The organism is Aeromonas sp. R10-2, from assembly GCF_040908445.1.
GTDB lineage: Bacteria > Pseudomonadota > Gammaproteobacteria > Enterobacterales > Aeromonadaceae > Aeromonas > Aeromonas veronii.
The window spans coordinates 1-57,671 of record NZ_JBFODS010000080.1; the positions used below are offsets into that span (position 1 = coordinate 1).

The 57,671-nt window shown below is 60.2% G+C and carries 38 protein-coding genes and 1 pseudogene (1 of these 39 running past the window's edge); 17 read left to right on the forward strand and 22 right to left on the reverse strand.

The window, feature by feature from the left end:
* Positions 1-547 (forward strand): annotated as a pseudogene (locus AB5Y97_RS15790) (IS3-like element ISAeme20 family transposase); the annotation flags it as partial.
* Between the two features lie 511 nt (positions 548-1,058).
* On the opposite strand, the gene AB5Y97_RS15795 reads toward AB5Y97_RS15790, so the two are convergent.
* Positions 1,059-3,410, reverse strand: coding sequence for a glycoside hydrolase family 9 protein (locus AB5Y97_RS15795; RefSeq protein WP_234920644.1), 2,352 nt, complete (start codon positions 3,408-3,410; stop codon positions 1,059-1,061).
* Positions 3,411-4,086: 676 nt separating this feature from the next.
* Here AB5Y97_RS15795 and AB5Y97_RS15800 point away from each other — a divergent pair.
* The 3 genes from AB5Y97_RS15800 (at position 4,087) to AB5Y97_RS15810 (ending at position 10,213) form a co-directional block, all read left to right on the forward strand.
* Positions 4,087-6,807, forward strand: coding sequence for a glycoside hydrolase family 3 protein (locus AB5Y97_RS15800; RefSeq protein ID WP_274160322.1), 2,721 nt, complete (start codon positions 4,087-4,089; stop codon positions 6,805-6,807).
* A 93-nt stretch (positions 6,808-6,900) separates the two neighbouring features.
* Positions 6,901-8,874, forward strand: a complete 1,974-nt coding sequence (locus AB5Y97_RS15805) for a methyl-accepting chemotaxis protein (RefSeq protein ID WP_158656077.1) — start codon at positions 6,901-6,903, stop codon at positions 8,872-8,874.
* Positions 8,875-8,884: 10 nt separating this feature from the next.
* Positions 8,885-10,213, forward strand: a complete 1,329-nt coding sequence (locus AB5Y97_RS15810) for an ABC transporter substrate-binding protein (protein ID WP_368158416.1) — start codon at positions 8,885-8,887, stop codon at positions 10,211-10,213.
* A gap of 330 nt (positions 10,214-10,543) precedes the next feature.
* On the opposite strand, the gene AB5Y97_RS15815 is transcribed toward AB5Y97_RS15810, so the two are convergent.
* The 6 genes from AB5Y97_RS15815 to AB5Y97_RS15840 form a co-directional block, all read right to left on the reverse strand.
* Positions 10,544-11,566: a LacI family DNA-binding transcriptional regulator gene (locus AB5Y97_RS15815; protein WP_042084009.1), complete on the reverse strand. Its 1,023-nt coding sequence runs from the start codon at positions 11,564-11,566 to the stop codon at positions 10,544-10,546.
* A gap of 141 nt (positions 11,567-11,707) precedes the next feature.
* On the reverse strand, positions 11,708-12,577 hold the full coding sequence (locus AB5Y97_RS15820) for a MalM family protein (RefSeq protein ID WP_042084007.1): 870 nt from the start codon (positions 12,575-12,577) through the stop codon (positions 11,708-11,710).
* A gap of 74 nt (positions 12,578-12,651) precedes the next feature.
* Positions 12,652-13,941 (reverse strand): carbohydrate porin, encoded by a 1,290-nt coding sequence (locus AB5Y97_RS15825; RefSeq protein WP_234920643.1) that lies wholly within the window; start codon positions 13,939-13,941, stop codon positions 12,652-12,654.
* Positions 13,942-14,002: 61 nt separating this feature from the next.
* On the reverse strand, positions 14,003-15,301 hold the full coding sequence (locus AB5Y97_RS15830) for a putative glycoside hydrolase (protein WP_368158420.1): 1,299 nt from the start codon (positions 15,299-15,301) through the stop codon (positions 14,003-14,005).
* Positions 15,302-16,108: 807 nt separating this feature from the next.
* Complete coding sequence (locus tag AB5Y97_RS15835; RefSeq protein ID WP_201948211.1) at positions 16,109-19,234, reverse strand: multidrug efflux RND transporter permease subunit; 3,126 nt, start codon at positions 19,232-19,234, stop codon at positions 16,109-16,111.
* A gap of 15 nt (positions 19,235-19,249) precedes the next feature.
* Positions 19,250-20,407: an efflux RND transporter periplasmic adaptor subunit gene (locus AB5Y97_RS15840; protein WP_042055478.1), complete on the reverse strand. Its 1,158-nt coding sequence runs from the start codon at positions 20,405-20,407 to the stop codon at positions 19,250-19,252.
* A 157-nt stretch (positions 20,408-20,564) separates the two neighbouring features.
* Here AB5Y97_RS15840 and AB5Y97_RS15845 point away from each other — a divergent pair, with 157 nt between their 5' ends.
* The 3 genes from AB5Y97_RS15845 (at position 20,565) to AB5Y97_RS15855 (ending at position 26,684) form a co-directional block, all read left to right on the forward strand.
* The gene (locus AB5Y97_RS15845) at positions 20,565-21,293 is read left to right on the forward strand and encodes a response regulator (RefSeq protein WP_040065122.1); all 729 of its coding nucleotides are present in this window, start codon (positions 20,565-20,567) and stop codon (positions 21,291-21,293) included.
* Positions 21,290-22,375, forward strand: a complete 1,086-nt coding sequence (locus AB5Y97_RS15850; protein ID WP_201948209.1) for an ATP-binding protein — start codon at positions 21,290-21,292, stop codon at positions 22,373-22,375. The genes AB5Y97_RS15845 and AB5Y97_RS15850 overlap by 4 nt, the downstream gene beginning before the upstream one ends.
* 433 nt (positions 22,376-22,808) lie before the next feature.
* Complete coding sequence (locus AB5Y97_RS15855; protein ID WP_201948207.1) at positions 22,809-26,684, forward strand: DEAD/DEAH box helicase; 3,876 nt, start codon at positions 22,809-22,811, stop codon at positions 26,682-26,684.
* Between the two features lie 154 nt (positions 26,685-26,838).
* On the opposite strand, the gene AB5Y97_RS15860 is transcribed toward AB5Y97_RS15855, so the two are convergent.
* Positions 26,839-27,732 carry a DNA replication terminus site-binding protein gene (locus tag AB5Y97_RS15860; protein WP_201948205.1) on the reverse strand — a complete coding sequence of 298 codons (894 nt, stop codon included), beginning with the start codon at positions 27,730-27,732 and terminating at the stop codon, positions 26,839-26,841.
* 525 nt (positions 27,733-28,257) lie between these two features.
* Here AB5Y97_RS15860 and AB5Y97_RS15865 point away from each other — a divergent pair.
* Positions 28,258-28,467, forward strand: a complete 210-nt coding sequence (locus tag AB5Y97_RS15865) for a DUF1127 domain-containing protein (RefSeq protein WP_201948203.1) — start codon at positions 28,258-28,260, stop codon at positions 28,465-28,467.
* A gap of 294 nt (positions 28,468-28,761) precedes the next feature.
* On the forward strand, positions 28,762-29,787 hold the full coding sequence (astE, locus tag AB5Y97_RS15870; RefSeq protein WP_201948202.1) for a succinylglutamate desuccinylase: 1,026 nt from the start codon (positions 28,762-28,764) through the stop codon (positions 29,785-29,787).
* 160 nt (positions 29,788-29,947) lie between these two features.
* Here astE and AB5Y97_RS15875 read toward each other — a convergent pair whose 3' ends face one another.
* Together AB5Y97_RS15875 and gloB are read right to left on the reverse strand one after the other, a co-directional pair.
* Positions 29,948-31,501, reverse strand: coding sequence for a LysM peptidoglycan-binding domain-containing protein (locus tag AB5Y97_RS15875; protein WP_201948200.1), 1,554 nt, complete (start codon positions 31,499-31,501; stop codon positions 29,948-29,950).
* A 70-nt stretch (positions 31,502-31,571) separates the two neighbouring features.
* Positions 31,572-32,336 (reverse strand): hydroxyacylglutathione hydrolase, encoded by a 765-nt coding sequence (gene gloB / locus AB5Y97_RS15880; RefSeq protein WP_201948199.1) that lies wholly within the window; start codon positions 32,334-32,336, stop codon positions 31,572-31,574.
* A gap of 72 nt (positions 32,337-32,408) precedes the next feature.
* Between gloB and AB5Y97_RS15885 the strand changes: the two genes are divergently transcribed.
* Positions 32,409-33,131 (forward strand): methyltransferase domain-containing protein, encoded by a 723-nt coding sequence (locus AB5Y97_RS15885; RefSeq protein WP_368158425.1) that lies wholly within the window; start codon positions 32,409-32,411, stop codon positions 33,129-33,131.
* On the opposite strand, the gene rnhA is transcribed toward AB5Y97_RS15885, so the two are convergent.
* Positions 33,119-33,583, reverse strand: coding sequence for a ribonuclease HI (gene rnhA, locus AB5Y97_RS15890; RefSeq protein ID WP_021231230.1), 465 nt, complete (start codon positions 33,581-33,583; stop codon positions 33,119-33,121). The genes AB5Y97_RS15885 and rnhA overlap by 13 nt on opposite strands.
* Before the next feature lie 79 nt (positions 33,584-33,662).
* On the opposite strand from rnhA, the gene dnaQ reads away from it, so the two are divergent.
* Positions 33,663-34,397: a DNA polymerase III subunit epsilon gene (gene dnaQ, locus AB5Y97_RS15895; protein ID WP_182963557.1), complete on the forward strand. Its 735-nt coding sequence runs from the start codon at positions 33,663-33,665 to the stop codon at positions 34,395-34,397.
* Positions 34,394-35,659, forward strand: coding sequence for a TIGR03503 family protein (locus AB5Y97_RS15900; protein ID WP_201948197.1), 1,266 nt, complete (start codon positions 34,394-34,396; stop codon positions 35,657-35,659). The genes dnaQ and AB5Y97_RS15900 overlap by 4 nt, the downstream gene beginning before the upstream one ends.
* Positions 35,660-35,752: 93 nt before the next feature.
* Here AB5Y97_RS15900 and AB5Y97_RS15905 read toward each other — a convergent pair whose 3' ends face one another.
* Positions 35,753-37,270 carry an HD domain-containing phosphohydrolase gene (locus AB5Y97_RS15905; protein ID WP_005361714.1) on the reverse strand — a complete coding sequence of 506 codons (1,518 nt, stop codon included), beginning with the start codon at positions 37,268-37,270 and terminating at the stop codon, positions 35,753-35,755.
* A gap of 324 nt (positions 37,271-37,594) precedes the next feature.
* On the opposite strand from AB5Y97_RS15905, the gene AB5Y97_RS15910 reads away from it, so the two are divergent.
* The 5 genes from AB5Y97_RS15910 (at position 37,595) to AB5Y97_RS15930 (ending at position 42,440) form a co-directional block, all read left to right on the forward strand.
* On the forward strand, positions 37,595-38,398 hold the full coding sequence (locus tag AB5Y97_RS15910) for a siderophore-interacting protein (protein ID WP_201945904.1): 804 nt from the start codon (positions 37,595-37,597) through the stop codon (positions 38,396-38,398).
* A gap of 175 nt (positions 38,399-38,573) precedes the next feature.
* A complete protein-coding gene (locus AB5Y97_RS15915) occupies positions 38,574-39,590 on the forward strand; it encodes an iron ABC transporter permease (RefSeq protein ID WP_129503647.1) in 1,017 nt (338 codons plus the stop codon).
* 7 nt (positions 39,591-39,597) lie between these two features.
* Positions 39,598-40,635, forward strand: a complete 1,038-nt coding sequence (locus AB5Y97_RS15920) for an iron chelate uptake ABC transporter family permease subunit (protein WP_201945905.1) — start codon at positions 39,598-39,600, stop codon at positions 40,633-40,635.
* Complete coding sequence (locus AB5Y97_RS15925; RefSeq protein WP_139434451.1) at positions 40,635-41,438, forward strand: ABC transporter ATP-binding protein; 804 nt, start codon at positions 40,635-40,637, stop codon at positions 41,436-41,438. Before AB5Y97_RS15920 ends, AB5Y97_RS15925 begins: the two co-directional genes overlap by 1 nt.
* Before the next feature lie 84 nt (positions 41,439-41,522).
* Positions 41,523-42,440 (forward strand): iron-siderophore ABC transporter substrate-binding protein, encoded by a 918-nt coding sequence (locus AB5Y97_RS15930; RefSeq protein WP_201946125.1) that lies wholly within the window; start codon positions 41,523-41,525, stop codon positions 42,438-42,440.
* A gap of 117 nt (positions 42,441-42,557) precedes the next feature.
* On the opposite strand, the gene AB5Y97_RS15935 is transcribed toward AB5Y97_RS15930, so the two are convergent.
* The 10 genes from AB5Y97_RS15935 to AB5Y97_RS15980 all read right to left on the reverse strand — a co-directional run.
* Positions 42,558-42,911, reverse strand: coding sequence for a copper-binding protein (locus AB5Y97_RS15935; protein WP_005337791.1), 354 nt, complete (start codon positions 42,909-42,911; stop codon positions 42,558-42,560).
* Positions 42,912-42,955: 44 nt separating this feature from the next.
* Positions 42,956-46,084: an efflux RND transporter permease subunit gene (locus tag AB5Y97_RS15940; RefSeq protein WP_201945907.1), complete on the reverse strand. Its 3,129-nt coding sequence runs from the start codon at positions 46,082-46,084 to the stop codon at positions 42,956-42,958.
* Positions 46,081-47,598, reverse strand: a complete 1,518-nt coding sequence (locus AB5Y97_RS15945; protein ID WP_368158432.1) for an efflux RND transporter periplasmic adaptor subunit — start codon at positions 47,596-47,598, stop codon at positions 46,081-46,083. Before AB5Y97_RS15945 ends, AB5Y97_RS15940 begins: the two co-directional genes overlap by 4 nt.
* Before the next feature lie 296 nt (positions 47,599-47,894).
* A complete protein-coding gene (locus AB5Y97_RS15950) occupies positions 47,895-48,395 on the reverse strand; it encodes a hypothetical protein (protein WP_088869352.1) in 501 nt (166 codons plus the stop codon).
* Between the two features lie 57 nt (positions 48,396-48,452).
* On the reverse strand, positions 48,453-49,205 hold the full coding sequence (locus AB5Y97_RS15955; protein ID WP_088869351.1) for an ABC transporter substrate-binding protein: 753 nt from the start codon (positions 49,203-49,205) through the stop codon (positions 48,453-48,455).
* A 116-nt stretch (positions 49,206-49,321) separates the two neighbouring features.
* Positions 49,322-52,432, reverse strand: coding sequence for an efflux RND transporter permease subunit (locus tag AB5Y97_RS15960; RefSeq protein WP_139473795.1), 3,111 nt, complete (start codon positions 52,430-52,432; stop codon positions 49,322-49,324).
* Positions 52,433-52,441: 9 nt separating this feature from the next.
* Positions 52,442-53,641: an efflux RND transporter periplasmic adaptor subunit gene (locus tag AB5Y97_RS15965; RefSeq protein ID WP_031227697.1), complete on the reverse strand. Its 1,200-nt coding sequence runs from the start codon at positions 53,639-53,641 to the stop codon at positions 52,442-52,444.
* Positions 53,642-54,038: 397 nt separating this feature from the next.
* A complete protein-coding gene (xthA, locus tag AB5Y97_RS15970) occupies positions 54,039-54,845 on the reverse strand; it encodes an exodeoxyribonuclease III (RefSeq protein WP_005353222.1) in 807 nt (268 codons plus the stop codon).
* Positions 54,846-55,081: 236 nt separating this feature from the next.
* A complete protein-coding gene (locus AB5Y97_RS15975) occupies positions 55,082-56,044 on the reverse strand; it encodes an ion channel (RefSeq protein ID WP_005353221.1) in 963 nt (320 codons plus the stop codon).
* 66 nt (positions 56,045-56,110) lie between these two features.
* Positions 56,111-57,671: the 3' portion of a tetratricopeptide repeat-containing response regulator gene (locus AB5Y97_RS15980; RefSeq protein WP_088869349.1), read on the reverse strand. 86 nt of this gene lie beyond the right edge of the window; only the last 1,561 of its 1,647 coding nucleotides appear in the window; its start codon lies off the right edge, out of view; it ends in the stop codon at positions 56,111-56,113.

Sequence of the window (57,671 nt, forward strand, 5' to 3'; positions counted from 1 at the left end):
GCCCGTGGCGGAGAATCTCCTTGGTCAGGTCTTTGCGCCGACGAAGCCCAACGAAGTCTGGACCGGTGATATCACCTATATTGCCACCGACGAAGGCTGGCTTTATCTGGCTGGTCTCAAGGATGTGTTTACCTGTGAGATAGTGGGTTATGCGATGGGAGAGCGAATGACCACCGGGTTGGTCAGTCAGGCGCTGTTTCGGGCTGTGCAGCAGAAGAGGCCACCCGTTGGGCTTATTCATCACACAGACCGGGGCAGTCAGTACTGTGCCAAGGCTTACCGGGCTCTCCAGGTACAATTTGGCATGCAGACCTCCATGTCACGCAAGGGGAACTGCTTCGACAATGCCCCGATAGAAAGCTTCTGGGGGTCTCTTAAAAATGAACTGGTTCACCACCATAGATTCGAGACGAGAGCGGAGGCCAAGGCAGCGATTCAGGAATACATAGAGATTTTTTACAACCGCCAGCGTCGGCATTCACGACTTGGCAATGTCAGCCCGGCGGAGTTTAACAAGAGGTATTGGAGAACTGCTCAGGCTGCTTGATCCGGGACTGTCCGATCTTGTCAGGACACCTCACTTCAGATGTGGGATGGTTGCAAGATTTCATTGCAGAAGCTCACAGACCCAGGGCAAAACCCTGCTCCGATGGAGGCGTTGACCTAACCTTGCCGTAAGCCAGAAGGGATGATGACAGTATCGATTTCAGGTACTGGCACGGGCTCATCTACATGCATGTAGCGCTGTATTGCACCGCAGGAGAGATTGCTCTGAGCGGCTGCCGTATTGCGTCAGCAGGCCTAATGGCACGGTATAACGGTAGAAAATCAGCAGCGCCCAAAGGTGGATGAGAAGCACTCAGGAGGCATAACTTTGTCGTAAAGGCTGTGGATAAGGGCGGGACGCAAGAGTTTGTGGGGCCACTTCTCTATTCGCCCTGTGGCGTTTGCATTGATGGGAAATTGGGAAAAAGATAGACACAGGCCCGATATCTGCATAGGGACAAGGTCGGGAGGGGAAAATGCTCCGCCATGGTGACGGAGCATCGGGTGCGCACTTAACGGGTTAATCCGCCTTCATCCAGCACGCTGACGGCCCAGAAGAAGGGGGCATTCCAGTTGACAGTGACTTCGTTCAGGGTCCATGCGCCAATCTCGTCTTTCCAGCAGGTTTGGCCGGTGCACTTCCCTTTCATGGTAGAGGCAACTGGATCACTGAAATTAATGGAGTTGGGGCCTCCAGACATCACTCCAGGGGGAACCAGGGGAGACGCGGGATCGACTGGATGTGCCCAGAACCTGTGGTGCGGATTTTTCAGAGGGCGACTGCCGTAGCCGGAGACATAGGACTGGTCGAGGGGGTTGCGGCCCAGCACATAGTCCATGGCATCGGACATGGCCTGCAGGTATTTGCGCTCCCCCGTGAAGTCATGGGCCAACCCGAGGAAGATGCTGCGGTTCATCAGATTGGAGTTGGAGCCCCAGGGGTATTCGGTAGCCTGATAGGGGATAAGGTAACCCTCTGTCGCCACGCTCTTTTGGTAGCCGTCAGCTGCGGCGATGATAGCGGCGCGCGCCTTCTCCACTTCCTGTTTGCCCAGTTTGTTAGGCGCCATGGCCAGCGTGATGGTCCCAGCGCTGCTGAGATCCTGCCAGTAGAGATCACCGCTTGCGCTGCGATCCCCCTTGGGGGCGGCCAGATAGAGAGGAGACTGCTGGACGGCCTGCTTGTACTCGGCTTTGCCAGTGGTGGCAAATAGCTCGGCGGCAGCCCAGTAGAATTCGTCCTTCAGGTTGGTGTCATCATAGGGACCGGATCCCACAAAGTTGTCATAGGCATAGATGTCCGGATGGCGGTTGGCCGCCTTCCAGGCTCGTTCGGCTGCCTGCAGGCTGCGCTGTGCGAAGGCCGGATCCAGATCTTTCCATACGCGAGCAGACTGGGCGGCGGTGGCAGCCAGGTTCAGGGTCGCAGCCGTGCTGGGGTGGCTCAGGAAACGGGGCTGTGGATCCTTGTGGGGCGGGAGCGGCATCCCGGTCCAGGCTTCATCGGCGACCTTGTGGAAGACCATGCCTGAGGCATCGATCTCGGTCAGTTTCAGGCTGTCGAGCTGCTTGGATTGATCTCCTACCGGTACCCAGGCCTTCTTGCCTTCGGGTACCTGCATGGCGAGGAAGAACTCCATCATCCAGCGGGATTCGTCCAGCAGATCGTTGTGGCCGTTGTGCTGTTCCGGGATTTTAGCCTTGCCGTCGGCAAAGGCGCTCTTGTCACCCTCTTTCGCCAACTGCTCCCGTTCATAAAGGTTCATCAAGGTCCATACCGAGATCCCCCCGTTGACCACGTACTTGCCCTGATCGCCGGCGTCGTACCAGCCGCCGGTCACATCCAGCGTGAAGTCACAGCCAGGCCACTGGTTGCCCTTGGCGTCCAGCTTGTTGAAGCAGGTTACGTTCTCGGGCTTGTGTCCTGCCGGGCGAGCAAGGTCGGGGCGCTGGACATATTTGGCTTCGATGTCGATGCCGCTACGCTGCTGATAGAAGAAGGAGAGGGCATCGAATTTCATGGTGTGATAGATGTCATTGCCGATGCTGAACGGATGACTCTTCTGGCCGGCGACCTCCAGTACCAGGCCGGTGCCCGGGGTGGTGACCTGACTGAAGTCGGCAATCTGTACGTTCTCGCCGGATGCGGCATTCAGGCCAAAGGGCGTGGTCTTGCCTTCCGCGATGGTCTCACCCTGGGCATTGCGCAGGGTCCAGGGGAGCGCGTCCTTGCTGTCGGTGGCGATGGTCGCCCGTTTCAGAGCCTTGCTCAGATAGCCGACCTGGTTGACGCGCACGCCGCCCAGCTCCGATTTCTTGATCAAGGAGGGGCCCGATAGCGTGGCTTCACCGATACAGACAGTGGTCGGTGTCTGGGTGCCCATCTGAAGTTGGAACTGGGTCTTCTCGTCAGTGGCAGAAGGTGTGAACTGGATATCGAACGGTTTGGGCGTGCTGCCGAGGGCGAGGTCCTGCACCATGTAGTTGGTGTAGGGGGCGCCATCATGCTGGATCAGGGCCTTGACGTTGATGTCGCTCTTGGCCATGGCAGTGAAATGGAGTTTGTAGGTTTGCCCCTGCACCAGGCCGAGATTGGACTGACCCAGGATGACATCCCAGGGATTGGAGCCCGACTCGGTGAAGGTGATACAGCCCATCTGGTTCTCGGCGTTCAGGGTCCCCCCGGCCGTCCACCATCCATCGGTTCCCTGGAAGTCCCCATTGGTCAGCAATTCACCCACAGGCCCGGCAGATGCCGAGGAGGTAGCTGAACCAGATGCTCCTGCGCTGGGCAGGGAGCAGCCATGCAAGCCAATGACGCAAGACATGGCAAGCGTCAGGGCACTAAGCCGAGATATTTTCATTGTTACCCCTTTGATCACAGACGGAAATAATGGTGTCGATTTTCGCACTCACGCAGAAAATGACCGAGTCATCCTGCGGCCCGCATTTCACTGTCAAGATTCACACACAACTCTTGAGTGGAAATCGATTTCACGATTCAGGTAACAGTAAATTTTTTGGCAGATCAAGTTTGCTTTTATGAAATGTGATGGAGACGGCAAATTTTCGTTTATTGATATATTCATGCACTTGAATTGAATTCCATTGAATCCTTTCAACATTCCTCTGACTCCCCAGCCGTTTGGCCATATCGGTGTCGTTCCAGACAGCTCATGCGGCAAGTCAATGTGATTGGCCGCATTTAAATTATTGTTTTAATTTTATTTTGTTGATCTTTCTGACGTGAGTCTACCCATTCTCTCTGTTCCTTCCTGGGTATTCTGCTGATGAGGCACGCTCCCGAGTTTGTGAGTTGCATCACTATTTTCTCTTTCAGCGGGATCTTTGTCATGGCATGACAAAGATACTGCTGGAATGACGAAGAGATTTCTGTTTACCATTTAATATCCTTGCAATCGATTTCAAATTTAACTGTTTTTCAAAACGACTCGTCATGAACGATGAGTCCAGGCGATGAACGAGAACATCCGGAGAGTCATAAGGAAAATGCGTAAAACTACAGGTCTCACCAGGTCTATGACCTGCCTATTCGTGGGGTGCGGCATCTGGAGTGCCGGGATGGCGGATGAGTTGTCGACCATGCCCTATTTTTCCACCTGGCCGCAGATCCACAGCGCTATTGCCAGGGACGAGGGGATGGAGCGCCAGATCCAGGCTCTGCTCTCCCGGATGACCCTGGAGGAGAAGGTTGGCCAGATGATCCAGCCCGACTTTCGTGAAGTGACACCTGAGGAGGTGACGCGCTACAAGATTGGCTCCGTCCTCAACGGGGGGGGGGGCTGGCCCGGCAACAACAAACACGCGTCGGCCCAGGACTGGGCACACCAGGCCGACACCTATTGGCAGGCGGCGGAAGCGGGCTTTGAGGGCAGGGGGTATCGCATCCCCTTCATGTGGGCGACCGATGCGGTGCACGGCCACAACAACGTCTTCGCGGCGACCCTGTTCCCGCACAATATCGGCCTGGGGGCGGCGCGGGATCCGGATCTCATCTACCGTATCGGCCAGGTGACGGCGCGGGAAGTGGCCGCCACCGGGCTGGATTGGACCTTCGCCCCGACGGTGGCGGTGCCCAGAGATGATCGCTGGGGCCGGACCTATGAGGGCTATTCCGAAGATCCCGCCATCGTCTATCACTATGCCGGCGAGATGGTGCGTGGCCTGCAAGGTTCCGCGACGGATCTGCGCGGCCAGCGCCATGTCATCTCGAACGTGAAACACTTCGTGGGGGACGGCGGTACCCTGAACGGGGTCGACCGGGGTCAGAACTTCTATTCGGAAGAGGACCTGCGCAACCTGCACGCGGTGGGCTACTTCTCGGGGCTGGATGCCGGTGCCCAGGTGGTCATGGCTTCGTTCAACAGCTGGCACAACGAGCTCAACCGCGACGTGCTGCCAGAAGACGGGGTTGAGTACAATGGCAAGCTGCACGGCAGCCGCTATCTGCTGACCGACGTGCTCAAGGACAAGATGGGCTTTGATGGCCTTGTCGTCTCTGATTGGAACGGTCACAGCGAGATCGCCGGTTGTACCATGGGGAGCTGCCTGCCTGCGGTGCTGGCCGGGGTCGACATCTTCATGGTCACGGCGCGCAAGGACTGGATGGAGTTTCGCCAGAGCCTGCTCGATGGCGTGGCGAGCCGGCAGATCCCGATAAGCCGGATCGACGATGCCGTGACGCGTATCCTGCGGGTCAAGATGCGGGCCGGGCTGTGGGAGAAACCCATGCCGTCGGCCCGTGAGCTGGCGGGCAAACAGAGTGAACTTGGTGCCGTGACGCACAAGGCGCTGGCCCGGGAGGCGGTACGCAAGTCGCTGGTGCTGCTCAAGAATGAGGACAGGATCCTGCCCCTGAGCCGGCAGAGCCGGGTGTTGGTGGCTGGGAGTGCCGCCAACGATCTGGGCAAGCAGGTTGGGGGCTGGAGCCTGACCTGGCAAGGCAGCGAGAACGGGCGCGGTGATTTCCCCAGTGCCCAGAGCGTACTGGATGCGGTGACCGCCACCGTCGGTGCGGATCATGTGCAGGTAAGCACGGGATCCGGTGAGTTTGCGGGAGCCAAGCCCGATGTCGCCATCCTGGTCATGGGGGAGGACCCCTATGCCGAGTGGTTCGGCGACATTCCTGACAACAAGACCCTTGCCTATGGGGATCTCAAGAGCAGCTATCACGAGGATCTGTTGACCCTCAAGCGGCTGAAGGCGGCCGGCATCCCCGTGGTGACCGTGCTTTTCTCCGGACGTCCGCTCTACGTCAATGAGGAGCTCAATCTCTCTTCCGCCTTTGTCGCCGCCTGGCTGCCGGGCACCGAGGGGGAGGGGATCACCGATCTGCTGTTCAGGGATGCCAAGGGCAAGGTGGCCCATGACTTCCAGGGACGCCTCTCCTTCTCGTGGCCCTTTAGCAAGTGCGCCACCACCATCAATCGCACGCCCACCCATATCCCGGGCTGGCAGCGCCCAGCCTTCGAGCAGGATCCTGCGGGTGAGTACGCACCGCTCTTCCCCTATGGCTACGGGCTCAGCTACGGCAAGCCTTCCCCTGTGGCGGCCCGGGTCAGCAACCTCAATACCCTGACCCTGGATAAACGTACCTTCGGCTGCAACGAGAGCGACCCCGCCAAACTGAGCGCCGCTGACAAGGTGCTCGAGCTGTTCGGGCCAAAGGCGGGTGAAGAACACCGTCTGCGCATGGGGGACGCCAGCAACTGGACGGGGACTGAAGTCTCCGGCAACAGCGTGACCGAGATGACCTTCATCAAGGTTCAGCCCATCGACTACCTGCGCCAGCAGGATGCGCGAGCGGTCACCTTCCTCGGGGCGGACAAGCCGGGTATCGACTCCGGGGCCACGATCCAGTTGCAGACCACCCAGGTCAAGGGGGCGGATCGTCGCACCTACCTGAAGGGCGAGAGCGAGCTGCAGGTGACGCTGCGGGTGCAGCAAGCGCCAGCGGGGGACATGACGCTGGGGCTGCAGTGTGGCTGGCCCTGCGGCAAGTCCATCGAGATTGCTCCGGCCTTGCGCCAGTTGCCCCCGCAGAAGTGGGTGACCCTGAGTCTGCCCCTGCGCTGCCTCGAAGAGGGCATGGACTTCGCGAAGGTCAATACCCCCTTCATCCTGGGCACCAGTGGACAGGCACGCATCGACATGGCGACCGTACGCTGGGTACCGGCTTCTCTGCTGGGGGCCTCAGGGGAAGTGGTCAGGCTCGATTGCCAGGGCAGGTTGAGTCGATAAGCCGTCAGCCAGATGCACCAGGATGCCTGTCGGGCTCCTGGTGCCTTGATAACCGGCTCCGCCCCGATGCGGAGGGAGAGGTGGGAGAGAAGGATGTCGATCGTACAGCGGATCAGATTGGGCTTTACGCTGCTGCTGGTCCTGTTGCTATTGCTCGGGGCCATCAGTTACCTGAAGACGACCTCCATTCACGGTCGTTTCCAGCAGGTGACCGAGGAGGCGACGCCTCAGGCCCTGACCGCCAGCCGGCTGCGCGCCGCATTGCTGATGGCTGACAGGGACAGCCTGGCGCATCTCGCCATCCGGGAGACGTCGGCGTTCCCCGAGTCCCGTCAGCGTGTTGCCCATGACAAGGTCCGCTATGAGCAGCACATCAAGGCATTCGCGGCCCTGACACTCGATACCGAGAGTGAGCGGCAACTCGCCCGGGTCACCGACCAGGCCCCCCGGCTGTTTACCATCTCTGAGCAGTTGATGAGCCTGCACGAAGAGTCGGTCGAGCTGGAGCGGGTGCTCGCACGGATGCGGAGCGAGCTGCTGCACCTGGACGACAACTACCGTTCGGCGGCGGACTTGCTGGTGCGTTACACGGCGGGGCGGCGCTCTTTGCAGAACAAGGCGGAGCTCATCACCAGCGGTATTGCACGGGATCTCAAGCTGATCCTGCGTGCCGACGGCAACACGGATCTGGTGGCGCTACAGGGGGTGCTGGCCAAAGACATCGACATTGCGAACCAGCGTCTGGAGCGGATTGTTGTCCCCGATGACGTCAAGGCCAGGTTCACCCGCCATGTGGCGCGCATTCCCCAGCTGGTATTTGGCGACAAGGGGCTGATTGCCACCCTGGTGCGCCGTCAGCAAATCAGCCAGCAACTCCATGGCTTGCGTGAACAGCAGGAGGCGCAGAGCCAGCAACTGGGGGAGGTCCTGGACAGGCTTATCGCCATCAGCAACCAGAGCATGCAGGAGGACAGGCTGAGTGCCGACGTCGCGGTTGACAGCGCCCGCACCTGGATCGTGATGGTGGCCCTGTGTTCCGTGCTCATCGCCCTCATAGTTGCCTGGAGTACGGCCCGCAGCATCCAGGTGCCGCTGGTGCGGATCAATCGGGTTCTCGGTCTGATGGCACAAGGGGACATGACGCTGCGGGTTCGCTACCCCGCCAGGAACGAGCTTGGTGAGGTCGCGAACTCCATCGACCAGCTGGCCCACCACACCAAGACGCTTCTGATGGAGGTCCAGACCGGCTCTGAGTACCTGGTGAGCGAGACGCGCAAGACCGCGGAGATCGGCGAGCAGGTGATGTCGCAGGTGCAGGCGCAGAAGGCCCAGACCGATCAGGTGGCGGCCGCCATCTTCGAGCTGGAGACCAGTGCGACCGAAGTAGCGCGCTCGAGCGATCATGTTCGTCGGGAGGTGGGGGAGGCCAATGACGAGAGCCGGCGCGGACGTCATCTGATGCAGGCCAATCGGGATGGCATCGAACAACTGGCGACCGACATCGCCGGGGCCATGGCGATCACCCGCAAGCTCGAAGGCTACAGCAGCAACATTGGCAACATTCTCGAGGTGATCCGTGGCATGGCTGAACAGACCAACCTGCTGGCCCTCAATGCGGCCATCGAAGCGGCCCGTGCCGGGGAGGCCGGGCGGGGCTTTGCCGTGGTGGCCGAGGAGGTGCGGGCGCTGGCTACCCGTTCACAAGGGGCGACCCAGGAGATCCAGGTGATGATCGACAACCTGCAGGGATGCGCCCGCGATGTGGCGAGCGTGATGGCCCAGAGCCATGAGCAGACCCAGCAGAGTGTGCAGCAGACCCGGGATGTCGAGAGTGCCCTGGCGGGGATCGCCTCGCGCATGGAGGCCATCAAGGAGATTGCGGATCACATGGCTTATGCCGCAGCGGAGCAGATTTCGGTGAGTCAGGGAGTGGCCCAGCACGTGGCGGCCATCGCAGACGTGGCTCACGAGACCGAGCAGGCGTCCCGGGTATCGGCGAGCAGTGGTGAGGTGTTGTCGGGGCTGGCCAGCCAGCAGCAGAGTCTGGTGGCCCGTTTCAAGGTGTAGGAGAGAGGCGATGTGGAAATCTGTGAGTGCCCTGCTGGTCTGGGGGCTGAGTACGGCGGCGGTATCCCAGGAGCTGGTGCTGGAAACCTGGCGCGTGGATGACGAGGCGCTCTGGAAGGAGCAGTTTCTGCCCCGTTTTCAGGCGATCCATCCCGAGATCACCCTTAAGCTGCATTCGCAGCGCTCGGCGGATTACGATCGGGAGCTTGCCGAGCGGCTGGCGGCGGGGAAGGCGGGGGATCTCATCACTTGCCGCCCTTATGATCAGTCCCTGCGGCTGTTCCAGCAGGGGCATCTGCTGGATCTGACGGACCTGCCCGGGATGGAGAACTTCCCGAGCTTTGCCAAGGCCGCCTGGCAGACCGACTCCGGGGCCCAGACCTTCTGCCTGCCCATTGCCTCCGTGATCCAGGGTTTCTACTTCAATGTCGATATCTTCAACGCCCTTGGGCTGACACTGCCGCGAACCCGTGCCGACTTCTTCGCCGTGCTGGAGAAGGTGAAGCAGGATGGTCGCTATCTGCCGCTGGCACTGGCGGCTCACGACAGCTGGGTGGTCTCCGAGCTTGGTTATCAGAATATCGGTCCCAATTACTGGCATGGGGAAGATGGCCGCCTGGCGCTGATCAACGGTCAGGCGCGAGTGACCGATGCCCCTTATGTGGCGGCGTTTCGTGAGCTGGCGAGCTGGCGGCCCTACATAGGGGACCATCCTGCCGATGCCACCGAAGCACAGGCGGTGGATGCCTTTGCTGCGGGCAAGGCCGCCATGATAGTGGCGGGCTCCTGGTCGCTGGCCCAGTTCACCGGCAAGGTCAATTTTGGTGCCTTCCCGCCCCCCGTCGCGCGGGAGGGGGACACCTGCTATTTCACCGATCACACCGACATGGGGATCGGCATCAATGCCGCCAGCCCGAACAAGGAGGCCGCCCTGAAACTGGTGGAGTGGATGGCAAGCGCCGACTTTGCCGAGCGTTTCTCCAATTCGGTACCCGGTTTTTTCTCCCTCTCCAACCACTTCTTCGAGCTCAAGGATCCGGTGGCGAGCACCATGATGGGCTGGCGGGATACCTGCGATTCCACCTTGCGTCTGGGGGCGCAGTTCCTCATCCGGGGTGAGCCATTGCTTACCACAGAGCTTGCGGAGGTATCGCAATCCGTGGTGCTCGGCACCATGACGCCGGAAGCCGCCGCCGCGCGCATCCAGCAGGGGTTGGCAAGCTGGTATCTCCCCCAGAAGACGGCAAAAAGAGCCCGTCTCTGTGAGGCGGACGAGCATCTTCCCACGCTGGCAACCAGCACAGCTATCGGGACGGAGTCTCCCTTCGCTGCGCCTTGACGGTGGACACGCCCACAGGGCAATCCCCCGCAGCGATCAGCAGACTCTTCAAGGCGCCTTCAGGCGCCTTTTTCCATCAGGGCCGGTTTGTAGGCAGATGTCATCGGGTTGTCATTGCCAGGCTCTGGCTGGTTTTATGGAGCCAGCCGGATTGAGGGGCCGGTAGAAGAGGTACGCCGGGTTGTGTGTGGAGTCTGTGCTACGTCAGAGATACAAGGTGGAAGATGCGACAAGGACAAGTCGCTCGCTGGACAGGCGGCTGACAAAAGAAAAACGGCCCGAAGGCCGCTTTGAGCGGATGCTGCGCAGGGAACAACCCCCAGTCGACATTCATCCTTTGTACGGCAGTGTAGTATCACGCACCACAATGCTCAATTCGGGCAGTTCGTCCGAGTTTGGCTCCGTGCCCTCGATCAAACCCAACAGAGTCTTGACCATTTTGACCCCCATCTCGTAGATGGGCTGGCGTACCGTGGTCAATGGCGGGTTGGAATAGGTAGAGAATGGCAGGTCATCAAAACCAATGAGTGAAACATCCTCTGGTACCCTTAAGCCGCACTGCTTGAGCCCCAAAATAGCCCCGTAGCAGGTCTGATCGTTGGCGCAGAATATGGCTGAGAATTTCCGGCCACTCTGCACCAGTTTCTTCACTGCATTCAGGCCACCAGCCTCGGCGAAATCCCCTTGGATGACCAAGGATGGATCATATTCGATTCCCGCGCTGACTAAGGCCTGGCGATAACCATGATGACGTTCGATGGCATCGTTTTGATCCGGTAAGCCGACAATGTGGGCGATGTCATGATGACCCAGATCCAATAAATAGCGAGTTGCCATGTAGCCACCCAGCCGATTATTGATGCTGAAGGAATGTACCCGCTCGGTCATGATATTGTGGCCAGTGGCAACAATGGGTATTTGCTGTGAAAACTCGAGCAGCGTTTGTTGATTTACGTGGCCGGTCAAAATAATAAGACCATCGACCCGACGAGCTACCAGCAGGCGCAACCGTTCGACTTCTTCTTCCGCATTCCAGTGACCGCTGACAATCAGCGGCACATACTCCATGCCCTGAAGGGTATGTTCAACACCACGCAACATTTCGTTGGAAAATGGACTCTCTACATGTTGAGTCAATACCCCAAGGGTCATGGATTGACCCGTTTTCAGATATTGTGCCATAAGGTTGGGACGAAAATTCAATTCTTGAATTGCATCTTCAACCGCTTGGCGTTTATCTGCGGCCACTTTGGCCGAGCCGTTTAATATCCGGGATACAGTGCTTGCCGAGACACCGGCTCGTCTGGCGATATCATAGACAGTGGCTTTTTTCTCCTGAGCTGACTTCGACATCCGCCCTCCGTACTCGACTGTGAAAACCCTTGGCTATAACCAATATTACAAGAATATATTCTCAATAAATCAGAGGCTTAGGATAACCCTTTCCCTTGGTGGTGACAAGCAATGATGCTTCGCCTCAGATTGAGGGGCCCACTACTGCTGGGCGGCAAAAAAAACCTCTCTTGCTTTGGTAAAACCGGCCTGTTCGGCGGCCTTGACCCAGGCGAGAGCCTGCTCGTAGTTTTTGCTCACAACCGCAGTGCGAATATGTTGATAATAATCCAGTTCACCTAGTGCTTTATCTGCGGTGATCATCACGGGCGATATGGTTTTTGCGTTCGGTGTCGCATTTACAGCAGCCTCTGCGTCCAGTGCCAAATATAATCGTCCGGTGGCCGAATGGGGCACATCCACATTGATGAGACGGGCGACATCCGTGGAGCGATCATATTGCATTGCGCGCTGGAGATCGTCGGGATTGAGCCTGGTGCTGCCTTGCATATCCAGCGTAGTAGAATAGATCACCATATAGGCAGCTCGGACGCTGCCGATGGGGGCCGGAATCGTAAATTCTCCCTGGATGTTCTGTCCTGAAATTAATGAACGGCCGTTATAACTGAAAGAGGAGCTGGGAATGGTTTGAACGGGGTGGTGATTCTCGTCCAGTAACAGGATGCTGGGCAGAAAAATGGTATAGTCGATTGGGATGGTTACTTTGACGCGGGCAGCTTGGGGGAAAGCGGGCAATGAGAATGCCATCACATAGCTTTTGCCCGAATCGAATGCGTAAACCGGGCTGTCAGTACCCACATTTACCCAACGGCTTTCTTGCCCGAAGGGCTGGAAGCGAAGATCCTTGAATGCCGCGATCGCCATTTTGCCCGACAATTGTTCTCGGTCATGTTGAAGCTGCTGCTGCAAGTCGGAGGTGGCCGATCTTGGCGGATGCTCCGGGCTTTTACTGACGCACCCGGCCATCAACAGACTGACCAGGAAAGGCAGACACTGTTTCGTTCCCTTCATCGTGTTTCCTCGTATGCAATGCGGGTCCCCCAAGGGACCCGAGATTATAGTGAAAATAAGTATCGCGACCTAACCTACCACCACATGTCCGCCTGCACACCGACCAGGAAATCTTCCCGGTCTTCCTGCCAGGGGGTCTCGTTGTTGTGATCGACATAGGTCGTCAGAATGCGGATCTCCGGTGAGGGCCCCATGCCGGTATTGACGGTGAAGGTCGGCACTATGCTGACCTTGTGAGAGGTGCCACCCCGTTCGACGTTATCGATGATCAGGTTGTTTTTCACATATCCGACTTCCGTCTGGATGGAAAAGAACTCATTGATCGGGAATACCGGGCGCAGAGATGCGGCATACCAAGAGTCATGGCCACCCAGCTCGTAGTCGTTGTACTGGTAGGAGAGGGTCGGCAGCAGATGAATATTGGCGCCATACCAGCCACCCCAGAGGAATAGGCGGGAGGATTGATCGCCTTCCATCACCTTGGACTGGTAGGGTTTGTAGCCATCCGCCTTGTCCTGCAGTGTCTTCTGATACAGGGAGCCCTTGCGATACATGGCAGTATTGGTCAGATTGGCCCCTAGCAAGTCGCCGGAACCCAATCCACGCCCCGCCTGGGCGATGAACTTGGAGAATCCGCCCGGCATGAAGAAGAAGTCGTCGCGGGAATAGATGACGGTTCCTTCTGCCCCCTTGGTTGCATATTGCTTGTTGTCGCCGGTGAACTCGTTGCTGGGCATCTGCTTGAGTGCGATCTCCATGTCCCAGGCACCGTAGAGGGCGCCGGTGTGGAGGGTGTGCATGGTGGCTTCAGTGCCATTGGCGCGGTCGGAGTGGCTGGTATCGTTGCTGTTGATATAGGCAAAGTCCCACTTGCCACCCGCCATCTCCATGGCGTTGATGCCGACGCCGGTCCCCGAGTAGTCAGTGTAGAAATAGTCGGTGGTCCAGATGTAGTTCTCGCGGTCGTAATAGCGCAGGCCGCCCCACATGGTCCCGGTCGGGGTGATGCCACCCAGCTCCACATAGGTTTCTGACACACCGCTTTCGCGGGGCGCGGCACGGGTTTGCAGGCCATCGGCATCGGACTCCACCTTGAAGTGAATGTTGACCGATTTGTTGCTGCCCAGGTCCCACAACTTGTTCAGGCCCGCTTCCCAGCTGTTGTCCAGCTCGGAGCCCAGGCGTCCCATGGTCTTGTCCATCTCATATTCGTACCCCGCCTTGGCGAAGTTATCCTTGGCGTCAAACATTGAGCCGGCACGAATATAGCCGTGGAAGCCAAAACTCTCGGCGGCATTCGATACTGCGGGTATTACCAGCCCGCAACATGCCCCGACAAACAAGGCGAGTGACTTCAATTTCATCTTATTGCTCCAATCCGTAGAATAGTATTTTCAATCGATTTTTCGAAAATTCAATGCGTTATCAATTGATCTGCTGGCAGGGCTGATTGCTGTCAAAGTCTGCCGGGATGGCTGTTTTCAGGGCCACGTTGGTGAAGGAGAAGCGCAGTCCGGCCATGTCATCCCATGCCCCACCCATGTGGAGCGCCTTTTGTACTGAGCCTGTGTTGGCCGCCGGAATGAGAGAGGCAACCGGCAGGATGCAGCGGTACCAGGTGTCGTCATCGGGCACGATGTTGCTGTCCATGGTGAAGAAGGTGCCAACGTCTGGGCCTGCGGTACCGTCCATGCGGATCTGGATGTTGGGGGAGTTACCGTAGCTGGAGACTTTCAGGTCGAGCAGCATGGCGCCGTCTTGATAGGCGGAGAGATCCCCATCGGCGCTGTCTGAGCCCAAGAAGACGCCTCCATTGCCTAGTAGATCAATCGTGACAATCTGGTTTTCATCGGTTAACAAGATGTCACTGCCATTGAGAGCCCACGACCCAACTGGATAGGCTGCGGTGCGATCAATCGCTTGGCTCTTATCCCCTGAGTAGTAGAGGGCGGTATCGGTTACACCCAGTGCAGGGGCGTTGTTGACGCCAGAGCCTGTACCGGGGTCAGTACCAGGATCGGTGCCTGGCGCTTCACAGGTGATGGGATCTACAACCGGTTTTGCCGTTGTGGTCAGCAAGTACTTGATATTGGTGATTTCGTAGTTGAAGGCTTCCTTGGTAGCCAGGTGGAACGGTGTGCCAACTGTGGCGAGTTTGATGGCCGTGGCACCGGGGAAGGGTTTCATACAGTTGATGGGCTGAGTGAGCGTTTCCCAGTCGCCGGAACCGGTCAGGGCGCTTGCAATGGGCAGGCTGCTGCGGTTGGGATACTCGTTGTCGATGGAGGCATTGAGCACTTCCGGCACCTTGCTCTTGGTCCGCAGCTGGAACTCGATGAAACCGGAGGCGTATTTGCTCAGGTTCAGAGGGGTGGCGGATTTGAGCATAAAGGTGCCATCTCCGTCACCGGCTACCTGCACATCGGCGGTGTCATCGGTACCAGCATTGTTGATGAGCACCGCACTGATGCTGGTCATGGCCACAGGAGTAGCCGTGACTGGCTGAAGGTTCCAGTTATTCTTCTCCGACTGAATATTGGGGGTGACTTTTGCGTTCGCTCCAACACCAAACAGCAACAATGCGCCATCTTCACCGCCTGGAGGTGTTTCACCAGGAGGCGTTTCACTGCCGTTGCTAGAAGACATGTTCTCTTCACCGCCACATCCGCCGAGCAAGGCTGCGGCGATCAACGTTGCTAAAAGTCCTTTTTTTGTTGCATTCATACTGACCACTCCAATCAATGGGAAAATGTCCATCACGATGAATTGTCGAGACTCAAACTGCCATCATGCAATCGATGTCAAAGCAAATCATACTGAGCTTATTTTCTTGAAATCGATTTCCAAAGCAATGCTTATCCCCTGTGATGATCAAAGTTTGTGTTTCAAATCACAGAAAATGTGTCCTTATGACCAGCGGAGGGGATGCGAAAAAAAGAGTCACCTTTAAACGAAAATAGTTCATTTCATTGTTTTTTATAGTTTATTTTGTTTTTCTCTTGAGGCTGAATATCAGAGGGAAAATATTGGAGTAGATCAGCAATGTGTCTGAGGTGATTGCGATGTGTCGATTTCTGAGTAACATTTAGATTGATTTCGATTTCATGGTGTGCTGAATGAGATCCAGGCTGTCATCAACCTTGCGGGGGCCTCTCCAGCGGTTCAAGCATCAGGAGTGTCTAGCCTTGACTGGTGATGGCAGACAACATGCAGTCGATGATGCAGGGAGTCGGCCGTCAGAGCGACGCTGAGGCCGGGTTCCTGCTGGGTCAGCACCGACTCGGGATGGTGCAATTCCCTTGTGCCAGATAGCAGATCGCAATCTTGGAGAAGACCAAGGATGAACCGGCGACGTAGGGCTGGTTACAAACCCCGGAGAGGTAACCCGCGATAGGGTCGCCCCGCAGCACCGGCCATGAACCACGTGCCCGGCACCATGGCACGCTCATCATCTTCGAAGGAACGCAGAATGGTGCCAGGCATGCACTGCATGATCATCGCCTCCCCAGGGCCAGCAAACCTGCGCATCGGTCAGCATGATCGGTGCTGTGCTCGCTTCGCCCGCCAGGCTTGAATGCGCGCCTGGGTGCCGATGACGAAGACGAAGAAGACCGGCACGAAGACGATGGCCAGCAGGGTGCCGCTGATCATGCCGCCAAACACGCCGGTGCCGATGGCATGCTGGGTCTCCGCGCTGGCGCCACTGGCGAGCATCAAGGGCACCGCCCCGAGGGTGAAGGCCAGCGACGTCATCAGAATGGGGCGCAGGCGCAGGCGGGCAGCAGTGACAGCCGCATCAAGCAGTGAGCGCCCTTCGCTGTGCAACTGGCGCGCAAACTCCACGATGAGGATGGCGTTCTTGGCCGACAGACCGATGATGGTGATCATGCCCACCTTGAAGAAGACGTCGTTGGGCATGCCGCGCAGCATCACGGCCGCGACAGCACCGAGCAGGCCCAGCGGCACCACCATCATCACCGAGAGCGGGATCGACCAGCTTTCATAGAGTGCCGCCAGAACCAGGAAGACCACCAGCGCCGACAACAGCATCAGCAGGGGGGCCTGCTCGGCCGACTGGCGCTCTTGCAACGACTGTCCCGTCCAGGCCAATGCGAAGCCTGGCGGCAATTGCGCCACCAGACGCTCCATCTCCGCCATCGCCGCTCCGCTGGAGATGCCGGGCGCTGCCCCCCCGGCAATACGCACGGCAGGGAAGCCATCGAAGCGCATCATCTGTTGCGGCGATTCGCGCCATTCCGGTGTCACCACCTCCCGCAAGGGGACCATGCCGCCGCTGGCATTGCGCACCCGCAGGCCGAGCACGTCATCGAGCTGCATGCGCGCCGACGCGTCGGCCTGCAGAATGACCTGCTGCATGTGCCCGCCGTTGGGGAAGTCGTTGACGTAGAGCGACCCCATTGCGGCCGACAGGGTACTACTCAAGCTGGCGAACGAGAGTCCCATGGCTTCGGCCTTCTGTCGGTTGATCTCGAGGTGAATGCTCTCGCCGGGAGGCAGATTGTCGGGATACACATCACTGACTACCCGGCTTTTGGCGGCCAGTTCCAGCAGTTGTGCCTGGGCGGCCAGCAGCGCGGCATCTCCCCGGTTGGCTCTGTCTTGCAGGAACAGGGTGAAGCCGGAGGCGGTGCCCAGCTCGTCGATGGCGGGTGGCAGCAGGCTCATTACCGTGCCTTCAGGAATATTTGCCATGGCTGCTTGTGCCAGATCTGCCTCTTCGGCTGCCGTGGCACCATGACGCTGATCCCAATCTTTGAGCATGGTGAAGGCCATGGCGGCATTGGGGCCTGCGCCGGAGAAGCTGAAGCCCTGCACCACCAGGTTGGTGTCCAGCGCCTCTCGAGAGGCGACGTGAGCCTCGAAGGCCTTGACCACCTCAAGGGTGCGCTCGCTGGTGGCGCCGGTCGGCAGCTGGATGGAGGTCATGAAGTAACCCTGGTCCTCGTCCGGCAGAAAAGAGGAGGGCAGCTGGGCGGCGGTGATGGCCAGCACGGTGCAGAGGGCGGCAAAGGTTGCCATCATCCGTCCGCTACGCCCGACCAGCCGGGTTACCCGCGCACCGTAGCCTGCCGTGAACCGCTCGAAACCCCGGTTGAAGGCACCGAAGAAGCCGCGCTTCTCATGATGATCCGGACTGACCGGACGCAGCAGGGTGGCGCAGAGCGCAGGCGTCAGGGTCAGGGCGAGGAAGGCCGAAATCAGGATCGACACCGCCATCGACAGGGTGAACTGCTGGTAGATGACCCCCACTGAGCCGCTGCCAAACGCCATGGGGAGGAACACCGCCGTGAGCACCAGGGTGATGCCGATCACCGCCCCGGTGATCTCCTTCATGGCTTGCGACGTCGCCTCCCGGGGCGACAGCCCCCGGGTGGCCATCAGGCGCTCGACGTTCTCCACCACCACGATGGCGTCGTCGACTATGATGCCGATGGCCAGCACCATGCCGAACATGGTGAGGGAGTTGATCGAAAAACCGGCCAGCAGCATCACCGCGAAGGTGCCAAGCAGAGCGATGGGGGCGACGATGGCCGGGATCAGGGTGTAGCGCAGGTTCTGCAGGAAGAGAAACATCACCATAAACACCAGCACCATGGCTTCCAGCAGGGTGTGGATCACCTTTTCGATGGAGACCTTGACGAAGGGGGCCGAGTCAAACGGGATCGAATAGGCCATGCCCGCTGGCAGGGTGGGAGCGAGCTGGGCTAGACGGGTGCGCACCGCATCGGCGGTACGCACGGCGTTGGCGCCGGGGGAGAGCTGGATGGCGGCGCTGGTGGCGGCTACCCCGTTCTCGCGGTTGGAAAAGGCGTAGGATTGCGCCCCCAGCTCGACCCGGGCGACATCACCCAGCACCAGCTTGGCGCCATCACCACCGGCTCGCAGCACGATGGCGGCGAATGCCTCGGGGGTCGTCAGCTGCCCCTGAACCGTGAGGGGAACCGTCAGGCGCTGCCCCGGCAGGGAGGGTTCGTCACCGAGGCGCCCCGGGGCAATCTGGATATTCTGCTGCTCGATGGCCTGCGCCACCTCGCCGATGGTCAGCCCGTAGGCGGCGAGTTTGGCCGGATCTACCCAGATGCGCATGGCCTGCTCGGCGCCGAACAGCTGCACTCGTCCTACCCCGTCGATGCGGCGCAGCTCCTGCACAATATTGCGTGCCATGTAGTCGTTGAGGGCAACTTCATCGAAGCGGCCATCCGGTGAGGTCATGCCGACCATCATCAGAAAGCCGGATGAGGCGGACTCCACCTGCAGGCCGGTTTGCCGCACCGCTTGTGGCAAGCGAGGCTCGACCGCCTTGATGCGGTTTTGCACGTCCATCTGGGCCAGCTCCGGATCGGTGCCCGGCTTGAAGGTGGCAGTGATCTGCGCGCTGCCCGAGGCGTCCACCGACGACTCGAAGTAGAGCAGGTTCTTCACTCCCGACAGCTCGCGCTCAATAAGGTTCACCACCGCATCGTTCAGGGTCTGCGGTGTGGCGCCCGGATAGGTGGCATAGAGGGTCACCGACACCGGCGCCACCGAGGGATAGCGGGAGATGGGGAGCTCGGGGATGGCGATGACCCCTGCCAGCACGATGAACAGGGCGATCACCCAGGCAAACACCGGGCGATGGATAAAAAACTGCGGCATGGATAACTCTCCGATTCAGCGAATGCCACCGTCAGCCGGTTGGCTGACAGCGGGTGGTTGCCAGGGGGAAGCTGTGACCTGAACCCCCGGGGTCAGACGGTCGATCCCTTCGATCACCACCTGTTGCCCGGCACTGAGCCCGGACGCGATGCGGTACTGGCCATTCACCAGTTCTGCGGTATTAACCGGAACCAGCTGTGCCTGCCCCTGGCCATCCAACACCCACACGCTGGTCTGACCCGATGTGCGAACTACCGCCTGCTGGGGCACGGTCAGGGCGTTGGCATAGCGGGCACGGGGGATGCGCGCCTGCACATAGAGGCCGGGCAACAGCCGCCGCTCAGGGTTATCCACCAGCACCCGCAGCAGCACGTCGCCGGTCCCGGCATCGACCTCGATGCCGGAGAAGAGGATGCGCCCCTGCATTCCCAGCGGTGTGCCATTGCTACCGAGGATCTCTACCGCCAGTTCCGGTGCCGTTGAGCCAGCTTGCTGGCGCAGGGATTCCAGCACCGAGGCCGGTTGGCGCACATCGACGTAGACCTGATCAATCTGCTGGATCCGGGCCATGGGGGTGGCATCGGTGGGCGACACCAGGGCCCCTTCACTCACCAGCGCCTGATCGATGCGCCCGGCGATGGGGGCCTCCACGCTGGCAAATTGCAGGTTCAGCTGGTGCCGGGCCAGAGTCGCCTTGGCCTGGGCTACATCGGCAGCCGCCTGATCCCGCTGGGAGACCGCATCGTCATAGGTCTGGCGGCTGATGGCGTCGGTGCGCAGCAGCGGCTGCAGGCGCTCAATCTGGATGCGGGCGCGAGCCAGCACGGCCTCGGCCCGTTGCAATGCGGCGGCGGCGCTGTCGACATCGGCCTTGAAGGGGGCCGGGTTTATCTGGAACAGCACTGTGCCTGTGCTGATCTCGGCGCCCTGCTCGAACAGGCGGCGCTGTACGATGCCGCTAATCTGGGCGCGAATGTCGGCGCTGCGCAGTGCCGCCACCCGGGCGGGCAGATCCTCGCTGATGACCAGCTCCCGACCAGTCAGAGTCAGCACCGATACCTGAGGAAGGGCGGGTGCCTCCTGCTCTTGCGGCGCGACATCGCAACCCGCCAACCCGAATGCGGCAATGACGGCGAGCAGGGCGCCCGCATACCGCTGTTTGACAAACATCATCCACTCACCTCGTTAAACCGTCTCTCCGGTGTGATGTGACCGGAGAGTGCATCGAGCGGCCATTATGGCGAGGGGCTATTGCGAATGATTCGAGGCTTTGTGGAGAATCCATGGAGGCGATGATAAAGTTCAACGCCACCTTTTTTCGAGTCCGACTATGTCCCATCTCAATGCTTCCGCCAGCCCGGCGGGCCAGTCACTGGTACTGATTGCAGAGGATGAAGCCGAGATCGCCGACATCCTCGCCGCTTACCTGCAACGTCATGGCTTGCGCTCCCTGCACGCCGCCGATGGCCGTGAAGCGCTGGCCATGCATCAGGCATTCAAACCCGATCTCCTGCTGCTGGATGTGCAGATGCCGCAACTGGATGGCTGGCAGGTGCTCAGCGAGATCCGGGCGCGCGGCGATACGCCGGTGATCATGCTGACCGCCCTCGATCAGGATCTCGACAAGCTGATGGGGCTGCGCATGGGGGCGGATGACTATGTGGTCAAACCCTTCAATCCGGCCGAAGTGGTGGCGCGAGTGCAGGCCGTGCTCAGGCGCACCCGAGCCGTAAAGCCTGCCACGGCGAACGTGTTGCGGGTCGGCCAGTTTCAGATCGATCTGGAGAGCCACGAGGCCAGCATTTTCCGCGATGACCAGCAGCAGGTGCTGGAGCTGACCCTGACCGAGTTCAAGTTGCTCGCCTCTTTGATGCGGGCGCCGAAACGGGTGTTCAGTCGCGCCGAACTGCTGACTCACTGCTTGCCGGAGGGGGATACCCAGGAGCGCACTGTGGATAGCCACATCAGCAAGTTGCGCAAAAAACTGGAGACACACGGCATTCAGGGGGTCCCCGCCAGTGTCTGGGGCGTAGGCTATCGCTTCGGGGGCGATGCATGAAATCGGCGCCCGGCCTTCGCAGGCAGATCATCCGCTCTCTGGGCTTGATGACGCTTGGTATCATCTCCCTCGCGGTGATCGGCACCTATGTGTTTTATGGCATCGCCGTGGCGTTTGTGCCGGGCAGCATCTCCGAGACCTGGGTGCCCTCCAGAGTCGAGATGATCTGGATCGGCTCCACCATTCTCATTGCATTGGGGATGGCGCTGTACGTGGCGGTGCGCCTCTCTCGCCGCATCCTGACTCCCCTCAACTCGGTGGCAACCAGCCTGCGCGAGGTGGCCGAGGGCAAACTCGATGCCCGTGTGCCGGAGGATGAGCAGGCGATCGGGGAGACGGCGCAGCTGGTGCGCGACTTCAATACCATGGCCGAGCGGCTGCAGAGCATGACCCGCGAGCGGGAGTTCTGGAATGCCGCCATTGCCCACGAATTGCGCACTCCGGTGACCATTTTGCGCGGCCGCTTGCAGGGGCTGGCCGAAGGGGTATTTCCTCCCAGTAGCGAACTCTTCGAGGGGTTGCTGCGTCAGGTGGAGGGGCTCAATCACCTGATCGAGGACTTGCGGGTATTGAGCCTCAACGACAGCGGCCATCTGGAGTTGCAGCGGACCGAGGTTAGGCTGGCCGACGAGCTTGCCGTGGTGCTTGAGGCGTTTGCCAGCCCTCTGGCGGCGAGCGGATTTGTGTTGCAGCGGGAGCTCGATAGCGAACTTCATGTCTGCTGCGATCTGTTTCGTATCCGTCAGGCCCTGATGGCGCTGTTGGAAAATGCCCAGAAGCACGCGCTGCCGGGCCTGCTGACCGTGCGGCTGTATCGCTCGGAGAGTGTGTGCGTCCTGAGTGTGGAAGATGGGGGGCCAGGCATCAGCGAGGAGATCGCCGCCTGTATCTTCGATGCGTTTCGTCGGGGAGATCCGTCACGCTCGCGCAAGAGCGGCGGTAGCGGACTTGGGCTCGCCGTGGTCAAGGCGATTGCAGAGGCCCACGGCGGCAGTGCGGTTTGCCAATCTACCGGACGGGGAGGGAGCCGATTCGTGCTCTCCTGGCCCATCTCGGCCATGTCCGGTTGCCCTGAAACCTAACCTGCGGGCGGCAGGTTCTGATGAAGCTATACAGCTGACAGCTGCCCGCACAGGGGCGTTCGACAAGCGACCGTTATAGGGTTTTCTACCGCTTGTGCCGGGTGAGCAGGAGGGGTTTGGACATGGTTCATTTGGCGCGAAATCATGGTTTTTAGCCGTCAAAAATTGAAACCGTTTTCAGAAATCCTTTTCAACTGTGATCCGCTTCAAAGCTTTTTCGGGCGCCAACCTCTAGCATTGGCTCCACGAATTAGGGGCTAGCGCTCCCGATTTTCCCGCTGTGGGAGGTAACCGGATGATCCGGCTATTTCCTTCGTTACTTTCGACGGTCATCATGGATGGCCGTTTTTTTTTGAGTTATTTCACGGTAAAGGGTCGAGCCGCTGGCGCTTTACCGTTAAAATTCCGCTTTTGCACTTGCCCGTGAGTCTTGATGTCTGCGTCCACCCTCTCTTCGGATAGTTATGCCCTGCTCGCCACCCTGCAATTGCAGCGCGTTGCCAGTACCCGTTTGCTGCAAGAACAACTGGCGATAGGCCATGCCCTGATCGATAAACTGACCCGATTGCAGGATGCGGGGCTGGTCAGATTGCGCGGGGAGCAGCAGTGGAGCCTGACCGCCGAGGGGACGCTGGCGCTGATCCTGGGGGTGCGTGCCGGTCTCTGCCCGGCGCCGGACTGGAGCCGGGTGCCCTCATTGACCGGGCAGGATCTCACCCATGCGGTGGTGCGCGAGCTCTGCCGCGGCAAGGCGGGGGAGATCCCCACCTATTTCTCGGCCAGCGATCTGCTGACCCTGCTCGATACCCCGGACGCTCACCAGTTGCTGGCGGGCTCCAGCCCCGCCTGGCAGCAAATGTTGCTGGAGCACTTCTCGCTGCAACTCTTGCTTGATGCCCCCTATGAAGAGCGCTGGCCGTTGGCCAATGCGCTGGTGCGCTGCGCCCCCGAGGTACAGGCCCGGGCCAAAGCGTTCGAGGCGGAGTGGCGCTGGCTCTGCGGGGATGGCGAGAGCACATCGCCAACCGGCGAGGACAAGGATGCCGCCCCCGGCTGGCCAGCCCTGCAGGCGCTGGCCCAGCAGAGCCAGAGCGGCCCGCTTGGCGAGCGGCTGCTCACCGCGCTGGGCCAGTGGCAGGCAACCGATGAGGGTGAGGCGGGCCAGTGGCCCCGTTCATTCAGCGCCCTGCTCTGGCTTGGCTGGTTGCAGCAGGCCGATCCCGTCATCGCCAGCGAACAGCGCAAGAAGTGGCAGCGCAGCCTGACTGGCCAGTTCCCCCTGCTTGCCGATCTGCTCAGCCAGTGGGCGGGTGATCGCCACGGTCAGGCGGTCGGCCTGTTCGATACCCTGCAACTGCCAGTGGAGGAGCTCCACTGGGGCTATCTCTGGCTCGATCTCTGTGCGCTGGCCCGTCACGGTGCCCAAAGCCCGCAGGTGGCCATGTTGCACAAGTGGGATCTCTCCCATCTGCTCGATGCCGAGCCCCATCATCGCCTGATGGCGTTTTGTCAGGATCTGCTGCGCATCTTGTTGGGCGAGGCGGCCAAAGGGGCGCCCTTGTGCCAACTGCGCGGCAGTGAGGAGAGTACGCAAGAGGGCAGTGATGAGCAGGATGATGACGGGGACGAGGATAAAACCGCGGCCTCTGCCAGCTGGCTCAACTGGTTGCAGGGGCTGGGACGCTCGAGTGGCGTGCGCAAGCCGCAGGAGCGGTTGGTTTGGCTGCTCCATGCTGACGGCCCCGAGCTGGAGTGCAAGATCCAGAAGCTGAGTACCAAGGGGGAGTGGACCGCCGGTCGCCGGGTCGATCCGGCCCTGCTCTCTACCCAGTATGCAGCCATGCTCGATGAGCACGACTGGGCACTGGTTCGCACCCTGCCACGGGTGATGGGACGACTGCCGCGGGATGTCTGGGCGCCGCTGGCCGATCACCCCCGTTTGTTCAACGCCAAGGGGCAGAAGCTGCAACTGGCCATCAGTGCCCCCCTGCTGCAGGTGGTGGCCACCGAACAGGGGATGAGCGCGCAGCTCTGCCCCGATGCGGCCGCCCGCGGGGCCCATATCATGCCGCTGGCGCAGGATTTGTGGCAGCTCATCCTCACCCCGCAGCCGCTGCTCGACCGCTTGCCAGCGCTCGAATCAATCCCGCTGCTGCCCGCCGAGGGGCTGGCCGAGCTGCAACGCACCCTGGACGCCATTCCCGAGCTGCCCTGGCACAGTCAGGTTGCGGGGCTTAGCGGCAACGCCGAACTGGCTCCCTGGCCGGGCATTCCTTCGGTGCAACTGGATTGGCAGGATGGTCAGCTGTCGGTCAAGCTGGTGACCCGCTTTGAGGATCTGCCGCCCCAGCCCCTTGGCAAAGGGGAGGCGATCGTGCGGCAGGGGATCAAGGCGTATCACTACTGGCAGCGGGATCTCGCGGCCGAGAAGGGGCAGGCCCAGCTACTGCGCAATCAATTGCCCATCGGCCTGCCCGGCAGCGAGTGGCTGCTGCAGGGGGAACAGGCGCTGGCGCTGGTCAATGCCCTGCCCGAGCTGGTGGACGCCGGTGTGGTCATTCACTGGCATCAGGACAGCGCCCGCCTCAAGAGCCTTGATGAAGCGGCCCTGAGCCTGCGTATCGAGCGGCGGCAGGACTGGTTCCAGGTCGAAGGGGCACTGGCCCTCGATGAGCACCAGATCCTCGATCTGCGCCTTATTCTGCGCCAGATGACCCCGGGGCAGCGTACCGTTCAGCTCGACGAGAAGACCAGCCTGATGCTGAGCGACAAGCTGGTGGAGCGGCTCACCATGCTGGGGGCCATGCTCGATGAAGAGCAGCGCATCAACAACAAGCTGGCCTATCCGCTCACTCGTCTGCTCTCGGTCATTACCACCGAAGGGGATGCAGCGTGGCAATCCCTGCAGCAGGAGTGGCAGCAGGAGGTTGATTGCCCGGACGAACTGCTCACCTCCCTGCGGGACTATCAGAAAGAGGGGGTGCGCTGGATGGCGACCCTGGCCCATCACGGTTTTGGTGCCTGTCTGGCCGATGACATGGGTCTGGGCAAGACGCTGCAGGCGCTTATCGTGCTGCGGATGCGCCAGCACCTTGGCCCTGCGCTGGTGGTGGTGCCCAAGTCAGTGGTCACCAACTGGCAGGAGGAGGTGGCCCGTTTCGCCCCCGAGCTTGATGTGGTGGTGTTCGAGAATCCGGCCGAGCGGGAGGGGATTATTCGCGAGGCCAAGGCCGGTCAGGTGATCCTCATCAACTACGGCATGCTCGGCAGCCTGGCGGAGGCGCTCAAGTCCCGCCGCTGGTCCTCCATGGTGCTTGATGAGGCGCAGCAGATCAAAAACGCCGGCACCCAGCGCGCCAAGCTGTTGTTCCAGCTCGACGGCGATTTTCGCCTCGCCCTCTCCGGCACCCCCATCGAGAACCATCTGGGGGAGCTGTGGAGCCTCTTCACCTTTATCAACCCGGGGCTGCTCGGCAGCCTTGGCGAGTTTAAGCGTCGCTTTGGCAAGGCGGTCAAGGATCCCCAGCACATGGCGCTGCTGCGGGCGGTGATCAGCCCCTTCATCCTGCGCCGTCTCAAGCAGCAGGTGCTGACCGAGCTGCCGGACAAGACCGAGATCATCCACCACATCAGCCTCTCCCCCGAGGAGCGTCAGCTCTACGAGGCGACCCGGCGGGAAGTGGTGCAACAGGTGCAAAGCGCCGATGGCCGCGCCCTGATGCATGTGCTGAGCGGCCTGACTCGGCTGCGCCGTCTCTGCTGCTCACCGGAGCTGGTGATGCCCGAGTGGTCGCAAACCAGCAGCAAGCTGGATGAGGCGATGGCCCTGCTGGAAGAGGCGATCGACGGTGGTCATCGGGTGCTGGTGTTCAGCCAGTTTGTCGATCTACTGAGTCTTTTGCGGGCCCGCATCGAGCAGAAATCCTGGGATTACTGCTATCTGGATGGGGGCTGCTCCGCCAAGTCCCGTCAGGACTCCATCCTGCGTTTTCGCCACGAGGAGGTGCCGCTGTTCCTCATCAGCCTCAAGGCAGGGGGGACCGGCCTCAACCTCACCCAGGCCGATACCGTGCTGCACCTCGATCCCTGGTGGAACCCGGCGGTGGAAGATCAGGCGAGCGATCGGGCCCACCGCATGGGCCAGACCCAGCCGGTGACCGTTTACCGGCTGGTGTGCGAGCAGACGGTGGAGGAGAAGATTGTCGCCCTGCACGACGAGAAGCGGGCGCTGGCTGATGGCCTGCTGAGCGGCCAGTCCGAGGTGCGCGGGCTGGATGTGGAGAGCCTGCGGGCCCTGCTGATGGGCTGATTGGCGACGCCGCCTTACACACCGTCTATCGATACAGAAAAGGGAGAACATCCAGAGATGTTCTCCCTTTTCTCGTTTGGGACGCAGATGCGGGATACTCGTTTATCGCGGCAAGGCGGCGCAGTTATCCCTGAACCAGCTATCCCTGATCCAGTCACCCCTGATAGAGATAGAGGTGCAGCCGCTCGATGATGGGTTCGCCGCCAATCTTGCGATCCCGCCGCGCCTGCCGGCTCTTGGGGGGATAGTTGCCCAGATGAGTGACCGCAGGCGGGGTATCCGAGCAGAGCAAGAGCGGCAGGCTCGCCTTGATCTGCTGCTTGCGCGGGGTGCGCTCCAACCAGAGCAGGTTGACCATCGGGTGGGTCTTGACCGGGCGGCGGATCCGCAGCTCGGCATCGGCGGGCAGACGGCGAATGTCGTACACCTCCTGATCCACCATCTTGCTCCACTCCTCGTTGTTGGAGAGGGCCGGTATATAGCGGCGGCTGCGCTCCAGCATCTCAAGCACCTGCTCGCGACTGAGGCGATTGATGGTCTGCTTGTCGGCCCAGGTAAAGCCGAGGGATTGCAGCTCCCCCGCCAACAGGGTCAGTTTGCGGTAGACCTGCAGGGTGATCACCCCGGGCAGGGCGGTATGTACCAGCTCGAACTTCTCGTCCCGTCCCCCCGCCTGCTGCACCAGCGCCTTGAAATCGAGCTTGTGCTGGTTGATTTGGTCGATCAGCGGTTGCAGCAAAGGGGCTGCGGCGGCAGGAAAGCGCAACCAGCCGGGCAGCCGATGAGTCGCCTTGGTGGAACAACCGGGACGGGCGCTGTGGTCCCGATAGGCGGCGAGGGTGGCCGCCAGCGCGGCTTCACCGTTGAGATAGCCCACCTCAATTTGCTCGATCGGGTCGTGTTCTTCCCCCTGCGCCACCGGGGGGAGGGGATAGACATGGGCCTCCTGCAGCTCGAGCTGGCCAAGCAGATCGGCCAGCTGGTTGAGAGAGGCTTCAATGGCGGCCATCTGTTGACGCAGGGCGGCGGTCGGGGTAAAGGTATCCATCGATGATCCTGTGGTCTGACCCGCTGTTGACGAGATCAGGTATGACATCGCTGCGGGGAGCAAAACTACTGTATAAATAAACATACCAGCATGCGATTGGAGTGCCAAGAGGCACTTTGAGGAGGGGGCAATGTGCGCCTCTGAATGGGGATGTGGTGATGGTTCTATTTATGTTTCAGGGTGTTAAATAAAGATCGCCACAAGATCATCAAATTAACAATCATGTGTAACTCCGCTGTTGCCAGCTGTTCACACCTTGTCCACCCCTGCATATGTAAAGCAGTAAAATGCATATATAGATGGGTGCCATGCAGCACAATATGCTGTGCGACTCTGCTGGCCAACCGTTGAAATAATTATTTGTTTAAAATCAAAGCGTTAAAATTAAATTCTGCCGTTTTTAGACATTAGATTTACTAATGTAACGTATCAAAATTCGTCAATTGAGTCGGTCTGACTCCCTGACTAAGCTTTGCGCATCAAATAAAGCCCAGTGCGTAAACAAATATTCAGAGGAGCCACATCATGGCCAACTTGACTTATATCGAAACCGGTTACCAGCATTCCAGCCAATTGAATCTGGTTGCTCGCGTTAAAATGACCGTTCTGACCTGGCTGGAGCGCAGCCGCAGCCGTCGCCAGCTCTCCGAGCTGCCCGAGTACCTGCTCAAAGACATCGGCCTGAACGAAGCTGACCGTTATCAAGAGACCACCAAGCCGTTCTGGCGTGGTTGATCTGCCGGGCATGGATGCCTTGTTTTTCTGCTGAGTCGTTTGCTGTTCTGCCCCTGTGGCGCCCGGCCGCCAGGTCTGTCATTGTCTGTTTTATCCTCCCCCGTTTTCCCCCTGTTATTTGTTGATCCTTTTTCCTCTCCTCTTTATTCCACATCGCTACCGTCATTGCTGTCGTCGTTCGATTGTTATCATACTTGTATCGTTAATGTTTGAATTTGTTTAAAAAACGATTTTAAGCAGCGATGCCTTGCGTATAATCCGGCCATAGTGTTCCAGCGAAAGAGGGTGAGACGGATGATTCCCCAGCACGATTTTTTGGCCTTGACCCGCAGCCATGAGTGGCAGCTTGAGCCCTTTGAATTTGCCCTGCCCGATGGTGCGCGGGTCTGCGTCTGGGATACGGGCGTGCTCTGTCTGGAGCCTGCCAGTGGCGCGGGCGACCAGCCGGGAGGACGCAAGGATATCGTCCTCTCCTGCGGCATCCACGGCAACGAGACTGCCCCCATCGAGATTTGCAACCAGCTGCTGAGCCGTCTGCTCTCAGGCGAGCTGAGCGCCCGCCATCGGGTGCTGTTCCTGTTTGGCAATCCGGCGGCGATGAATCTGGGGCTGCGGGAGGTGGAGGAGAACATGAACCGGCTCTTCTCCGGAGCACACAGCAAGGGGGAGGGGCTCTGCAATCGGGAGCGGATCCGCGCCATGCGCCTCGAGCAGTATGTGAGCCGCTTCTTTGCCGATCCGGCTCGTCCCCGTTACCACTACGACCTGCACACCGCCATTCGCGGTTCGCGCCACGAGAAGTTTGCCGTCTACCCCTTCCCCCACGAGCGGCCTCACTGCCGCGAGCAGGTGCAGTTCCTCGGCGCTTGCGGGGTGCGTACCATACTGCTCTCCGCCAGCCCGACCACGACCTTCAGCTACTACAGTTCCCGCCAGCATGGTGCCCACGCCTTTACGGTGGAGTTGGGCAAGGTGCGCCCGTTTGGCGAGAACGATATGACCCGCTTTATCGAAACCCGCCAAGCGCTGCAGGAGCTGATCACTCAGGATGAGGTGGCGCTGGAGCCGTGGCGGGCGGATGATTTCACCCTGTTTGCCATCGATCGGGTGATCACCAAGAAATCGGCGGACTTTCGCTTCCTGTTCGCCAGCGATGTGGACAACTTCACCGAATTCCCCCAAGGGTTCGTGCTGGCCGAGGATGGTGAGCTGCGTTACACAGTCGAGAAGCCACGTGAGGCGGTGGTCTTCCCCAATGCCAATGTGGCGATCGGTCAGCGCACCGTGCTGATGGTGGTGCCGACAAGGCTCTGGGAATAGCGGTGATAGTTTTGCCTGCAGAGCGGTGATGCATCCGCAGGTGGCGCCAAGCCATTGTTTTAGTCGGTGGCTCAGACACAGCAGCGGTTAGCCGCAGTAATAAAGAACGGGGCCAGTCAGATGACTGGCCCCGTTCTTTATCGGGTTCAAGCGGTGAGGCTTAGCTGTTGTTCTTCACAAACAGGGTCAGCTCCTGACCGGGCTTGAGGTAATCCCCTTTATCCAGCTGGTTCCAGCGCATCACATCGTTGATAGCCACCTGGAAGCGAGCCGCGATGGAGGAGATGGAGTCGCCACGGCGAACCTGATACACCATCGATTTGTCGCTCTTCTTCCCTTGCTTGGGATAGACCACCAGCTTCATGCCTGGCTTGAGCGCCGACTTGGCATTCAGACCATTCCACCTGGCGAGCTCTTCGTGGGAGACGCCGTGCGCCTGGCTGATGCTCCACAGGTTGTCACCCGAGCGCACCTTGTAACTGACCTTGGCCTTCTGGCTGCTGCCACGGCTTGCCAGCTGCTGCGGTTTGCTGGCGGAGCTGACCTTGCTGCTGACCTGACCGTGGGTCGGGATCACCAGTTGCTGACCGCGACGCAGGTTGTTGCTGCGCAGATTGTTGGCCAGCTTCAGCTCGTTCACGCTGACGCCATGATTCTGGGCGATGCGCGACAGGGTATCGCCACTGGTGACCTGATAGGAGCGGGTACGAATACGTTCGCTCTTGGGCAGGTCGGCCAGTGCCAGCTCCAGGGTATCGGCATATTCTACCGGTACCAGCAGGCGGTAAGGGCCACGGGGCGACATCACGCCACGGCTCAGGGCCGGATTGACCTCCTTGAGCTGTGACGTGCGCAGACCTGCCAGTTGGGCGGCCACGTTCAGATCGATCTGGCTGCCGGTCTCCACCACTCGCAGCTTCGGCTCGTTGGCGAGCACCGGCAACTGGATATTGTACTTGTCCGCATTGCTGATCATGTCAGCCATGGCGAGGATCTTGGGCACATACATCCGGGTTTCGCGCGGCAGATCGAGCGACCAGTAGTCGGTCGGCTTGCCTGCGCGCTGATTACGCTGGATGGCGTTGCGCACCCGTCCTTCACCGGCATTGTAGGCGGCCAGCGTCTGCAGCCAGTCACCGTCAAAGAAGCGGTTCAGGTACTCCAGATAATCGAGCGCCGCATTGGTGGAGGCCAGCACATCGCGCCGTCCGTCATACCAGTTGTCGTGGCGCAGACCGAAGTTTCTGCCTGTCGCTGGCACAAACTGCCAGAGTCCGACGGCATTGCTGCGGGATCGGGCATGAGGATCAAACATGCTCTCGATCATCGGGACAGTAATAAGCTCCATTGGCAGCTCACGCCGTTCAATCTCCTCTACCATCAGATAGAGGTAGGGTTCAGCCCGGCTGGCAATGGTCGCCAGATGCTTATCATTGCGCAACAGCCACTCACGTTGCTGGCGGATGCGCGGATTGTCCGGAGTTTCCAGTTGCATATCATCGCTGATACGCACCCACAGATTGTCCGTATCTTCCATTTCGTCCAGCTGTTCATCGCCAAACAGGAAATGGGAAGAGTGTTTTTTATGCGCTTTTTTCTTGACCTGGGGGGACTTGATCGGCTCGATTGCCGTTAGCGCCCGGTCATCCTGATGGCTCAGGTTTTGGCAGCCGCTGAGCAACAGCACTGCCAATAAGGCCGTTCGTACCTTCATCTCGTTCCGGTCATTTTTAGGAAAAACAGCTCGCATCATAAGGGGCAATGGCCCCCTGATCAAGGTTTGTTCAAAAAACGTCCTTCCACTGACGCAGGATGGTGAAGGTATCTACCGGATTTTCCACGCATTTTAGCTCATGCTTTTCAGCAGAAAATTTCACTGAATCCTGTTCGCAGCGCAGAAAAATGTTGAAAGTGCGTTCGTCACCCAGCCGGGTTGGCAGGCTTGGCAGCCCTTGTTGCCGCAGTTTGCTGATCAGCCCGATCTGGCGGCGGATCGCCGGGTTGTCCGGCTCGACCGCATAGGCAAAACGCAGGTTGGAGAGGGTGTACTCGTGGGCACAATAAATGAGTGTCTCATCGGGCAGGGCGGCGAGCCGTTGCAGCGAGTGGTACATCTGCTCCGGCGTCCCTTCAAACAGGCGGCCACAACCGGCCGAGAAGAGGGTATCGCCACAAAAGAGCATGCCGTTGCCGTGGTAGGCGATGTGGCCGCGAGTGTGCCCGGGCACATGGATCACCTCGAGAGCGAGGCCGTGCCAGTTGATCTGATCGCCATCTTCCAGCCACTGACCGTGGTGATCCGGCATCGGGTCAAGTTTGGGGCCATAGAGCCGGGCGTGGGGGAAGTGGGCAAGCAGGTCGGTGACGCCCCCGACATGGTCGTGATGGTGATGGGTCAGCAGGATGGCATCGAGCACCAGCCCCAATGCCTCGAGCCGCTCCAGCACGGGGGCGGCATCGCCAGGATCGACCACCAGACAGTGATTTTCGTGGCGGATCAACCAGATGTAGTTGTCATTAAAGGCTGGAACTGTGATCACTGGATACATGAGTCTGCTTCTCTTTAGGGAGGGTATCTTATATAACAGGATGGCGTTCGAAACCCCGAGTTGAGCCCTATTATGCAGGTGGCACGTACCGAACAACAAATCGAGATCCCGACCAGCTGGTCTGCATTGCCTATGGGGGACTGGGTGGCGGCCGAGATCCAGGATCGGCTCGACAACTGGTGTCCCAATCTGTTTGGGTATCATCTGCTGAAAATTGGCGCTCTGAGCGCTGAACTCTCCTGCAAACGCTCCTCCATTCGTCACCAGATCGGTGTCGCCCCCAGCGGGCGGCTGCTCGACATGTATGGCGACCCCCTCGATCTGCCGGTGCGGACCGGCAGCGTCGATGCCTGCCTGCTGGCTCACTGCCTTGATTTCTCCGCCGATCCCCACCAAGTGTTGCGCGAAGCCGAAAGAGTGTTGACCGACGATGGCTGGCTGATAATCAGTGGCTATAACCCCATGAGTCTGGTCGGGATCGGTCACTGTGTGCCGTTCTTGCGGCGCAGAATGCCCTGGTCGGCACGGATGTTCACCCCGGGGCGGGTGACGGACTGGCTGCATCTGCTGGGATGCGAGGTGATGTTCGACGAGCGCTTTGGTTATTCGTTTATGGGAAAACAGAGCTGGCACAGTTGGTGGCGAGAGAGTATCGGGCGGGATTATTGCAGGACATTTGCATCGGTATACGTGATTGCGGCCCGTAAACGGCGCTTTCCACTGATCCCGGTGCGGCGGCGCTGGCAACTGCCAAAGTCCCTCGCCACACCGGGAATGGCCCGTCAGGGCTGGTAGCCGGTATCCTCGGCCAGATCCTTGCCGCAGGCGGCCTCTCTGGCCAGCTCGTCGCACCGTTCGTTCTCCGGGTGGCCGGAGTGACCCTTCACCCAGAGCCACTCAATCTGGTGGCGACCCACTTCCGCATCCAGCTCCTTCCAGAGATCGACGTTTTTGACCGGTTGCCGGTTGGCGGTCATCCACCCTTTCTTCTTCCAGCCGATGATCCACTGGGTGATCCCCTGGCGGACATACTGGCTGTCGGTGGTGAGGCGCACCTTGCAGGGCTCGTTGAGGGTGCGCAGCCCCATGATGGCGGCCATCAGCTCCATCCGGTTATTGGTGGTCAACCTGAATCCGGCGGAAATCTCTTTGCGGTGCTTGCCGTAGACCATGACGGCCCCGTAACCACCCGGGCCCGGATTGCCGAGGCAGGAGCCGTCGGTATAGACATCAATCTGTTTTAACATGAGCAATCAATCTGTTTTAACATGAGGCTTGGGGTAAACTAGCAAGTAATTAAAGCCGAAGTTTGACATAGATTGGATCATGAACACACCCCAACTGAATCGCCAGATCATTCTGGATACTGAAACCACAGGTATGAATACGGCGGGTGGCCCTGTCTATCTGGGGCACCGCATTATCGAAATCGGCTGTGTGGAGGTGATCAACCGCAAGCTGACCGGTAACCACTATCACGTCTATATCAAGCCTGATCGTCTGGTCGACCCGGAAGCGATCCAGGTGCACGGTATTACCGACGAGTTCCTGCGTGACAAACCGTCGTTCAGCCAGATTGCCGACGAATTCCTCGACTTCATCCGCGGCGCCGAACTGATCGCTCACAACGCACCGTTTGACGTGAGCTTCATGGACTACGAGTTCAGCAAGCTCGGACTCAACTTCAAGACGGCGGATATCTGCACCATCACAGATACCCTGGCGATGGCGCGGGATCTCTTCCCCGGCAAGCGCAACAACCTGGATGTGCTGTGCGATCGTTACGGTATCGACAACTCCCACCGTACCCTGCACGGGGCTCTGCTCGATGCGGAGATCCTGGCGGACGTCTACCTGCTGATGACCGGCGGCCAGACCAAACTCAATCTGGCTACCGAGAGCAACGAAAACGAAAGCAATCAGGACACCAGCATTCGCCGGTTGGAGAGCAACCGACCCGCCCTCAGGGTGGTGCGTGCCAGTGCCGAGGTTCAGGCCCTGCACGAGGCGAGACTGGATCTGGTACAGAAAAAGGGAGGAAGTTGTCTGTGGCGGCAATGAGCAAGTGGTGTGCCGGTCTGCTGTTGTTGCTCTCGCTGGGGGCGGCGGCGACCGAGGTATTTGCCCCTTCCGATATTCCGCTGCTGGATAACCGCTTTCGCATCGATTACGGCGTGAAGGAGATCACCTTCATTATCAAGCGCAAGCCGGGCACCCCGTCCGTGATCCTGGTTCGCCCCGATGGCAGCAAGCTTTACGTGGGCAAGGTCAAACCCGCAGATGTGGGTTGGCTGGCGTTGCCGGAGCACGATCTCATTACCCTGCGCAATCCCATGCCGGGCCCCTGGCAGGCGATTGGCGAGGTGGATCCCGACAACCGGGTGCGCATTCTCTCCGATATCCGGCTCGATATCGCCGCCCTGCCGATGCAGCTCTATCAGGGGGAGGTGGTCAAGCTCAAGGCGTGGTTGCTGATCAATGGTCAGCCGCCGAAAGATAAATACTATCTCTCTGACCTTGGCATGACCGTCAAGCTGCAATCGTTCAGCGATGCCGATAAGAAAGAGGTCGTGCTGGATCAAGTACTTGGCCACTATCGCGATGATGGCAAGGGGCTCGACGAAGTGCCGGGTGATGGCATCATGACGGCGGAAGTGACGCTGCAGGATATTCCCGGTGGCAAGTACCGCGCCATGTTCAGCACGGGCAATCAGGTGTTTGTCCGTGCCCGTTATCAGGATGTGCTGCTTTACCCCTATCCGTTCAGCTATAACTTGTCGCCGCCTTCGGAAGAGCTGGGAGCCAAGCTCTCACTGCTAATCGACCGTGATGAGCTGGATCCCGCCTCCGTGGTGGTCAAGGGGAGTGTGACCAGCAATGTGGGCGGCCTCTACGAGTTCAGCGAGACAGCCAGCGACCCCAAGCTTGATATCGATCTCTCCAACATCAAGGAGGTCGGTCAGCATGAGGTGAAAGCAACCCTCTATGGCACCACTCGCCTCGGCCGTGAGCTGAAAATCGAGTTGCCGGTGAAAACCTTCAATGTATTCCCGCCACCGCCGCCTCCTGTAGAGGTGGTGTCGGCCGCCGCACCGGCCTCCAGTGCCGAGGCGACCCATGAAGCTCCGGCAGAGGAGGAAATGGGCTGGCTGATCTGGGCATTGGCGGGTGGTGGTGTGCTGCTGGCGGTATTGGGTGGGGTCGGGTTTGTGGTGATACAAAAACGGCGTGCCCTGAAGCGTGCTCTGGCCGCTGCGCAGGCCGAGAATCAGCAAGCTGGACAACCTGCTGCCAAGCTGGATCTCAATCTGCCAGAGCAGTAACCCTCGTACTGAAGTGGCGTGATGCCAGAGATAAAAAACCGCCCTGATAAGCAGGGCGGTTTTTTTGAGTTCATAAACAGAACAAACTGGCTATCAGTGTTCGCCGATATAGACATCCTTGTTCTGCTCGCGGATCTCGAGGAACTTGTCCAGATTGGCCATCATCAGCTCGACCAGCTGGGGGTCGAAATGCTGCCCCTTCTCCTCTTCAATCAGGGCCAGCACCTTGTCCAGCGGCCACGCCTTCTTGTAGCAGCGATCCGAACCCAGGGCATCGAACACGTCAGCCAGCGCCACAATTCGCCCCTCCAGCGGAATATCGGCCCCCTTCAAACCGCGGGGATAGCCACTGCCATTCCACTTCTCATGGTGATTGCCAGCGATGGTGGCACCAATCTGAAACAGCGCCAGATCGCTGCCGGAGAGCATATCCTGCCCGAGCTGGGCGTGGGTTTTCATGATCTCCCACTCTTCCGGTGTCAACTTGCCCGGCTTGTGCAAGATGGCATCGGGAATTCCCACCTTGCCAATGTCATGGAGCGGCGAGGCACGTTTCACCAGCTCGCTCTGCTCTTCGCTCATGCCCATCAGGTGGCAGAATTGCTCGGTATAGAGCGCGACTCGTTTGACGTGCAGTCCTGACTCTTTGGAACGGGTTTCGACCAGTTCGCCGATGCGATAGATGATCTCCCGCTGGTTGTCGGCGATAACCTCATTGAGCCGGATATTCTCCAGCGCCACTATGATGTTTTCGGTAAACAGGGTCAGCAGACTGGTATCGATCTGGCTGAGCTGGCGGGTGGTCTCGATGTGGAACAGCAGGTGGTGGCGCGGATTCTGGCAGTAGAGCACCATCTGGGTGGCGTTATAGACATTGCTGCGCTTGCTCATAGCCTGGCGCAGGATCTCCGGCGCGTCCGTGAGGAGCATGGCGGGATGGCCGGGGAGCAGGGGCTCCAATACTTGATCCTTCACCTCATAGGCGTATTGCTTGACGTCGTATATCTGGGTTTCCCCCAGATGGAGCAGGGCGCTGAGCTGCTCCTGGGCGCCTTCGACAAACTGGCGCAGGGCCCGTTTCTCAAAGATCCCCTTGGAGGCTTCGATGACTTTTTCCAGCCCCTGACGGTTACTCTCCAGGGTGCGGATATCCCGATAGGATCGCAGGCTGGCCCGCAGCAGGGTGCGCAGCTTCTGGGAGGTGAGCTCGGTTTTATCCTTGTAGTCGTTGATGTCGTAGTTGGTGACCACGTCATCTTCCGGCGCTTGGCCGGGTTGGCCGGTACGCAACACGATGCGTACCATCTTGTTTTGCAGATCTTCACGGACGTATTTGACGACATCGAGGCCGGCGTGGTCGACCTCCATCACCACGTCCAGCAGCAACAGAGCAACGTCCGGGGTGGTGGCCAGCAACTCTTTGGCCTGTGCCGCGGAATAGGCATGCAGAAAATCGATGGGGCGATTGTCAAACTCGAATTTGTTCAAGGTGATTTTGGTGATGCGATGCACTTCAGGCTCATCGTCAACAATCATCACCTTCCAGCCCGCTTGCTGTGCGTCGGGGAGGGAGAGATCGTCATCATCAATAATCAGGATCTGGTCATCCATCATACAATCCTGTTTGGCATCCTGTGCTTACATTAACTGCTTCACTAAGGATAGGAAACTTATTGGGAAATAAAATTTGATCTCGAAAAACTATGGTCGAAATAAGCAAATGGAACCCTTTGTAACGGTGGCGTTGTCCGGCTGCTTTCTTTGCCCAATCATGGAGCTAGCGTGCATAAAGCCTATGTCTGGATTGGGGTGTGGACGCGAGTGGTTGGGGATGTTTGAATCCAGCTTGTAGCTATTAGACGAGAGATATTCTTATTTGATAGTGATTCCTATTTGTGTGTAGCATGGGCGACACACTCAACGAGGAGCCCCATCGTGTCCCCATCTCTGCCTCCCAATCGTCCCCGTCTGCTGACTGTCAAAGCCATTACCCAGATCACCCCCCATTTGCGTCGTATCACCTTTGGTGGCAGCGAACTGGCTGACTATCCCTTCACCTGCGGTGGGGCCCATATCAAGGTGATGCTGGCCCAGCCCCATCAGGTAGAGCCGGTGCTGCCTGCCATGACCCCGAGCGGCCCGCGCTGGAATGACCCGGCTGACAAGCCGGTGATCCGCACCTACACCATCCGCGCGTTTCGCCGTGATGAGCAGGAAATTGATATCGACTTCGTGCTGCACGGTGACGGCGGGCCCGCCAGCGCCTTTGCTACCCATGCCAAGCCGGGAGAGAAGGTGATCCTCTCCGGGCCGGGTGGTCCCAACCCCATGCTGCAACCGGCCGATCACTACTGTCTGGTAGGGGATCTCACCGCCTTGCCCGCCATCATGGCGATGTGTGAGGTGATGCCTGCCGAGGCCAGAGGGGAAATTGCGATTCTGGTGCCGGATCAGGCCGATGCTCAGCCGTTGACGCTGCCGGTCGGGGTGCGCTGTCACTGGTTTGTCGGCGAGCCCGAGTCCAGTGGCCTGCTGGAGCATGTGATTGCTCTGCCGCTGGTGCGCGATGGTGGCTTCTTCTGGCTGGGTGGGGAAGAGGCGCTGGTGCTGCCGCTGCGCCGCCATTTTCGGTCTGTGCTCGAGGTGGATCGCCAGTCGCTCTACGCCGTGCCGTACTGGCGCCGGGGCAAGAGTGAAGAGGCCTATCATCAGACCCGTCACGATGTGATGGATAATTAAGCGGATGCGAAAGAATACCTGATTCACCCTTGCAAATAAAAATGATTTGCATTTAGTATTGCGCCGTCCGGGTATTCGTCCGGGCGGCGTTTTTATTTCCGTTGACACAAGAGCGCCCTGTTTTCACGTCGGTTTGGCTGCATGTTGTCAGACCCAACGCAAGGAGTCGTAAAGGGTGGTTAAGTACCAGACCCCTCTGTTCTGGCTGGGATTATTCCTCCTGTTCATACTGCTTTCTCTCTCGCTCGCCACCGGTGCGGGTGTTTATGGTGCCCGCGAGGTGCTCGGCTACCTGATGGGGGATGCCCGCTGGGCTGGCGACGAGAAGCTCGCCATGGTGCTCAATACCTTGCGACTGCCGCGCACCCTCTGCGCCATGGTGGTCGGCGCCTCTTTATCTCTGGCTGCCTCCTTGTTGCAGAGCGCGACCCGCAATCCGCTGGCGGAGCCCGGTCTGCTAGGGGTCAACGCCGGGGCCGTCTTTGCGCTGGTGGTGGGGCTTACCTGGTTCGGGGTGGAGTCCGCCTACGGCTATCTGCTCTGGGCCGGACTCGGCGCGCTGCTGGGCAACGTGATTGTGCTGGGGCTCGGCATGATGATTGGCCGCTCCAACCCCCTCAAGCTGATTCTGGTCGGGGTGGCGCTCTCCGCCACCTTCGGCGGTCTCTCCAGCTTTTTGCTGCTCTCCAACAAGATGGTGCTGGAGCAGTACCGCTTCTGGAACCTCGGCTCCCTGTCGGCGGCCAATCTCGATGCCATCATCGCCGTGCTGCCCTTCGTGCTGGCGGCGTTTGTCATCACCTTGCTGCTCTGTCGCCAGCTGACCCTGATGCAGATGGGGGACAGTCAGGCCCAGGCGCTGGGGATCCGCCCAAACCGGGTGCGAATTGGCGTGCTGTTGGCCGCCACCCTGTTTACCGCCAGTGCCATCGCCATCGCCGGCCCCATCGGCTTTGTCGGCTTTCTGGCTGCCTACTGTGGCCGACTGGTGGAACCGGTAAAGCTGTCGGTGCAGGTCTGTTTCTCCGCTCTGTTCGGCATGCTGTTTCTGCTGTTGGCCGACATTCTGGCGCGCTGGCTGATCCAGCCGTTCGAGCTGCCAAACGGCGTCATTCTGGCCCTGATCGGTGCGCCTGTGCTGATCGCCATCGTTCATCGCGGGGGCTTTCGTACCCTGCTGACCGTCAAGTGAGGGGCTGATGCGTACACCTACCGATATGCTCTGCCTGCGGGCCGGCAACCGCTCTTTGCTGATCCATCTGCCAAGCGGGCGCTGGCTGGCTCTGCTTGCCGTGGCGCTGCTGGCGTTGGCTCTGCTGGCCTTGAGTGTTGGCGGCGGCAAACTCGGCTTTGCCGGGGTGGTCAACACCCTGTTGGGGGAGGGGACGCGGCTTGAGCAGCTCACCCTGTTCAAGATCCGGCTGCCGCGCATCCTTGGGGTCGTGGTGGCGGGGGCGGCCATGGGGCTCTCCGGCTGTCTGGTGCAGACTTTGGTTCGAAACCGGCTGGCCACACCCGATATGGTGGGAGTCAACAACGGCGCCTCTCTGGCCATCATCGTCTTCTCCCTCTACCTGACGGTAGGCAGCTGGCCCTGGTGGGCTGCCCCCATCGGCGCTATCTTCGCGGCGCTGGTGCTCTATGCCCTCTGCCGCAAACCGGGTGAGCAGGGCTATCTGTTCGTGGTGATCGGCATCGGCCTCTCCGAGCTGTTCGAGGCGCTCGGCCAGTTTGTGATGTCCACTCAGGCCCTGCTGCACCTGAGCTCCCTCTATCTGTGGAATATGGGCAGCTTTATCGCCGTGGGTTACAGCACCATCACCCCCATCGCCATTCTGTTGCTGTTGCTCTGCCCGTGGATCGTCTATCTCTCCCGCGAGCTGGCGGTGCTGCGCTTTGGTCCCGAGATGGCCAGAGGGCTTGGCGTCAACGGCGATCGGGTACAACTGGGCATTCTGGCCCAGGCCATTCTGGTGGCGGCGCTCGGCACCGCCATCGGCGGCCCCGTGGTCTTTATCGCCATGGCAGCCCCCATTCTTGCCTCCTGGCTGGTGAAAGACCGAGTGGTGCCGCTCTGGCTGGCGGCACTCAGCGGCGCCTTGCTGCTGCTTGCCAGCGATACCTTGGTCCGGGTGCTGGCCAGCCCTCACGAGGTGGCGACCGGTATCATGACCCGCATTCTCGGCGGCCTGTTGCTGCTGTTTCTTCTCGTTAACGATCGCCAGAGGGCTGACTGATGACGCTCACCGTAAATCGCCTCCACTTCGCCTATCAGCAGACCCCCATTTTGCGGGACATCTCTTTCAGCGTGCCGAGAGGCAAGCTGGTGGGGATCGTCGGCCCCAACGGCTGCGGCAAATCGACCCTGCTCAAGCTGCTATCCGGCCAGATGAAAGCCCAACGCGGCGAGATCCTGCTCAAAGGCAAGCCGCTTGCCAGCTACCCCATGAAGGGGTTGGCGCGGGAGCTCGCCTACCTGCCCCAGCGGCCAACCCTGCCTGCCGGCATTCTGGTGGAGCAGCTGGTGCAGTATGGCCGCCACCCCCATCAGGGCTGGTTCAATCAGTGGGGCGAGGAGGATGCCCGCATGGTGCGCAGCGCCTGCGAGCGGATGCAGCTTGAAAGCATCTGGCAGCAGAGCGCCGCGTCCCTCTCCGGCGGGCAGGCACAGCGGGCGTGGCTGGCGATGATCCTGGCGCAGGACAGCGACATGGTGCTGCTCGACGAGCCCACCAGTGCCCTCGATATCGGTCACCAGACCGAGGTGATGGAGGCAATCCACCGCATCACTGCCGAAGGCAAAACCGTGCTGCTGGTGATCCACGATCTGGCGATGGCGGCCCGCTACTGTGACGAGTTGATCGCCATCGGCGAGGGGACCATTGCTGCCATGGGCCCGGCCCGGGAGGTGGTGACCAAGGATCTAATCGACCGGCTCTACCAGACCAGTGTCGACATTCTGCATGCCCCCGGCGACGGGGCGCCCATTATCGTGCCCCGTCGCCACGAACATGGCCGCACCCTGCGTTCGGCGAGTTGAGTCATATGGGCCTGCTCTGTGGGCCCACCGAGTGTATTCACGCGGCCGATTATCCGGGCCGTGCAACGATGAAGGAGTGAGATGATGAAGCGTTTTGCCGCCCTGGCAGCAGCCATCCTGATGCTGGCCGCGCCGCTGGTTCAGGCGCAGGAGATGCGTGAAGTGACTGATGCGTTTGGCCAGAAGGTGCAGGTGCCAGTCCAGCCAACGCGGGTGGTGGTGCTGAGCGAGCTCGAACTCGACAGCACCCTGACCCTGGGGCTGACCCCTATCGGCGCCGTCAATGGCCGTGGTCAACCCACCTTGCCCCGCTATTTGCTGAACAAGGCGGGCATGGGTATCCAGGTGATCGGTGATCTCGACAGCCCCAATCTGGAGTCGCTGATTGCGCTGGAGCCCGACCTTATCCTGACCGGCCAGACCCGTCCCGAGCTGCTGACCTTGCTGTGGGAGATCGCGCCGACCGTGGTGACCAGCAAGTGGGGTGAGCCGTGGCAGGATAGCTTCCGCCGCACCGCCCACACCCTCAACCGCGACCAGCAAGGGGATACTTTCTTGCTGCAGTATGCCGAGCGGCTGACTCAGGCCCGCAGCAAGCTGGCCAAGCATCAGGGGGAGAGCATCAGCATAGTGCGCTGGAACCCCAAGGGGCCGAGCTTTATGTATCAGGGCACCTTTGCCAGCAGCGTAGTGGAGTCGATGGGGCTGGTACGCCCAAGCAAGCAGCAGGGTACCGGCGCGCCCCACTCACCGGCGCTGAGTCTGGAGTCCCTCAACTTGCTGGATGCTGACTGGCTGGTGGTCGGTACTCTGAGCGCCACCGGTGATGCGGTGGATGCCATGCGTCAGGCGGAGCAGACCCCGGCGTTCCAGCAGCTGCCGGTGATCAAGGCCAAGCGCTTTGGCGCCGTGGACGGGTCGCTCTGGACCTCCAGCGGCGGCCCGCAGGCGGCCCTCAAGGTGATCGAGGATGTGGAGCAGTTGCTGGCAACCCGCAGCTGAGTGCCATGCGCACCAGAGGTTGACCGCATGAACAGGTTGACCAAAGAAGAGGGAGGCTGATGCCTCCCTCTTGCGTTGTCACTGTCTATCGTGACCTCTTCGGCGAGCCAGAGCCATTTATTGCGGCTGGATGGCTGTCACTGTGAGCTTGCCGCTCTGGCTTTCGGCATGAAAGTGGATGGCATCCCCTACCTTGAGCCCTTTGAGCTGGGCCGGATCTGCCACTCGAAAGACCATGGTCATGGCGGGCATCTTGAGATTCTCGATCGCCTCGTGCTTGATGCCGACCTTGCCGCTTCCCTCATCGAGGCGGGTAATGACCCCCTTGGTCATCACCATTGCGGCCTGTTCGCTCATCTCACCCGTCTGACTCATATCGTGCCCTTCATGGTGCATCATCTCTTCGGCTTGCAGGTTGGTGTGGGTGGCAAGGCCAAGCAGCAGGGTCAGGGTCAGCGTTTTGTAGTTCATGATGGTTTCCTCATCGTTCAGTCAATATGGATCGTGAAATCCGGTTATTCGGATTGCGGGTTCGCGCTCTTGCCAAGGCTGCGACTGCGCCACAGGTAATAGGCCGCTGGCAGCACCAAGAGGGTCAGCACCAGCGCGCTCACCATGCCGCCGATCATGGGGGCGGCGATGCGCTGCATCACTTCCGATCCGGTACCGTGGCTCCACATGATGGGCAAGAGGCCGGCGATAATGGTGACCACCGTCATCATCTTGGGGCGCAGGCGCAGGGCGGCGCCATGGATCACCGCCCGGTGCAGCCCCGCCTTGTCCGGCTTGCCGCTGGCAACGAGATCGTCCCAGGCGTGGTTGAGGTAGACCAGCATCAGGACGCCGGTCTCCACCGCCACCCCCGCCAGGGCGATAAAGCCCACCCCGACTGCCACCGAGAGGTTGAAGTCGAGCAGCCAGAGGGTCCAGATCCCGCCCACCACCGCCAGCGGCAAGGTGGTGAGAATGAGCAGCACCTCCTGAACGCGGCGAAACGCCAGATAGAGCAGCAGCACGATAATGGCGACCGTCAGCGGCACCACGTAGGCGAGGCGCGCCTTGGCCCGCTCCATGTACTCGTATTGGCCAGACCAGGTGAGGGCGTAGCCTGCCGGCAGCACCAGCTGTTTGTTCACCTCGGCCTTGGCCTCATCGACGAAGGAGCCGATATCGCGGCCGCGAATATCGACGTAGACCCAGCCGTTGAGGCGTGCATTCTCGCTGCGCAGCATGGGGGCTTCATCGCTGATATAGATCCGGGCCACGTCCGCCAGCGCGATGCGCGCGCCGCTCGGGGTGACCACCGGCAGTAGCTCCAGACTGGTCACCGAGTCGCGATAGCTCTGGGGATAGCGCAGGTTGATGGGATAGCGCTCGCGTCCCTCGATGGTTTGGCCCACCTCCATGCCGCCCACCGCGGTGGCGAGCACCGCCTGCACATCGGCGATGTTGAGGCCGTAGCGGGCTGCCTTGAGCCGGTCGATATCCACCTTCACATAGCGGCCACCGGCCACCCGCTCGGCGTAGACCGATGAGGCGCCCTCCACCTTGCCGACAATCTGCTCAAGCTGTTGGCCGAGCTGCTGGATCACCTTGAGATCCGGCCCCGCTATCTTGATGCCGACCGGGGTCTTGATGCCGGTAGCCAGCATGTCGATGCGGGTCTTGATGGGGGGCACCCAGGCGTTGGTGAGTCCGGGGAAGCGGATGAGGGAGTCGAGCTCCTCTTTGAGCTTCTCCGGGGTCATGCCGGGGCGCCACTGGTCCCGGGGCTTGAGCTGGATGCTGGTCTCCATCATCACCAGATCGGCGGGGTCGGTGGCGGTTTCGGCGCGCCCCGCCTTGCCGAACACGTTTTGCACCTCGGGCACGGTACGAATGAGCTTGTCGGTCTGCTGCAAAATCTCCCGCGCCTTGCCCACCGAGATATTGGCCGCGGTGGTGGGCATATACATGATGTCCCCCTCATCGAGCGGCGGAATGAACTCGGAGCCGAGGTATTTGAGCGGCCAGAAGCCCGCCACCGTCACCACGGCGGCGATGGCAAGGGTGGTTTTCGGACGGGCCAAGACGGCCTTGAGCAGTGGCACATAGCCCTGACTCAACCAGCGGTTGAGCGGATTGGCCTGCTCCGCCAGCACCTTGCCACGGATGAAGTAGCCCATGATCACCGGCACCAGCGTGATGGCGAGAGCGGCCGCGGCGGCCATGGCGTAGGTTTTGGTGTAGGCGAGCGGGTGGAACATCCGCCCCTCCTGTGCCTCCAGCGCGAACACTGGCAGGAAGCTGATGGTGATGATGAGCAGGGAGAAGAAGATGGCGGGCCCCACCTCTATGCTCGCCTCGGTGATGATGCGCCAGCGGTTCTTGTCGGTGAGCGCCTCCCGCTCCATGTGCTTGTGGACGTTCTCGATCATCACGATGGCGCCATCCACCATGGCGCCGATGGCGATGGCGATGCCGCCGAGCGACATGATGTTGGCGTTGATCCCCTGCAGGTGCATCACGATAAAGGCGGTCAGGATGGCGATGGGCAAGGAGATGACCACCACCAGGGATGAGCGCAGGTGGAACAGGAAGGCGAGGCAGACCAGCACCACCACCGCGAACTCCTCCACCAGCTTGCCGGAGAGGTTGTCGATGGCGCGCTGGATAAGGTCGGAGCGATCGTAGACGGTGACGACCTCCACCCCCTCCGGCAGGCTGCTTTTCAGCTCCGCCAGCCGCGCCTTGACCCCGTCTATGGTGTGCTGGGCATTCTCGCCGTAGCGCATGACGATGATGCCGCCCACCACTTCCCCCTCACCGTTAAGTTCGGCAATGCCGCGCCGCATCTGGGGGCCGGTTACCACATCCGCCACGTCACCCAGCAGCAGCGGGGCGCCGCGCACATTGGTGCCGAGCGGGATCTGCTTCAGATCCTCGACGCTCTTGAGATAGCCGTTGGAGCGCACCATGTACTCCGCTTCCGCCATCTCGATGACGGAGGCACCTGTCTCCTGATTGCCCTGTTTGATGGCGGTCTCGATAAGGGAGAGCGGGATGCCGTAGGCGCGCAGCTTGTCCGGATCGACCCGCACCTGATACTGGCGCACCATGCCGCCGACGGTGGCGACTTCGGAGACCCCCTCAACCGTCTGCAACTCGTACTTGAGGAACCAGTTTTGCAGGGAGGTGAGCTGGCTGAGGTCATGCTTGCCGGTTCTGTCTGCCAGCGCGTACTGATAGACCCAGCCCACCCCGGTGGCATCGGGGCCGAGTTGGGGGCGGGCAGAGGCGGGCAGGTTGGGGGCAACCTGGCTCAAATATTCCAGCACCCGCGCGCGGGCCCAGTAGAGGTCGGTGTTGTCGTCAAACAGCACATAGACGAAGGAGTCTCCGAAGAAGGAGTAGCCGCGTACCGTGGTCGCCCCCGGCACCGCCAGCATGGCGGTGGTAAGCGGATAGGTGATCTGATCTTCCACCACCTGGGGCGCTTGGCCCGGGTAGGAGGTCTTGATGATCACCTGCACATCGGAGAGGTCCGGCAGGGCATCCACCGGGGTCTGTTTGACCGACCAGAGCCCCCAGGCGGTGAGCATGAGGGTCAATAACAGCACCAGAAAGCGGTTGCCCACCGACCAGCGAATAATCGAGGGGATCATGGCTTGGCTCCCATATTGTGCTGGCTATGGTCCATTCCTTCCATCTTCCCCATCTCATCCGTTGCAGGCTTGGCGTAGCCGTCAGTGGCGGGGGCCTTCTCCTGATGGATGCTGGTGATGCGGTACTCATCCCCCTCCTGCATTACTTGCAGATGGAGGGTCTGTCCCTCGGCCAGCTTGCTCATATCGACCCCTTCTGCGACGGAGAACTCCATCTCCATGGCGGGCCACTGCCACTCGGGGATGGGCTGGTGGGAGACCATCAGGGTGCGGTTGGCCAAATCGATGCTTTCAACCTCGCCCTGAGTCCACACCTGGTCGGGGCGCACCGCCGTCATGCGCTGAAAGTCAGAATCGATGGCCGATTCCGAGTCGAGCAGGAACTGGGCCGAGCTGACGATGTTGTCACCCGCTTCCACCCCCGCCTTGATGGCAACCTTGTCGCCAAACTGGGGGCCGAGAGTGACGGCGACCGACTTGAAGTTGCCATCCCCCAACGCCAGCACCAGCCGATCCTGACTGCCTGTGCGGATCACCGCTTCGCTCGGCACCACCAATTGCGGCTCTCCCTGCCCGGTGCGAATGCTCACCTTGGCAAACATATTGGGTTTCAAAAACTCGTCCGGGTTGTCAAAGCGCAGCCGCACCTTGAGGGTGCGGGTAGCTGCGTCCAGTGTCGGGTAGAGGTAATCCACCTTACCTTGCCAACTGCGACCGGGGGCATAGTCGAGGGTCATGGTGACCGGGTCCCCCACCTTCAGCTGGGCGGCTTGACGCTCGAACACCTCGGCACTGACCCACACCTGCTTGAGGGTGCTGATGTTAAAGAGCGCCGCAGCGGGCTCCACATACTGGCCTTCGCGCACCTTCAGCTCGGAGACATAACCGCTGCTGGGGGCGTAAATGCTGATGGTTTCGCGCACCTGACGGCTGCGTTTGAGGGCCGCTATCTGATCCGTCGGCACCTGCAGGGACTTGAGCTTGCCCTCGGCAGCGCGCAGCAGCAGTGGGTTGGCCGTGTTGAGTGCCAGCAGGTATTCGTGCTGGGCGTTGACCAGATCCGGCGCGTAGAGCTCGTAAATAAGGCTCCCCTTGCTCACCTGCTGCCCTTCACTCTTGATGGCGAGGGTGCGGATCCAGCCCGCCATGCGGGCGTTGACTGCCTCCAGCCGATCCTCGTCATACCCGACATAGCCCACCGTCTCGATCTGCTGGTGGATAGGCAGCTTCTCCACCTTGGCGAGCCGCACCCCCAGGTTCTGCTGGATCTCGGGGCTGATGGTGACGGTGCCCGGTGAGCCGCCCTGTTTTTCCTCATAGACGGGGATAAAGTCCATCCCCATGTTGTCCTTGGCCGGGCCGTCGCGCTTGTCGCGGGGATCCATGGGGTTGACCCAGTAAAGGGGCGTCTTCTCTTTGGCGCTTGCGCCATCGGAGGTTTGTTTGGCGGCCCAGTAGCCGCCACCAGCGCCAAGGGCAAGTAGCAGGGCCGACATCAGGACGGTCTTGTTCATGACTGGCCTCCGGCGCGGATCTGCATGCAGAAAGTGCAGGAGGATAAGGCGTCCGCGCAGGCAGCAACCTTGGACGGTGAAAAGTGGGCTGGTGACATAATACGTCTTCTCTTTTGCAGGCCGCCGGTCGGGTGAGGTGCAAGGCATCACCAAAGGGGCTGGCGGCAAACGGGGCGCAACTGTATCAGTGCGCACGGCTCCCTGTGAGCGGACCGGTTTGGCCGGGGCACAGGGTCAGGCAAGGCGGCAGAGAACGGGCAAGTTGAAGCTTGCCTGTGCCGCAAGAGAAGGACTTTCTAGTGGCGTAACACCGACAGCATCAGATGTCGGCGCGGCCAGGAAGGAGGGTGAGTACCGCGCGATCGCAGGAAGGGATCCCGCAACCAGTTATCAAGCAGTGACGCTGCGACGTTGTTGCCAAGTAGCAAGGGAAAGAGCAGCAGAGCGACCAGTACACCCAGCAGAGTCATCGCGCCGAAGGAGGGGGCATTGATGCCTGTCTGCATCTGGCACTCATCGCCCATGGCTGACCCCTCGTCTCCCTGATGGCAGGAGAGAGGCATGACATCGCCCGGGTGATCCATAGCAGGCATTGCATGAGAGATATCGCCATCCGCCATCGCCATGGATGAATCGAACATCACCATCGACTGGGCGCTGCTTGGGGTCGGCTCGGAGGAGAGGGGAGAACCATGCCAGCTGATGCAGAGAGTCAGATTGCAGACGAGCAGCAGCGCCAGCAATAGCCGGGCCAGAGCAACAGAGGGCAATCTTGCAGCAAGCTGGGTGAGTGACAATCCGGGCATCCTTAGGGAGCAAGTTGCCAAACTCTAAACCTTGCTCGCAGGAGAAGGTCAAGGCTTCTGCTGGCGCTGCTGTTGCAGGTAGAGGTCACTGTATTTTTCCAGCAATTGGTCTATCCATTGACTCATGCCGGGCGCTTGCAACATGGGCTCCAGTTGTTCGAGGGTGCCAAGATGCGGAGATTGCAGTGAAACAGAAATATAGAGCTCACCACGCTGCAGTGGCCACTGCAGATCAGCCAGCCCGCTGTCCGGGTAATTGTCGCTCAGAAACAGGCGACCGGAAGAGCGGCCGTAAGGAACGAAGTCGACCCGGTCACTGGCCAGCAGGCCAAATACCTGCTTGAGGGAGTTGACCCTGTAGATGCGGGTATTCGCTTGCAAAAAATCATCCATTTCGCTGCCAAGGCTGACGCCTATCATCATGGCGCCCCGCAGTCCGGTCAGATCCTCCCGTCGTTGCAGCAAGCGGCTTCCGGGTTGGCGCACGAATACCGCCATGTCATTGATGGCCATGGGCGTTCGGGTAAAGCGGGAGTAGTGTGCTCTCTCTTCGTTGCGCAGCGCACAGATATTGATGTCGACCTCTCCTTTAGCCACTTTCTGCTGACAGCGGGCCCAGGGGCCCACATAGTCGAGAGCCACATTGAAACCCAACCGTTGATAGAGGGTACTGACGACTTCGGCACAAACGCCGATGATCTTGCCATCGCTCAGCCAGTTCCAGGGGGGATAATCGTGATGACCACAGGCGGAGAGGGTCGTGTTCGTCAAGGTCGTCGCGAGCCAGAGCTGAGCCAGCATATCCGGATCCTGTGCAAAAAAGTCTCGATGTGTGTCATTGAAGCACACCGCAGACAAAAAAATACCCCCGCACGGGCGGGGGTAGTTTGTTATCGGTGGAAGGCCTGGGGAGAGCGTTACTGCTTGGCGCGCTTTTCCGATCCTCTCATGATGAGCCGGAAGAAGAGCGGGATAAAGAAGATGGCGATAAAGGTGGCCGCCAGCATGCCGCCGATGACCGGCCAGCCGAGGGCGTGACGGCTTGCCGCACCGGCCCCGCTGGAGGTGACCAGCGGCACACAGCCGAGGATGAAGGCGAGCGAGGTCATCACGATGGGACGGAAACGCAGGCGCGCCGCCTCTAGTGCCGACTCGATGAGGCTCATGCCCTCTTCGTGTTTCATCACTGCGAACTCCACGATCAGGATGGCGTTCTTGGCGGCAAGGCCGACCAGGGTCACCAGCCCGATCTGGAAGTAGACGTTGTTGGTCAGCCCCACCAGCCAGGTGGCGAGCAGGGCACCGAACAGGGCGAACGGTACGGCGGTGATCACCGCAAACGGCAGGCTCCAGCGTTCATACTGGGCGGCCAGAATGAGGAAGATCATCACGATACCGAAACCAAAGGCCATACCAGCGCTGCCTGCGGCCGCTTTCTCCTGATAGGCGGAGCCGGTCCACTCCAGCTTGGCGTCGTTGCCAAGAGCCTCATTGGCGACCTCTTCCAGCGCGGCGATGGCTTGACCCGAGCTGTAGCCGGGTGCCGGCTGTGCCATGATCTTGGCGGCCTGGAAGATGTTGAAGCGTTCGACCAGTTCGGGGCCGGTGGCATCACGCACCGTCACCAGACTGCTGAGCGGGATCATCTCCCCCTTGTCGGAGCGGACATAGACATTGCGGATATCGCTCTTCTTGGCGCGATAGTCTGCCTCGGATTGCAACTGTACCCGGTAGGTACGGCCGAACTGGTTGAAGTCGTTGACATAGACCTGGCCGAAGGTGGCCTGCATGGTGTCGAACACCGCGTTGATCGGCAGCCCCAGCGCCTTGGCTTTTTCGCGATCCAGGTCGAGATAGACCTGCGGCACGTTGGCGCGGTAGGTGCTGGTGACGCTGGCAAACTCCGGGCGCGCCTTGGCCGCTTCGAGGAAGCGTTGCACTTCGCCTGAGAAGGCCTGGGCGTTGCCGGTGCCACGGTTTTGCAGATAGGCCTCAAGGCCACCTGTGGTGGACATCCCCTGAATGGGAGGCGGGTTGAAGGAGGCGACAAAGCCATCCGCCAGCCCCATCAGGCTCAAGCCCTGGAAGGTCTTGGCCAGCGAGAAGGAGTCCTGCCCGGCCCCCTGACGCTCGCTCCAGTCCTTCAGGGTAATGAAGGTCATGCCGCTGTTGCTGATGATGGCATTGGAGAGAATGTCAAAGCCCGAGAAGGTGATCACATCCTTCACATGGGGGTTGGCCATGGCGATCTTGTCGAACTGATCCGCCACCGCCTGGGTCCGGCTCATCGCGGCGGCATCCGGCAGCATGACGGCGGAGATAAGGTAGCCCTGATCTTCGTTCGGTACCAGTTCGCCCGGCACTTTCAGGAAGAGGCCGTAGATGGAGAGGATCAGTACGGCGATGATGGCAAAGGCGACCCCCACCCGACGGTTCAGGAAGGCCACACCCCGTACATAGCCGCGGGTCAGCTGGTCAAATTTTTCGTTGAACCAGACGAAGAAGCGGGCCGGTTTGTGGTGTCCCTCCTTGAGCAACACGGCACAGAGGGCCGGTGAGAGAGTCAGTGCCACCAGACCGGAGATGGCGACCGAGACCGCGACCGTGATGGCGAACTGCTTGTACATCACCCCCGTCATGCCGCCCATAAAGGCGACCGGCAGGAACACGGCGCAGAGCACCAGCACGATGGCGACCACCGGACCGGAGACCTCCTGCATGGCGAGGATGGCAGCCTCCTTGGCGGAGCACTTCTTCTCGCTCATGATCCGCTCGACGTTTTCGAGTACCACGATGGCGTCATCCACCACGATACCGATGGCAAGCACCATGCCGAACAGGGTCAGCAGGTTGATGGAGAAACCGAGCACCAGCATGCCGGCGAAGGTCCCGATGAGCGACACCGGCACCGCGATACAGGGGATCAGGGTGGCGCGGAAGTTCTGCAGGAACAGATAGACCACCACGAACACCAGCACGATCGCCTCGAACAGGGTGTGTACCACCTCTTCGATGGAGATCTTCACGAACTCGGTGGTGTCGTAGGGGATCTGGTACTCGATATCCTGCGGGAAGCGCTCCTTGAGTCGCTCCATGGTGGCATGCACCGCATCGGCGACCGCGACGGCGTTGGCGCCCGGTTGCAGATAGGTGGCAATACCGATGGCCGGTTTGCCGTTGGCGCGAGCGACCAGATCATAATCCTTGCCCCCCAGCTCGACCCGGGCGACATCGCGGACCCGGATCTTGGAGCCATCGGGCATGGAGCGGACGATGATGTTCTGGAACTCTTTCACATCTTCAAGGCGCCCTTTGGTCTGCACCGTGTAGGTGAAGTCGATGGGGGCCGTGGTGGGTTGGGCACCAATCTTGCCTGCCGCGAACTGGGTGTTCTGCTCGCGAATGGCGCCAATCACGTCGCTCGGGGTGAGCTCGAGCTGGGCCAGTCGATCCGGCCTGAGCCAGATACGCATCGCATAGTCGGTACCGCCAAACAAGGTGGTATCACCGATGCCGGGAATCCGCTTGAGCTCGTCGATGATGTTGAGCAGGGCGTAGTTCGACAGATAGGTGGTATCAAACGAGCCGTTCGGTGACTGGAGGGTGACCACCTGCAGGATGGAGGTCGATTTCTTCTTGACCGTCACCCCTTGCTTTTTCACCTCTTCCGGCAGCTGGGCCATGGCAGCCGAGACCCGGTTGTTGACGTTGATGGTGGCCTGATCCGGATCGGTGCCGATCTCGAAGTAGACGTTGAGGTTCATCTGGCCGTTGGAGGCCGACCCCGACTGCATGTAGATCATCCGCTCGACGCCGTTGATCTGCTGCTCCAGCGGCGCAGCCACGGTCTGGGAGATCACCTCCGGGGTTGCACCCGGATAAAACGCCGTGACCGAGACCACCGGCGGGGTGATCTGGGGATATTGCTCGATGGGGAGCGCCCGCATCGCCGCCAAACCGCCCAGCACGATAATGATCGAAATCACGCTGGCGAAGATGGGGCGTTCTATGAAGAACTTGGAAAACATACGGGCTCCTTACTTGGCCGCAGACTGGCTGACCACCTTGCCGGTGATCGCCTTCATCTCGTCGGCAGAGACAGGTTTCACCACGGCGCCGGGGCGGGCCTTCATCAAGCCTTCGACGATATAGCGCTCACCTGCCTGCAGGCCGCTCTCGATCAGCACGCCGGAGTCGACCGCTGCGCCCAGGGTCACCGGACGGGGCACTACCTTGTTGTCGGCATCGACCACCATCACCATGCGGTCAGCCTGGGACTGGACGATGGCGCGCGGCGGCACCACGATGGCATTTTTGCGGGTGCCCAGATCGATGGTCATGCGGACAAACTGGCCGGGCAGCAGTACGCCGTCCTTGTTGTCGAAGATGGCGCGGGCACGGATGGTGCCGGTCTGGGGATCGACCCGGTTGTCGGAGAAGTTGAGCTTGCCCGCCTCCGGATAGAGGGAGCCATCGGCCAGACGAATATGGGTGCGCCAGGTGGTGGCATCCTTCGCCTCAATCACCCCTTTTTTTACCGAGTTTTCGAAGTTGAGGCGATCCTGCTCCGAGTAGGAGAAGTTGACGTAGAGCGGATCAAACTGGGTGATGGTAGTGAGCAGGCCGTTGTCGCCGCTGGTGGAGATAAGGCTCCCCTCGGACTGGGAGCTCTTGCTCGCCATGCCGTTGATGGGGGCGGTCACCTGGGTGTAGCTGAGGTTGAGCTCCGCCTCTTTCACCTTGGCCTGAGCGGCCTGATGGCTTGCGATGGCCGCTTCATAGTTGGCGATGGTGTCGTCATAGTCCTTGCGACTCACCACCTGACGCTTGAAGAGGGGAATGATGCGATCCCGATCGGCTCGGGCCTTGTTGAGACGGGCCTGCTCCTGAGCCAAAGTCCCTTTGGCCTGCTCCAGCGCCACCTTGTAGGGCTCCGGGTCAATCAGAAACAGCTCCTGACCGGCGGTAACCGGCTGGCCTTCCACATAAGTGCGCTTGAGCAGGATGCCACTGACCCGGGAGCGCACATCGATCTCGCGAAAACCGGCGGTCTCTCCCACCATCTCGGTGGTGAGCGGCACATCGGTCAGCTTGACCTCGGCGACCACCACAGGGACGGCGGGCATGGTCTGTGCCGTCTGGGTCGTCTCGCCGCCACAGGCACTCAGACCGCTGATCAGCGCCAGGGTCAGCAAGCTGCGTTTGTAAACCTCTCTTCCGGCATTGGACACCTTCATCATCACACTCCTGTTGGATCGATTTCGGCTGCTGCGTTCAGCATGTTTCTCCATACACATCATTAACTTCATGATTAAAAAAACAACTTCTTTATGATTGGAATGGGAGATGATAGGGCGGCAACCTTGAACACAACCTTCTCAAAGTGGCAATTAGGGTTGCCGATTGACGAAAAAAGTCTGACTTTTCCGATATGAGCGGGGGGCTTCGGGGATGTTCATCCCGGGCCAGGGCTCTTCGCAACCGTATCACGCCAGCCACTCCTTGCTGCAAAAAATAAGGTGCCATAAGGCACCTTGTTTGGATGGGTTTTTTACGCCATTTTATCGCAGGCAACCGCGAGCCGCTTCACAGTTTACGAATTCGTCGCGGCTCATCGGTTAATCTTGCGCCGTGTCAGGCAAAGCAGGCCCAGATGGGGGCGTGGTCGGAGGGTTTCTCGATGCCGCGCAGCTCGTAGTCGATACCGGTCTCGGTCACGCTGTCCTTGAGGGCGTCGGAGGCCATGATGAGGTCGATGCGCAGGCCGCGGTTCTCGTCAAAGCCCTTGGAGCGGTAGTCAAACCAAGAGAAACGCTCGCACTCGGTGGGGTTGGCGGCGCGGAAGGTGTCGGTCAGGCCGAACCCTTTCAGTCGCTCCATCCATTCGCGCTCGATGGGCAGGAAGGAGCATTTGCCATCCCGCAGCCAGCGCTTGCGGTTTGCCTCGCCGATGCCGATGTCGAGATCGGTGGGGGAGATATTCATATCCCCGATCAGCACCAGCTGGTCGTCCGGGGTGTGGTTGGTCTCGAGGTAGTGCTGCAGATCCTCGTAGAACTTCTGCTTGGCCGGGAACTTGGTCTCGTGATCCTGGCTTTCACCCTGCGGGAAGTAGCCGTTCATCACCTTGATGAGGGAGCCGTCTTCGCGCTCGAAGGTGGCCATGATCATCCGGCGCTGGGCCTCTTCGTCATCGGTGGGGAAGCCTTTCTCCACCTTGACCGGTTTCTGCTTGCTCATGATGGCGACCCCGTAGTGTGCCTTCTGGCCGTGAAACTCCACGTGATAGCCCATGGCCTCCACATCGGCCAGCGGGAAGGCTTCATCGTGCACCTTGATCTCCTGCAGGCCGATCACATCGGGCTGGTGCTTGTCGATGATGGCTTGCAGCTGGTGCAGACGGGCGCGCAGGCCATTGATATTGAAAGAGATGATCTTCATGTCCGGGATGCTCATGTCATTTTTATAAGTGGCTATTGGACTAGGAATCGGCGGTGGATGCAAGTTCGGGGGCTGTGACTGGTGCAACTGCTTGGTAACCTGTTCACGATCCGTCGCGAGAGGCTGTCAGCAAGGTGAAGCGCAGCGCAGGAACCGGATTGTATATGTATACATGAGGATTCCGAGCAGCACATGAGCCTTGATCACAGCCTCGCAGTAGGATCGTGGACAGGTTTTCAGCGGGTCATCTTTTTGACGAAAACCACCACAAACAGCGCCAGCGTAAAGCTGCCGGTGAAGGCTTCGAAGGCGGCAAAGATCCTGGAGAGCCCGACCGGAGTGAAGTCGCCGTACCCCAATGTGGTGAAGGTGACCACGCTGTAGTAGAGGCATTCGAGCAGGAAGATGGCATTTTGCTCGAGAGGGGCACCGGGCTGGTAGATGAGGTGCTCGCCCTGAAAATGCAGTCCGCAGAAGAAGTAAAAAATGCTGCAGATAAAGATGAGCAGCAACGAGAAGAGCACCACCCGCATCGGGGCCTCGCCATAGCCGCAGAAGAGATCGACCACCCAGGAGGTAAAGCGCTGGGTCGACCAGAACGGCAGTTGCAGGCGGCGCATGGTGAGCTCCTGCTGGATATAGTTGCCAGACATGGTGAAGATCCCCTGTGCCTCGGAGGCTTTGCGCAGATCCCGGTAGGTCTCTTCCGCCTCCTTGAACCAGATGCGTGCCTGTTTGGGATCCCGTTCGCGGCGCCCCTTGCGATCCTGCATCACCCGTTTGCCGGTCTGCATGTTGTCGAGCCGGGTGTTGTGCCAGCGGATGCCGAGCAGGTTGACGTCATCGAGGGTGGCGCACTGGAGGTTGGCATCACTGAGATCGGCCTTCATCAGGCTGCCGCCCTTCATGCGCAGGCCGTAGAGGTGACCACCGCGCAGGTTGGCGCGATAGAGGTTGCACTGCTCCAGCAAAAATCCCTGATCGGACTCCTTGTTGACCAGATTGAGGCCCGCCAGATTGGCCCGTGACAGCTGCAGGCCATGGCAGAGTCCGCCTGCGCGAACGTACTGTTCAAGCGCCTCGGCGGTGTGGGCTTCCTGATGGGTATGGTGGGGATCATGCCAGTGGCAGAGATCGTGCTCGCCAGCCTCTTCACTGCAGTGGCGGCCATCGGCCACCAGATAACGACACATCGCCATCTTCGTTTCCCTCGCATTGCCGAACTGGTTTCAGCATAGGCGGGGAAAAGGGGGCGCGGCGGCGTCTTAGCTGAACTGGTTGAACTCCTGACGCAGCTTGCGAAAACGCTCCTGCTGGGCCGGGTTGAGGGGGATACCGTCGAGCACGTCCAGAGTGTCTTTGCACTCGGCACCAAATTCCGGACTCTTGCGGTTTTTTTGCATCAGTTGCAGCAGCACCTGGATCTTGTTGAGAGCCGCACCGGTATTGGCGGGGGCGCGGCGCAGGGCCTCGCGAAAATGGCCGAGGGCCTGCTCCAGCTCGCCGCTCTGATAGGCCTTGATCCCCAGATCGTTGAGCTGCTGGTAGCGCTGACGCCGCTCCAGCACCGTCTTGTCATCCCGGGTGGCCTGAATGCAGGTGGTGAGCAGCCGATCTTCGTCCTCCGCCAGCAGCCCTTGCAGGCTTTCGGCATATTCAAACTCGCCGAGCTGGTAGAGGGCAAGGATGGTCTCGCCAAGCAGGGCGGGGGGCATGGTGGCCGGTTCATCAAGCCAGTTCTGATTGGCGCGATAGAGCATCTTCTTGCCCTTGAGCAGCTCCCCCAGCGCAATCTGCACCCGGGCCTGACAGATCTGCTCGAACACCGGGTAGTTGAACTCCGACATCATCAGCGAATCGCGGATGCGCGACAGGGCAGAATTGACCTGCTTTTGCAGGTTGGCGATGTGGTAGCTGTCGTTGCTGTTGAGGGCGTAGAGGGTCAGGGTCTGGATATAGGCTCCCAGATAGTGGGGAGTACGGTGAATGGAGTTGCGTGACAGGTCGATCAGCGACATCAGCACATCCTTGGCCTGGGCGTAGTCGTGGCGCTGCAGGCACACCTCCGCCAGCCGACGGGAGAGTTGCACCGACTGAGGGGAGATATCCACCGCCCGTCTGAGCTCCTGCTGCGCCTGCTCGTCATTGCCAAGGGCCAGCAGGGATTCTGCCAGCCAGAGGTGAGCCTCCACCATCAGCGGGGTATTTTTGAGGGTCGCCTGCAGATGGCTGACCGCCTCTTCGTGGAGCCCCAGGGTGTTGCACGCCTTGCCCAGCGTCAGGCGGGCCCAGCTGTTCTCCTGCCCGGCCAGCAGCTGGCGCATCAGGGCGCGCGCCTCCTGCGCCTGACCCAGCTTGAGGTGGGTATCGGCCTGCAGGCAACGGCAGTAGTTGGCAAAACGGGGCACCGCATCGGCTCGCTCGGCACAGGCGGTAATGAGGCCTGCCAGATTGTCATCGGCCAGCGCGGTAAAGACGCTGGCCAGGGCGTTGCGCCGGGCGAGGGCACGCTTCAAGCGAAACGAGAACTGCTCCTGGGAGAAGGGCTTCATCAGGTATTCGTCGGGCTCGGCTTCCAGCGCGCTCAGTACCATGGCGCGGGAGCTGTCGCCACTCACCATGATCACCACGCTCTGGGGCGGGATCAGGTCTTTGTCGCGCAGGCTTTCGAGCAACTGGCGGCCATTCTCGCCAACCCCGAGATCGTAATCGATGAGATAGATGTCGAAACTGCCTTTCTGGCAGCGGCGCCGCGCATCCTCGGCGGTATTGGAGTAGGTGATGTTGCTGATACCCAGATTGAGCAGCATCGCCTTCATCATCACC

Excerpts from the sequence above, each read along its gene's own strand:
- AB5Y97_RS15795 (WP_234920644.1), bottom strand. The coding sequence starts at position 3,410 with ATGAAAATATCTCGGCTTAGTGCCCTGACGCTTGCCATGTCTTGCGTC.
- AB5Y97_RS15800 (WP_274160322.1), top strand. The coding sequence starts at position 4,087 with ATGACCTGCCTATTCGTGGGGTGCGGCATCTGGAGTGCCGGGATGGCG.
- AB5Y97_RS15805 (WP_158656077.1), top strand. The coding sequence starts at position 6,901 with ATGTCGATCGTACAGCGGATCAGATTGGGCTTTACGCTGCTGCTGGTC.
- AB5Y97_RS15810 (WP_368158416.1), top strand. The coding sequence starts at position 8,885 with ATGTGGAAATCTGTGAGTGCCCTGCTGGTCTGGGGGCTGAGTACGGCG.
- AB5Y97_RS15815 (WP_042084009.1), bottom strand. The coding sequence starts at position 11,566 with ATGTCGAAGTCAGCTCAGGAGAAAAAAGCCACTGTCTATGATATCGCC.
- AB5Y97_RS15820 (WP_042084007.1), bottom strand. The coding sequence starts at position 12,577 with ATGAAGGGAACGAAACAGTGTCTGCCTTTCCTGGTCAGTCTGTTGATG.
- AB5Y97_RS15825 (WP_234920643.1), bottom strand. The coding sequence starts at position 13,941 with ATGAAATTGAAGTCACTCGCCTTGTTTGTCGGGGCATGTTGCGGGCTG.
- AB5Y97_RS15830 (WP_368158420.1), bottom strand. The coding sequence starts at position 15,301 with ATGAATGCAACAAAAAAAGGACTTTTAGCAACGTTGATCGCCGCAGCC.
- AB5Y97_RS15835 (WP_201948211.1), bottom strand. The coding sequence starts at position 19,234 with ATGCCGCAGTTTTTTATCCATCGCCCGGTGTTTGCCTGGGTGATCGCC.
- AB5Y97_RS15840 (WP_042055478.1), bottom strand. The coding sequence starts at position 20,407 with ATGATGTTTGTCAAACAGCGGTATGCGGGCGCCCTGCTCGCCGTCATT.
- AB5Y97_RS15845 (WP_040065122.1), top strand. The coding sequence starts at position 20,565 with ATGTCCCATCTCAATGCTTCCGCCAGCCCGGCGGGCCAGTCACTGGTA.
- AB5Y97_RS15850 (WP_201948209.1), top strand. The coding sequence starts at position 21,290 with ATGAAATCGGCGCCCGGCCTTCGCAGGCAGATCATCCGCTCTCTGGGC.
- AB5Y97_RS15855 (WP_201948207.1), top strand. The coding sequence starts at position 22,809 with ATGTCTGCGTCCACCCTCTCTTCGGATAGTTATGCCCTGCTCGCCACC.
- AB5Y97_RS15860 (WP_201948205.1), bottom strand. The coding sequence starts at position 27,732 with ATGGATACCTTTACCCCGACCGCCGCCCTGCGTCAACAGATGGCCGCC.
- AB5Y97_RS15865 (WP_201948203.1), top strand. The coding sequence starts at position 28,258 with ATGGCCAACTTGACTTATATCGAAACCGGTTACCAGCATTCCAGCCAA.
- astE (WP_201948202.1), top strand. The coding sequence starts at position 28,762 with ATGATTCCCCAGCACGATTTTTTGGCCTTGACCCGCAGCCATGAGTGG.
- AB5Y97_RS15875 (WP_201948200.1), bottom strand. The coding sequence starts at position 31,501 with ATGAAGGTACGAACGGCCTTATTGGCAGTGCTGTTGCTCAGCGGCTGC.
- gloB (WP_201948199.1), bottom strand. The coding sequence starts at position 32,336 with ATGTATCCAGTGATCACAGTTCCAGCCTTTAATGACAACTACATCTGG.
- AB5Y97_RS15885 (WP_368158425.1), top strand. The coding sequence starts at position 32,409 with ATGCAGGTGGCACGTACCGAACAACAAATCGAGATCCCGACCAGCTGG.
- rnhA (WP_021231230.1), bottom strand. The coding sequence starts at position 33,583 with ATGTTAAAACAGATTGATGTCTATACCGACGGCTCCTGCCTCGGCAAT.
- dnaQ (WP_182963557.1), top strand. The coding sequence starts at position 33,663 with ATGAACACACCCCAACTGAATCGCCAGATCATTCTGGATACTGAAACC.
- AB5Y97_RS15900 (WP_201948197.1), top strand. The coding sequence starts at position 34,394 with ATGAGCAAGTGGTGTGCCGGTCTGCTGTTGTTGCTCTCGCTGGGGGCG.
- AB5Y97_RS15905 (WP_005361714.1), bottom strand. The coding sequence starts at position 37,270 with ATGGATGACCAGATCCTGATTATTGATGATGACGATCTCTCCCTCCCC.
- AB5Y97_RS15920 (WP_201945905.1), top strand. The coding sequence starts at position 39,598 with ATGCGTACACCTACCGATATGCTCTGCCTGCGGGCCGGCAACCGCTCT.
- AB5Y97_RS15925 (WP_139434451.1), top strand. The coding sequence starts at position 40,635 with ATGACGCTCACCGTAAATCGCCTCCACTTCGCCTATCAGCAGACCCCC.
- AB5Y97_RS15930 (WP_201946125.1), top strand. The coding sequence starts at position 41,523 with ATGAAGCGTTTTGCCGCCCTGGCAGCAGCCATCCTGATGCTGGCCGCG.
- AB5Y97_RS15935 (WP_005337791.1), bottom strand. The coding sequence starts at position 42,911 with ATGAACTACAAAACGCTGACCCTGACCCTGCTGCTTGGCCTTGCCACC.
- AB5Y97_RS15940 (WP_201945907.1), bottom strand. The coding sequence starts at position 46,084 with ATGATCCCCTCGATTATTCGCTGGTCGGTGGGCAACCGCTTTCTGGTG.
- AB5Y97_RS15945 (WP_368158432.1), bottom strand. The coding sequence starts at position 47,598 with ATGAACAAGACCGTCCTGATGTCGGCCCTGCTACTTGCCCTTGGCGCT.
- AB5Y97_RS15955 (WP_088869351.1), bottom strand. The coding sequence starts at position 49,205 with ATGCTGGCTCAGCTCTGGCTCGCGACGACCTTGACGAACACGACCCTC.
- AB5Y97_RS15960 (WP_139473795.1), bottom strand. The coding sequence starts at position 52,432 with ATGTTTTCCAAGTTCTTCATAGAACGCCCCATCTTCGCCAGCGTGATT.
- AB5Y97_RS15965 (WP_031227697.1), bottom strand. The coding sequence starts at position 53,641 with ATGAAGGTGTCCAATGCCGGAAGAGAGGTTTACAAACGCAGCTTGCTG.
- xthA (WP_005353222.1), bottom strand. The coding sequence starts at position 54,845 with ATGAAGATCATCTCTTTCAATATCAATGGCCTGCGCGCCCGTCTGCAC.
- AB5Y97_RS15975 (WP_005353221.1), bottom strand. The coding sequence starts at position 56,044 with ATGGCGATGTGTCGTTATCTGGTGGCCGATGGCCGCCACTGCAGTGAA.